Consider the following 56,824-nt stretch of genomic DNA (forward strand, 5'->3'; position numbering starts at 1 on the left):
GGAATAAGCTACGTCGGCCAGCGTCTTCCTCTGCACAATCGCTCAGAACCCACGCCCATGCACGAGCTCGACGAACAGTTACGTGAACTCATTCCCAGGATGCGGCGCTTTGCCGTGTCCCTGACGCGTAACGCCAGCAGCGCTGACGACTTGGTGCAGGCGACCCTGGAACGGGCGATCATCCGTTGGGCCGACAAACGCATCGAGGGCGACTTGCGCGCCTGGCTGTTCTCGATCCTCTACCGGCAGTTCCTCGACGCCCACCGTCGCAGCCGGCGCTACGCACGCATGCTCGAACTCTTCACTGGCCGTGACGACGCGCAACCTTCGGTGGAGCGCACGGTGATGGCCCAATCGGCCTTGCAAGCCTTCGACCAACTCAACACCGAACAGCGCGCCCTGCTGCTCTGGGTGTCGGTCGAAGGCTTAAGCTACAAGGAGGTTGCCGTTATCCTTGAGGTACCCGTCGGCACCGTAATGTCGCGCCTGTCCCGGGCGCGCCAGGCCTTGCGTCAACTCAGCGATGGCGAAATCGCCAGCCCTTCCCTGCGGATACTCAAATGATCAGCCTGCCCCCCAGCGAACGCGATTTGCATGCCTACGTCGATCACCAACTGCTGGAGAGCGATCGTCGCGTGCTTGAAAGCTACTTGGCGGCCCACCCCGACGTCGCGGCCCAGGTGCATGCCTGGCAACAGGATGCGCACCTGCTGCGCGCGGCATTAAGCGGGGCCTTGCAGCAACCGGCCAACCCCGCGCTGGACCCGACGCTGATTCGCCAGCGCATCAAGCATCAGTCGCGCCGCCATTTGGCTAGCGCCGCCGTGCTACTGATCGCTGTCAGCCTCGGCGGTTTGGGCGGCTGGCATGCCCGCGAGGCCACCCAGCCGCCGATGTTGCCGATGGCCGACGCGATGCAAGCGTTCCGCCTGTTTGCCCAGGACGGCATCATGCCCGCCGATTACAACGCCCAGGACAGCGGCACCATGCAGGCCTGGCTCGACCGTTACTTCAGCCAGGCGCACCGCCTGCCCGACTTGAGCCCGTCGGGGTTCAAACCGGTCAGCGGGCGTTTGCTCACCACTGAGCAAGGCGCTGCCGCCATGGTGCTGTACGAAGACCCGCAAGGGCGGCGCATGAGTTTCTATATCCGCCCACCCGGCCCGGAGAACGGTTTTCTGCCGCGCGGCAGCCGCAGTGCCGATGGCTTGCAGGCCGAATACTGGTCCGGCAGTGGCTACAACTACGCGATGGTCAGCCCCGAGGGTCAGTCGACCGCGCAGACGATGAAGTTCTAAAAGCCCACGTCCAGCACCACGTTGTCGATGTAGGTGCCGCCCGGCGGCGTGGCCTGGTCGGTGTAGACCTTGGCGTTGTAGTTGAACACCTGGCTGCCGGTGCCCAAGCCATTGCCAGGGTTGACCTCGGCCGTGGAGCTGGCCCGCCGCGCCGCGCCCACACTGCCCCAGCGCGTGGTGCCGGCGCTCTTGAAGATGTCGTACGCGAGCACATTACTCCCGGACACCATCTGCCGGCGGCCGCCTACACTCACCGGGTTCTGCCCGTCGCTGAGGCCAACGGTGTAGGCGCTGCCCTTGGTGCAGGCGACGCTGACCTGCCCACTGACGGTGGAAAATGCACTGACCACCGGGGCGCTGCCGAACGCGATCGGCGGCGTGGTGATCTGGCAGTCATTGACCACAGTCATGCTCACGGTCAGCGTAGTCGTGCCGTTGTTGATCTCGCGGCCCGCGCAGATCCCGCCAATGCCAATGCCCGAGCAGTAGTTCCAGTTCCAGAAGATACTCAGGGTTTCGCTGTACACACCCGCAGCCACGTTACTGCCGATGGTGGTGGCGAAATACAGCGGTACAACTTTGGTGCCGGGCCCGAATACCAGGCCAAGGGACGCGGCAATGCCGCCACTGCCGCCAAAATCGAACGCGGTGCCACGTGTCATCGGGAATGCGCTGGTGTTGTTGGCGTAGACCGTATAGTTGATGACATCCCCGGTTGGCCCGACCAAACCGCCTTGTGACGAGCCGGTAACAGTCGCGTAGAAATGGTCATTGGAGGTCAAGACCGACAGCAGCGCCGGCGTGCAGCTCAAGCCACCGTTAGTGGTCGAACTGGGCTGGGAGGTGATGCGCACGGTCATCGAACTCACCGTCGTGCCAAAACTGGCCGGCACGGTGGTGACCACCGAGCACACGGCCTGCACCTGCGCCGACACACCCAAGCTCGCCAACAGCAGCCACCGCAACAGCCATTCCTTGACCCGCACACGCACACTCCTTATGTCATTGGCACACCAGTGGCCCGATCAGCGGCACCTGCTCCTGCGTGGTATCCAGCTCGAACCTGGCCTGACAGGTCTGGCCGTCGCCGACCGTGACCTGCAAGGTGTTATGCGCCGCCAGGTTTTCCAGGTAGACCAGGCCGTCCCAGCCGACCACCGCCAGTGCGCCGCTTTGCGCGTGGCGCACCTGGCTGCCCAGGGGCAAGTCCTGATGCTGGGCATCCACCAAAGTGATGCTCGCGGCCAGCACCCGGCGTACCGGGAACGCCAGCAAATAGCCGCTGCCCCGGCGCACGGCAACGCGTTGCTCGACGTTGGGCACTTGCACGTTGGAGGGCAGGTTCAGCGGGTCGATTTCGTATTTGGCGCGGTAGTAGGCGCTGGTCCATGGCACCAGCAGGTGGCCGTTGCGGTCGGTCTCGCCGACCACCTGGTTCTCGTAGCGCACCGGCACGCCCCCCACGCCATCGGTGCTGACCACCACAAACGCATCGTCGACACGGTTGGCGGCGAACACGTGGTTGTCCATCCACACCAGCGAGCCGCTGGCATCGGCCCAACGGGTTTGCGCGTCGCTGTTGCCGTATGCGCCCACCTGCAATTGCACCGACTGCAAGCGCCAGGTCAGGTCGGCCTGGCGATACGCCGGCCCATCACCGCTGGCGTAACCGAGGTTAAAGCCCACGCCGCCCTCGGCCGGCACCGCACGGCTGTAGTTGACCCGCTGCTGGCTCTGCCCGGTTTTGCTGCGCTCACTGCCCACGCTGAGGCTGCCGTACACGTCGAACGGCACCACCACTTGCGCTTGCACCGCCCAACTGCTGTCGCCGACCTCATGGTTGGCCGACAGGTAAAAACTGCTGTTGCGCCACAGTGCTTTGCTCCAGGTCATATTCACCAGGCGCGTGCGCGAGTCATCCGCCGCCTGCACATCAAAATAGCCCACGCCCAGGCTGCCGAAATCATTTAGGTTCACGCTCACCGTGGCTTGCTGGCTGCGCTTGCTGAGGCTGGCATAGGGCGTGTCGACCAGGCTCAGGTCCGCGTACGCGTCACGCCGCTCCACCCGCTGGTAAGACAGGCTGTAACGCGGGTTGCTGTATTGGTAACCCAGGCTCAGTTGCTGGCCGGTGCGGCCGTCGAACTGACTTTGGCTGACGGCGGTGTTGAGCACACCGAAGTTACCCACGCGCAGGTTGCCGCCCACACCGCCCAAGGCCAGGTCACCCGAGGCTTCGGCGTGGCTTTCCAGAGTGAACGCGTCCGACAGCCCATAACGAAAGGTGCCGCTGGCCACGCCGGGCCCATAGCCGAAATCGCGCACGGTGTAATCGCGGCGCAGGTTACCGGCGGCCACCGAGAAGTCCGATAAGCCCTTCTGCAGCAGGGTGCTGGTGACATAGAACGGCACCGTGGTCGACACCTGCCGGCCGAGGGCGTCGGTGGTCACCACCACCGCCTCCCCCGCGCCGTTAATAAACGGCACGTTGGTCAGCGTGTATGGCCCCGGCTGCAGGTTGGCACTGCTGGATTTGTAACCGTTGATAAACAGGTCCACCGACGACGGCACCGCCGCCTCCCCGGCAAACTGTGGCAACGGGTAGGTGACCAGATCCGGGCGCACGCCAAAGTCCCGCGACACCTGCACTCCGCCCAGGCGCACCGACGTGCTCCAGGGCAACGCGCCACTGATCACGTCGCCCGCTTCATAGGTCAACAGGCGCTCGTCGTCGGAAAACCGCCAGGTGGTGTCATAGCGCCGATAGCCATTGTCCAGGCTGCTGCCGAGCGTTTCCCGGCCGAGGGTGGTGCGGTACTGGCCAGTGTTGGACAACGTGCCCCACGTATCGAACAGCCTGACTTCGTTGAAGATGCCAAGGTAGGTGCCCGCATCATCGGTGTCATTGAGGTAGGCGTCATAATTGAGCAGCGCGCCGAAACTGGTCAGCGCCTGGGTGCGCGGGTAGTTGTTGCGGTTGCCGATAAACTGCTCCGGCAACCAGGCAGGCGGCACCGTGAGCATCAGGCGCTGGCCCTGGCTGTCGTAATCGGTGTGCAGGCCTGGCAGGTTTTCCAGCGCGACCTCGGTGGGCACTTCACCCGGCAGCCTCATACCCGTTTCCTGCAACACCGAAGCCTGCAAAAACAGCTGCCCAGCGCGCTGATTAACGGCGACCACGCGGCCGGTGTCCCGCTGGTTGACCACCAGTTCCAGGAACAACTGTGCATCGGCAACAGCCTCCATACTGTTGGGAGGGGGCGGCAATGGAGCCGCCACGCCCGGTGCCGCAAGCACCAGGCCCGACAGGCCACTCACCACCCACACCAATCGCCATAGACATCGAGCCCTCTTGTGGCTCACCAAGGCTTTGTGTCCTTCAATGGACATCTCCATCCGCTAACACCCGGGGCTACTCCCTGCCCTATCGCACTGTTTTATCGACCCGGTGCGAGGCTCTCCAATTGCGTTGCGCCATTGACGCGGACCTGCAACGGCTGATCAGCCGGCAACCCGTCCGGCACCGGCCAGCGCATGGTCGCGCCCGGCAGCACATAGCCCATCAAGCCTTCCACCAGGGGCCGAGATTGGCCGCCCTGCTTGAACGTGGCATCGGTCAAGCGCGCGTGGACGGCGCCCTGGTTGCGCATTTCGACGTAATTACGCCCACCCACGCTGACTTTTTTCCAGCTCAGGTCCGGCTTGCCGGCCCCCTTTGGGTCGCGGTCGCGGGTGCCGTCGACCTTGCTCCAAAGGCCTGGGCCATAGGCAAACAACGGCACCGAATAACGCATCTGGAACCGCACCGCGGCGGCGGTCTTGCCATCGGCAGGGGCTGCGGGGGGCGTGGCCGATGGGATCTCATCGATGATGATGCGATAGGCCAATTCCTGGCCCGGCGGCACGTCCTTGGTGCGGGTCAAACGCACCAACTGTTTCTGCCCCGGCTCGATTTTCGCCACCGACGGGCTGCCAATTACGTCGCGCTGGTTCTGGTACTGCTCATCGAAGCCGCTCTGGGTCCAGGCAAACACACGGATTTGCAGGTTGGCGGTCTCCGTGCCGCGGTTTTCCAGCCACAGTGCGCTGGCCTGTTGATCGGCCTCCAGCACCGGATCAATCGGCCAGATCAGCACCGAGCTGGCCGCCTGGGCCTGCCCTGCCGTCAACGCCAATAACGCGCTCACACCCGCTGCCCACCCAAGCCGGGAAGCTGCATACATAAGTCTCACTCCTCATTGCCAATCGCCTTACCACGACAGCTGCACCTGCAACGTGTCGCTGTACGTCCCCCCAGGCGTATTACCCGGTAACTGCACTCGCCCATAAATCGGCAAGGTGATACTGGCCGCGTTGCTGTAGGCCACACTCACGCTTTGGCTGACCCCCAGGCTCTGGCTGAACGCCGCGTCCTGAAACAGCTGATAGGCCACTTGGGCACTGCGGCTATTGAGCTGCATCCGCCGACCACTGTTGTTGTGCAAACCGCCGTCGACACTCATGTTCAGCGCGACACCCGGCGTACATTGCAAGGTCACGCCACCGGTGAGCGCGACCGACGCTGTGCTGGTCGCCAGTGCCGAATACGTGCCGAAAGCCAGGCTGCCGTAGTTCGTGCCACCACCGACCACCAGGCACCCGGGCGTGATCGTCGCGCTGACCTGGAACGATTGACTGGTCACCGCCAACAGCGACACCGGCATGCCCCAGCCGATGCACACTGCCAACGCCCACGCTGCCCGGCTCATGGCACTTAGAACGTCAGGGTCACGTTAACCGTGTCGGTATAAGTACCGGCGGGCAGCCCGGCCTTGCCATTGGCCTTACCGTAAATATTCACGGCCTGGGCCACCCCGGTACTTGGCGCCAGGTTGATAACGCCACCGATGGCCAGCAAATTCGAATGGCCGCTGTCGGTGTAGAGGTCGTACGGCACGTAGTTGGCAACGCCGTCGTACAGCGCGCGTGCACCGCCAGTGGACTTACCGTCATTGGCGCCGGCAGACACGGTCAGCGTCGGCGAAGTACCCGCAGAACACAGGATCGACAACGCGCCACCGCCACCGCCCAGCACCTGGCCGTCGGCTTCAGTGAACAGGCTGTTGGCCGTGCCGAAGTTCAAGTTACCGAAGCTCATCCCGCCGGTTGCCGCCGCGCCATTGACCTGGCAACTGCTGGTCAGCACCAGGGTCGCGCTGACCGTGCCGGCCACGGTGGCCGCCTGCGCGCCCGCCACCCACACCAGCGCCATCAATGGAAAAACAGCCTTCAATACACGTGCATGCATGATGTTCATCCTCAGGGTTTACCAATCCAGAGTCACCGTCAGGGTGTCTGTATAGATGCCGGCCGGTAGGGCCTTGGTATTCGCCACCACCAAGCCGAATACCGGGATCGGTACTTGTGTGCCCTTGGTCACGACGAAATTGCGTTGCTGGCCGATGCTGTAGGCGCTGCGGCCCAGCGGGTCGGCGGATAGCCGATAGGGAATGGTGTGGCGGCCGTTGCTCAGGCGTCGGGTAGCGCCGTCGCCATGGGCGCCACCGTCGATGGTCACGGTGAAACTGCTGACCACCGAGGGGTTGCAGGACACCGACAGCGGCGCCTTGTCGACATCAGTCACCGCTGCGCCCAACAGGTTGTTCCACGTCGGCCCCTGGCTGCCGAAGTCGAGCAACATGCTGCCGCCCGTAGGGCTGACCGGCGCGCTCTCGACACCTTTACTCACCTCGCAACTGGCGGTGATCACCAAGCGCGCGTGGACCTGGCCATTGACCGCTGCGGCCTGGGCGTCATCCGCCAGCAGCAACAGACTGCCCATGGCCACGAGGGCCCAGCCCCGGCTTACCACGTGACTGTGACCTTGAGCAGGTCGGTGTAGCGGCCGACGGCGGGGATGTCCTTGAGCGGTTCGATGCGGCCATACAGAGGTAAGTCGACCGAGCCCGAGTCCGGCACACGGCCGCTCAGCGGTTGATTGACGGGCAACGGAATCCGCCGCGCGGCGTCGGCGTAAATGCGGTAGGGAATGGGTTGACTCGAAGGGGTCGCGGCGCTCAGGTAGCGCACTTCGCCGACGCCGCCATGCAGGCCGCCGTCAACACGCACTTGATACGGCGTGCCGGGGTTACATTCCAGGCGCGGCTGGCGCTGGCTGATCAGGGCCGCACTCAAGGGGCCGGCGGGGTCATCCAGACGCGGGCCGCTGCCGAAATCCAATAGGCCAAGCTGCTCGATGCCGGCACTGCGGGTGGTCCCCACCAGTTGGCAGCCGCGCTGCACGTCGATGCGCACCTCCACCTGGAGCTGCGCCGCGTAAACCGTACTACAGAGCATCGTGCCCATGACTGCTAATACTGCTCGTCCCTTCACAGCCCCAATTCCTTATACAGGGGGTGACCACTGTGTATGAGGTTAGCCATTTAAAGAGAAACTGCCAGTTTGGTCAGCAGGGCTTATATGTCATGCTTTTTCGAGATAGCTGGCCGCGCCCTTCTCTATTGGTCAAACCGCGGCGAGCGCCCTAAAGTAGGCGACCACCGCACTACAGAGTGACTCGCATTGGCCGTGCTTTCCGTGATCCAGCGCCTGCTTGGCAAAAAGACCGACGTACAGAACGCCTCGCCGATCCCGGCGTTTTTTGCCCAAAAGGCCAAACAACAGGGCTACACCCTGAGTGCCGGCCAAACCCAGGCGATTACCGCCCTCGCCCGTCAGACCCAGCACCTGCTCGCGGGCCTTACCACGCGCAGCCTGTACCTGCACGGCCCAGTGGGGCGCGGCAAAAGCTGGCTGCTCGATGGGTTTTTCCAGGCGTTGCCGATTGCCGAAAAGCAACGCGTGCACTTCCACGCGTTTTTTGCCCGCCTGCATCGCGGCATGTTCCAGCACCGTGAGCACGACGACGCCCTGGGCGTGACCCTGGACGAGCTGCTCGCAGGCTGCCGGGTGCTGTGCTTCGACGAATTCCACGTCCACGATATCGGCGATGCGATGCTCATCAGCCGCCTGTTCAAAGCCTTGTTCGAGCGCGGCGTGCTGGTGCTGGTGACCTCCAACTATGCGCCCGCAGGGTTGCTGCCCAACCCGCTGTACCACGAGCGTTTCAAGCCGGTGATCGACCTGATCGCCGCGCGCATGGACGTGCTGGAAGTCAGCTCCCCCCAAGACTTTCGCAGCCTGCCCCAGGCGCATGCCGAGCAGCGCTTCAGCGCCGGCCAGTATGTGTGGCCGGGGACGCCCGCTCAGCGTCAAGCGCTCGGGCTGCCCGCCACGGATTGCCCGGCGCAGACCCTCAAGGTCGGCAACCGCCAGTTGGTTTGCCGCAGCCATCAGGCGCCGACTATCGCCTTTACCTTCAACGACCTCTGCGAACAGCTCACTGCCGTGATGGATTACCTGCTGCTATGCCAGGACTTCGACCACTGGATCGTCGACGGGCTGCCGCAACTGGCCGAATGCCCGATCGCCGTACAGCAGCGTTTTATCAACCTGGTGGACGTGCTTTACGACCAGGACAAACGCCTGACCCTGATCGGCCACCAGCCCTTGGCTGAATCCCTGGAAGGCCAGGCCATCGACCTCGCCCGCACCGCCAGCCGTCTGCATCAATTACAAAAAGCCGAGTTGCAAACGGACTGCCCGCAACCCGCACCCGACCCGGTATCATGAGCGCCTTTTACGCCCTCTTGCCGAGTGACCGCGCCGTTCATGAATACCCTTGCCCAACTCAAGGCCGGCCAACTGGCCGGTATCAAACGCCTGGACCTGGCCTGCGGGCTGACCGAATTCCCGCGGGAAATCTTCGAGCTGGCCGACACCCTGGAAATCCTCAACCTCACGGGCAACGCCCTGAGCAGCCTGCCCGACGACCTGCATCGCCTGACGCATTTGCGCGTGCTGTTCTGCTCGGAAAACGCCTTTACCGAGCTGCCGCAATGCCTGGGCCAGTGCGCCAACTTGAGCATGATCGGCTTCAAGGCCAACCAGATCAGCCACGTGCCCGCCGCCGCCCTGCCGCCGCAGTTGCGCTGGCTGATCCTCACCGATAACTGCATCAGCCAATTGCCCAGCGAATTGGGCGAGCGGCCGCTGCTGCAAAAACTCATGCTCGCCGGCAACCAACTGACGGACCTGCCGCAAAGCCTGGCGAACTGCTACAACCTTGAGCTGATCCGCATCGCCTCCAACCGCCTGACCCACCTGCCGGAGTGGCTGCTGACGCTGCCGAGCCTGACGTGGTTGGCCTACGCCGGTAACCCGGTGGAAATGGCAGTGGACGTGGCCGCTGATGACGCAACGCCGAACATTCCCTGGTCTGAACTGGAGCTGGGCGACGTGCTGGGCGAAGGTGCCTCGGGGATTATTCGCAGGGCGTTGTGGAAGCCACAGGCGCTGCCTGTCGCGGTCAAACTGTACAAAGGCACGATCACCAGCGACGGTTCACCACTGCATGAAATGCAGGCCTGCATCGCCGCGGGGCTGCATCCGAACCTGATCAAGGTGGAAGGTCGCGTGGTGGGCCACCCCGATGACCAGGCTGCGCTGGTGATGGACCTGATCGACCCGAGCTACCGCAACCTCGCGGCCCTGCCGAGCCTGGCGTCGTGCACCCGCGACATCTACGAGCCGAGCACGCGTTTCAGCGTTGAAGTGGCCTTGCGCATGGCGCGGGAGGTTGCGTCGGTCGCGGCGCACTTGCATCGGCAGGGCATCACCCATGGCGACCTGTACGGCCACAATATCTTGTGGAATGCCGCTGGCGACTGCTTACTCGGGGACTTCGGCGCGGCGTCGTTCCATGCCACGGCGGACACCTTGGAAACCAGGGCGTTGCAGCGCATTGAAGTGCGCGCGTTTGGGGTGTTGCTGGGGGAATTGTTGGAGCGGGTTGAGACTGGGTTTAATGACGAGGGGCTGGTAGCGCTGCACAAACGCTGCTGTCAGCCTGATGTGTTGGCGCGGCCGGGGTTCGAAGAGATCGAAGCACTGCTCGACTTGGAGTGAAACTCGATACAAATGTGGGGGCTGGTTTGCCTGCGATGGTGGATTTTGGGGTGGCGCTTGGGTACATATCCGTTGCTGCGGTCACGGCGGCTTAGGGTTCCGCCCTTACGGCGGGTCACTTTTGGAAAAGAGCCCCAAAAGTAACCAAAAGGGCTCTTGCCCCACCACTCGGCACCTCGCCTGGGCTCGGTGTGCCCTCACTCCGGCTTTGGACCGTGGGCCGCCGCCATGGGCCATCCTTGGCCCATCGCGGCTAAACCGGCGTCCTGCCGGTTTACCCACGCTCAAAGCCTGCGTTCGGCCAGCGTGGTTTAACGGGGCGCCTCAGATCAAGATCAAGATCAAAATCAAGAGCACGGCGGCCTGGTAGCCGACCTGAGTGGTTAGATCAAAAGCGAAGCCGAGGCGGCCTGACAGCCGACCTGATCTCTGAAACTGAACTCAATCTAATGTGGGAGCTGGCTTGCCTGCGATGGCATCAACTCTGTGTACCTGATACACCGAGGTGCTTGCATCGCAGGCAAGCCAGCTCCCACAGAAAAGCAGAGCATTGCAGTGCTGGCAGCTAAACTCGGTCAAAATTGTGGGAGCGGGCTTGCTCGCGAAGGCGGTGGGTCAGTCAGCTCATGTGTAACTGACCCACCGCCTTCGCGAGCAAGCCCGCCCCCACATTGGGATCTCATTACATCAGCTAGATAGCGTGGTGCTCTGCTTCTGCCCTGCTTTTGCTTCTACCACTCAGGTCGGCTACTAGGCCGCCGTGCTCTTTGCTTTTGATCTTGATCTTAGGCGCCCGTTAACCACGATGGCCGAACGCAGGCTTGAATCCGTGGGTAACCCGGCAGGACGCCGGGTTAGCCGCGATGGGCCAAGGATGGCCCATGGCGGCGGCCCACGGATTCAAGCCGGAGTGAGGGCATGCCGAGCCTAGGCGAGGCAACGAGTGGTGGGGCGAGGACTTTTTGGTTACTTTTTGGTCCTTCAAAAAGTGACCCGCTGTAAGAGCGGAACCCTACGAAGCCGTTACCGCAGCAACGGATATGTACTCAATCTACCCAAAATCAGCGCCCCCCTCAAAAACCACCATCGCACGCAACCCCGCGCCCACTTTTTTGAACCGCGCCTTAGCCAGCCAGACCAACGAACATATCCTGCACGTCATCATGGTTGTCCAACCCTTCCAGGAAGGCCTCGACTTCAGCCATCTGCTCATCAGTCAAACCACTCACCGGGTTCTTCGAGAGGTAACCCAACTTGGCCGACAACACGGTAAAACCCTGCTCCGGCAACGCTTTCTGCACAGCATCCAGGTCGGTGGTTTCGGTAATAAACAGGGTGGTCCCTTCTTCTTCGCCGTCTTCGAAATCCTGGGCCCCAGCTTCAATGGCGGCCATTTCCGGATCAGCGTCCGGCGTGTCCGGCGACGCTTCGATCAACCCGACATGGTTAAAGTCCCAGGCCACGGAGCCGGAAGCACCCAATTGCCCTTTACGGAACGCCACACGAATCTCCGCCACAGTGCGGTTGATGTTGTCGGTCACGCATTCAACGATCAGCGGCACCTGGTGCGGGGCGAAACCTTCGTAGGTCACGCGGTGGTACTGCACGGTTTCACCCAGCAGACCGGCGCCTTTCTTAATGGCGCGCTCCAAGGTTTCCTTGGGCATCGAGGCCTTTTTGGCCTGCTCTACTACCAGACGCAGGTGGGCGTTGGTCGCGGTGTCGGCACCGTTACGGGCGGCGATGGTGATTTCTTTCACCAGCTTGCCAAAGATTTTGCCCTTGGCATTGGATGCCGCTTCTTTATGTTTGACTTTCCACTGTGCGCCCATGACTCACTCTCTTCATATCCATGGCGCCGAGACGTCTACTGGCCGGCGCTTTGGGGGCAGAGTTTATAGCGCAAAAACGCGCTAATCCACCAAAAAACCGGCCATGCCCCTCAGGTTCGCAAGGGTTTGTTCGCAACGCTACGGTCCGGCACAAAATCCCCCACCTGTGCCAGCTCCGCCGGCCTGGCATTCCAGTAAGGCATCAGCACCACTGAGGAAAACAGCGCGGCGCCGGCAAACACAATAAATACCGTCACTGTGTCGAAGTAGCCCGGCAGCAGCCCGCCAAGAATCGCCCCGACCGAACCGCAACCATTCACAAAGCCGGCTGCCGTGGCGCCGGCCTTGGCAGTACCGAAGTCGATGGCGGCAGTGCTGCTGATCATCGAGTCCGGGCCGTACAGGCTCAGGCCCATGACAAACAGCAAGGCCATCACCAGCATCACACTGCCGGTGTGCAGCGCGCCCATGAACAACCCCAGGGCTACCGTCAGCACCAGCAGGCTGAGCACACAGGCCGGCATGCGCCGGGCGCCGAACAGTTTGTCGGACGCCAGCCCAATCATGATCGGCCCCAGCAACCCGGCCAGCTCAAACGCCGTCGGTACGATCGCCGCGCCCACCTTACCCACCGAGGGCATCTGCTCGTAAACGATCACCGGCCCCCACAAGAGGATGGCGTAACGCGCCGGTTTCAACAGGAAATACGCCAGCCCCAACGTCAGCACCGTGCGGTTACGCAAGATGGCGCGCAGTGGCTCGAGCACGCTGACACGCTTTTCGGCGGCAGTCTCCTCGGCGATCAGCGGCGGTTGCGGCTCAACCGCCGGCAAGCCCACATCCTGCGGCGTATTGCGCTGGAAGATAAAGAACAGCACCGCGACCACGGCCACCACCGCCGCACTGGAGATAAATGCCGCGTGCCAACTGCCGATCAACGTGTAGGCCCACCACCCGGCAAAGGGCGACGCCACCAGGCCACCAAACGCGTAGCACGAACTCCACAGCCCAAGCACCCGCCCGCGCTGCTGCGCCGGGAAGAAACTGCCCAGGTTCTTGCACAACCCCGACCAGCCAGTGGACTGCGCCAGCCCTTGGATCAGCATGCAACTGATAAAGATCGGCAAGGTGGCGAACGTGCCCATCACCAAGGCGGCGGCGGCTGAAATCAGCAGCCCGCCCAGCACCACCACCCGTGGGCCAAAGCGGTCGGCCAGCATGCCCCAAGTGAACTGCCCCACGGCATAGGCGGCCAGGTAGAGGCCGTCGAGGTTGGCCATCATCATTTTATCGAGGGGGAAACTCGGGTCGTCGACGATACCGAGCTTGGCCACCGAAAACGCCTTGCGCGTGAAATAGAAGGCCGCGTACGCCAGCCAGGTGATGGCGAAAATCTGCACGCGCCAACGCTTGATACTACCCATAGGGATATTCATGGTGGTTCTGACCTCAGGTGAGTGTGCCGGCAGAATCGAGAAGCGAATGCCTGTTTTTTTTATGGTTGAGCACTGCAATGCCGAGCCTTGTAACGCGCGACATTGGTCAGATGGGCCTGCTTGCCAGCACCCATGGTCATCGCCGTTGTACAACTCAACTGACGGCGACTGGCCGTATAAAACCAATGGCTGACTAATAGGTAAAATCGATTTATCGTATTTCAAATATAAGCTGAGCTTGTAAGAGGATCTGCGATGTCGGTATCCCATGCACAACTCAAAGCCTTCCACGCCGTGGCCGTACACGGCAGCTTTACCCAGGCGGCCGAGCGCCTGTTTCTGACGCAGCCGGCCATTTCCGACCAGGTGCGTAAACTCGAAGAGCGCTTCGGGGTGCTGTTGTTTCATCGCAACAAACGCTCGGTGCGCCTGACCGACCTGGGTGAGCGCCTGCTGAGCATCACCCAGCGCCTGTTTGTGATCGAAGCCGAAGCCGAAGAATTGCTGCAGGACTCCCGCGCGTTGCAAACCGGCACCCTCACGCTGGCCGTGGATGCCCCTGTGCACGTGCTGCCGCAAATCGCCCGCTTCTGCCAGCTTTACCCAGGGATCAGCGTGAAGATCGAAACCGGCAACACCGACGAATCGCTGTTTCGCCTGTACAACTACCAGGCCGACCTGGCATTGCTAGGCCGCGATGTCGACGATGAGCGCCTGCTGTCGCTGCCCTTGCCCGACGACCAGTTACTCGCGTTTGTCGCACGTAACCACCCGTGGGCCGGGCGTGAGTCGATCTGCTTGGCCGACCTGGATGATACGCCGCTGGTACTGCGCGAAATCGGCTCGGTCACCCGTCAGACCCTGGAGCAGGAAATGCGCCAGGCCGGGCTACGCATTCGCCCTGCGATCCAGGTGGAGGGCCGCGAAGCTGCACGTGAGGCGGTGGTGGTGGGGATTGGCGTGGGGGTAGTTTCCGCTGCGGAATTCGGCGCCGACTCACGGGTGTATGCCATGCCGATCCGCGATTGCACCCAGCGCATGAAAGAAACCTTGGTGTGCCTCAAAGAGCAGAGTTCGCGCCGGGTGGTGGCGACCTTTCTCGATATTGTCCGTGACAGTCTGCGGTGAACTCCCCGGTCTCATCGCGGGCTTGCCTGGCTCCCACAGTGGACCGCGTACTCCAGCACAACTCGGTCAACTGTGGGAGCCGGGCTTGCCCGCGATGACCATAGGTATCTACACATCTTTTTATGGGTTGAACTCTTTGGTTGTCGTGGGGGCGCTGGGTACATATCCGTTATTTGGGTAACGGCTGCTATGGGTTCCGCTCTTACAGCGGGTCACTTTTGGAAAAGAGCCCCAAAAGTAACCAAAGGGCTCTTGCCCCACCACTCGGCACCTCGCCTGGGCTCGGTGTGCCCTCACTCCGGCTTTGGAGCGGGGCCGCCGCCATCAGGCCATCCTTGGCCCATCGCGGCTAACCCGGCGTCCTGCCGGTTTACCCCGCTCCAAAGCCTGCGTTCGGCCAGCGTGGTTAACGGGGCGCCTAAGATCAAGATCAAAAACAAGATCAAAAGCAAGAGCAAGAGCACGGCGGCCTGGTAGCCGACCTGAGTGGTTAGATCAAGAGCAGAGCCGAGGCGGCCTGACAGCCGACCTGATATTTGAAACTGAACTCAATCTAATGTGGGAGCTGGCTTGCCTGCGATGCAGGCACCTCGGTCCATCAAGTACACCGAGTTGATGCCATCGCAGGCAAGCCAGCTCCCACAGAAAAGCAAACACTGCGGTGCTGGCAGTCGAACTCAGTCAAAATTGTGGGAGCGGGCTTGCTCGCGAAGGCGGTGGGTCAGTTACATATGAGCTGACTGACACACCGCCTTCGCGAGCAAGCCCGCTCCCCACATTGGGATCTCATTACATCAGCTAGATTAGGGTGGTGCTCTGCTTCTGCTCTGCTTCTGCCTTGCTTTTGCTTCTACCACTCAGGTCGGCTACTAGGCCGCCGTGCTCTTGCTTTTGATCTTGATCTTAGGCGCCCCGTTAACCACGATGGCCGAACGCAGGCTTGAATCCGTGGGTAACCCGGCAGGACGCCGGGTTAGCCGCGATGGGCCAAGGATGGCCCATGGCGGCGGCCCACGGATTCAAGCCGGAGTGAGGGCATGCCGAGCCTAAGCGAGGCACCGAGTGGTGGGGCGAGGACTTTTTGGTTACTTTTTGGTCCTTCAAAAAGTGACCCGCTGTAAGAGCGGAACCCTACGAAGCCGTTACCGCAGCAACGGATATGTACTCACATCTACCTAAAAACCCCGTAAAAAGCTCAGCGCAACACAAAAAGTTGCGTAGATACCCATGCCGCGATGGCACCAACCCGGTCTTCAGCCAACCACCACTTAAGGCGCCAACTCGAAAAACGCCTGGATCAGCCGCAACGAGCGGCGCCGCTCCATGCAGCCGAGCATGTGCCGGTTGAGCAACCCATCGCCCTGGATCGCAATCGCTTGCACCCGTGGGTCCGGACTGACCTCCATCGATGAGACCACGCCCACGCCCAGCTCGGCGGCGACGGCTTCGGTCACCGCCTCGCGGCTGTCCAGCTCCAGCAACACCTTGGGTTGCACCTTGGCCACCCGGCAGGCGTCATCGAAGGTGCGGCGGGTGATGGAAGTCGGTTCGCGCAGCACCATGATCACCTCGTGCAGCTGTTGCAGACGAATGCCGTCGGGCTGCGCAGCCAACGGGTGACTGACGGGCACCAACGCGCAGATGCGCGACTCACTCAGCGGTTGCAGGTGCAGGCCGTTACGCGGCTCCACCTCAGTGAGCACCGCCACGTCCGCATGCTCGGACAACAGCGCCGCCAAGGTTTCCTGGGCATTGCCCAGCCGCAAGTTGACGGTAATGCCGGGATAGCGGGCGCGCAGGCTGGCGATCATCGGCATCACCAGGTGTGGGCCATCCGCCGCGACTTCGAGGCGCCCGGTAAGCAACTGGCGATTGGCCTCTAACAGCGTCTGCGCCTCGTCCACCAGGCCGAAGATCGCCCGAGTGATCGCCGCCAGGCGAATGCCCTCCTCGGTCAGCTCCACGCGCCGAGCTGTGCGGCGCAACAGCGGGATCTGATAGTGCTCTTCCAGCGCCTTGATATGCCCGGTCACCGCCGGCTGGCTGATGAACAGCCGCGCCGCCGCTCGGGTAAAGCTGCCCTCGCGGGCCACCGCATCGAATGCACGCAGTTGGAACAAGTTCATAGCTATCGGCCTCACTGATAGCTCGCATAACAACAAACAATTTGATTGATGACAAGCCAAACTGCAATTTAGGCGCCGTAGATTCAACCCCCGATACCTTGCGAGGAATTGAGATGAGCCCTGCCGCGCCGATCCTGCTGACCCCTGGCCCACTGACCACATCGAACCGCACCCGTCAGGCAATGATGGTGGATTGGGGCTCCTGGGATGACCGTTTCAACCAACTCACCGCGAGTGTCTGCGAGCAGTTGCTGGCGATCCTCAACGGCCAAGGCAGCCACCATTGCGTGCCCTTGCAAGGCAGCGGCACCTTTGCCGTCGAAGCCGCCATCGGCACCCTGGTGCCACGCGACGGCAAGGTACTGGTGCTGATCAACGGCGCCTACGGCAAGCGCCTGGCGAAGATCTGCGAAGTGCTCGGCCGCGATTTCAGCACCTTCGAAACCGCCGAGGATGAACCCACCACCGCCGCTGACGTCGACCGCCTGCTGCACGCCGACCCGGCCATTACCCACGTGGCGCTGATCCACTGCGAAACCAGCACTGGCATTCTCAACCCGCTGCCGCAGATCGCCGATGCAGTGAAAAGCCACGGCAAACGCCTGATTATCGATGCCATGAGCTCCTTCGGTGCACTGCCGATCGATGCTCGCGAAGTGCCGTTCGACGCACTGATCGCAGCCTCCGGCAAATGCCTGGAAGGCGTGCCGGGCATGGGTTTCGTCTTCGCCGACAAAAAGGCACTGGCCGCCGCACAGGGCAACTGCCATTCCCTGGCGATGGACCTGTTCGACCAACACAGCTACATGGCCAAGACCGGCCAATGGCGCTTCACCCCACCCACCCATGTGGTCGCGGCCCTGCACGAAGCACTGCTGCAATATCAAGAAGAAGGCGGCCTGCCCGCGCGTCACCAACGCTACGCCCGCAACTGCCAGGCACTGCTGGACGGCATGGCCGAACTGGGCCTGCGCAGTTTTCTGCCGGCGGCGATCCAGGCCCCGATCATCGTGACCTTTCACGCCCCAAAAGACCCGCGCTACCAGTTCAAGGACTTTTATGAGCGGGTCAAGGCCAAGGGTTTCATCCTCTACCCCGGCAAATTGACCCAAGTGGAAACCTTCCGCGTGGGCTGCATCGGCCACGTCGATGCGCCCGGCATGCGCGCAGCGGTCAAGGCGATCGCCGAGGTGCTGCAAGCAATGGAAGTGTTGGACGTTTGACTGCCCCCATTACCCACAGGATCTGAACCATGAACTATCAAAACCCCAACACCCTCCAGGCCGTTATCCTCGACTGGGCCGGCACCGTGGTCGACTTCGGCTCCTTCGCCCCCACGCAAATCTTTGTCGAAGCCTTCGCCGAGTTCGACGTACAAGTCTCGATCGAAGAAGCCCGTGGCCCGATGGGCATGGGCAAGTGGGACCATATCCGCACCCTTTGCAACCAGCCAGAAGTCGCCGAGCGCTACCGCAAGGCCTTCGGCCGCACACCGACCGACGACGACGTCACTGCCATCTATCAGCGCTTCATGCCGTTGCAAATCGAGAAAATCGCCGAACACTCGGCGCTGATCCCTGGCGCCCTCGACACCATTGCCCGGCTGCGTGTGCAAGGCATCAAGATCGGCTCCTGCTCCGGCTACCCCAAGCAAGTGATGGACAAAGTTGTCGCCCTGGCGGCCACCAATGGCTACATCGCCGACCACGTGGTCGCCACCGACGAAGTACCCAACGGCCGCCCGTGGCCAGCCCAGGCGTTGGCCAACGTGATCGCGCTGGGCATCGATGATGTGGCGGCCTGCGTGAAGGTCGACGACACCGTGCCAGGCATTCTCGAAGGCCGTCGCGCCGGCATGTGGACCGTGGCGCTGACCTGCTCGGGCAACGCGCTGGGCCTGACGTACGAGCAGTTCCGTGCCCTGGACAGCAGCACCTTGGCCCGCGAGCGCAAGCGTATCGAAGCGATGTTCAAAGACTCGCGCCCGCACTACTTGATCGACACCATCAACGACTTGCCGGATGTCATCGTGGATATCAACCAGCGCCTGAAAAAAGGAGAAATGCCTCAGAGCCTATAGCCTTCGACGTGCCCACTAATACTCACCTTGCCGAGCGGGGTGAGTGAATGCAGTCAGAGGGCAAAGCCTGTGCGCTGCAGAGCGCAAAGTTGAGATTGCTTGAGCCACTTTGGGCACAAGCGTAGTGGCTATACCAATTCATGTGCCATGAGTTCTTGCTCGTCGCCCCAAATATCACGCCGAGTCGACACCCCCAGCTTTTCTGGGCCATACATGTCTACATACCCCTTCGACATGAGCATCGCATCATAACCAACGGTAACAACACCTATACCGCCCTTCGCTTCAAGTTCGGACACTGGCACCTGTCGTAGATTACCCGTCAACCCTAGAGCGGCGAGCGCTTTATGTGCCCAAAAATTATCATTTAGCTGCTGCATCGCGGCCTCAAAGGGGTCGCTCAGGTGCCGCCTGGCATAAGAAATCCCGGCGTGCTTGATTCGCTGCTGCTCGCGCTTGGCCGTCACTGCATACATGAATACGGCATCTTTAATCATTCCAGGGTCGGTGCCCCTGAAATCCGCAACGTCCTTGGCCTTCGCGAGTTCGTCCTTGGTGATCATGACTTTATAGCCATCCCTCATAACCACTTCGCAACCCATTGGATGCTCACGAACACTGGAATAGACCCCTCGAGGGCTCTGACCAAACCGCATCATCGCCGCCTTAATACCTGCCAATACGCCTGAGTTGCTTCCCTCCCCTTCACTGAGCCCCAGCCAAACATCGCCAGGTGGTTGTCCAGGCGGGCTGTTGGAAATACAAGAGATGGGTTCATTCTCGGGAACGACAACGGTTGGGCGATTGGGCACAACGGTCGTTCGGTCCTTATCCTTATCAATACTTGATTCTTTATCTATGTGTACTTTGGCCTTTTCAAGCAGACCGAGTAACGCGTTCAACAACACGGCTATTTGAGCAATCAGGTTATCAGGATCGGTAGTATCCGATAGTAAGTGGTCTGCCCGAATAGGATGAGACGCCAGCGTAGGCTGATGCATCTCCCGACTCGATACGGCCCAACCAGATCCGACCCCCAACGCTACCCCGGATGCCACTGCATTAGACTCAGCAGCGCTTTGTCTCGAAATGCTATTGCCGACCATGTGCCCCTCCTTCTCTCAGTTGATTCACTTCACACTCAGATTAACTCGTACGTCACGCCACGATGGTTATCCGGCAGTCTTTGTTTGGTCGTGCACCCATCCACCATTCCCTCAAATGCAAAGTTTGTGTTACCGCCAATTTTGACAACACCGATACCACCGCTCTGAAGCAGCGCCGGCCACGTGGTCAGGCGCATCACCCCTTCAAGCCCAAGTTGCTTGAGACTGGTCGCGGGGTCCTGGTTACTACACAAGGTATTTAGGCCATCCATAAAGCTATTCGGGGTACCGCCAACGTGTTCCAACTGCGCTCGCTTGGCACTCGCGGCGTACATGAATGCCACGTCTTTATACATACCGCCATCTTCCGGATTAGGGCCGTGCTGAAACCCCGAGAACACTTTCGCCCGCGCTATTTCCTTCAACGTAAGGTGAAGTTCAAAACCATCTCTCATGACTACTTTGTAACCACTGTCCGACCGCACCACACTTGAAAATACGCCCAAAGGGCTTTGACCATACTTCATCATTGCCGCTTTGATCGCCGACAGAGCAGGCTCATTGTTTTTGGTCCCATACATGACACCCGCCCAGACATCCGTTGGTCGCTCACCTTTTTTCTTTTTAGACAGCGCTGGGTACTGATGACTATCAACCGGCGACTGCAATGATTGCTTGCTATCGTTGATTGCAAACTTATCAATGAGTGTTTTTTTAACCGTTGTTTGCTCCGGGCGCTGCGTTTTATTTTGAAGTAATCGCTCCAGCGCTGGCATGAGCGCATTCAGGGTTGAAAACAGTGATTTAACGGAGGCCTGTGTATCTGAGTCCTGGGCAACCGCCCGCTGACCAGAATGTTTGAACACTTGCGTTTCCTGCAGGCCCGCTGACACTTCATGACGTTTCGAGCTCGGCCCCTCCAATCCATTCGAATGATCTTTCGAACCCATGGAGCGATTGCCCAAGTAACCACTGATCATTTGCACTTCTCCACGACAATAAGAGCCCCCTATTTGAAGCTGAGCTCAATAGATGAACATTCACCGTAACGTCACGAGCAGCGATTCAACGTACATCGGCTCGCCCCTAACTCTGTGATCGTCACAAGTCATCGAGTTCCTTCCTAGGGGCGTTAGCGCTGTAACCAAACGCTGCGAATCCATAGGAAAATTCGGAATACTGCCGCGCAATAATCCTGTTGAGCCCTAACAACCCAGGTGAAAAATTGATTTACCGCAGGCAGTTCCTGAGAAACCGGCTTACAGTTACAGGACTCCGTCGCTAAAGAACGGAGGTTTGCCCTGATGAGTGAGGAAGAAAGCGATGCCGTGGAAAAACTCCGATACGCGCTACAGCACCATGTCGATTGCGTTGCACTGGTTGATGGTGCTGCTGCTGGCAGTGGTTTACGCCTGCATAGAGTTACGCGGCCAGTTCCCCAAAGGCAGTGGCGCGCGAACACTGATTGTCGAAATGCACTTTATGTTCGGCCTCACCGTATTTGTGCTGGTATGGCTACGCCTGTTTGCCCGCAGCCTGGGCGTGGCGCCGAAGATCGTGCCGACACCGCCGCAATGGCAAAGCCTGCTGGCGACCCTGATGCATGTGGCGTTGTATGCGCTGATGATCGGCATGCCGATTGCGGGTTGGCTGATCGTCAGTGCCGAGGGCCATTCGGTGATGTTTTACGGGATTGAGTTGCCGCCGTTGATCGCTGAAAACAAGGCGCTGGCCAAAGAGATTGAGCACTGGCATGTGCTGTTCGGCCAGGTCGGCTACTGGCTGATCGGGCTGCATGCGCTGGCCGGGATCATTCACCACTACATCCTGCGAGACAACACGGCGCTGCGCATGATGCCGGGCAAGAAGGCTATCCCATAAACCCTCGGCGGCCTTGCAGGCCGCCGGTATGCACGAAGATCAGGCGAGTGCCGGGAGTAAAACGCCCGGCCTCGATCTGTTGCTTGAGCGCCAGCAAGGCCTTGGCGGTGTAAAGCGGTTCCAGCGGTAAACCGCAGGCCTGTTCCGTGGCGTGCATGAACTCAAGCAATAGCGGGTCTACCTTGGCGAAACCGCCTCGGCTTGCGTCCAACAATTCATACCCCTGCTGCACGATAGCCTGCACGTTCTGTGCAACACCGTGATCCTCCGGCACCGCCATTGCGCCGTATACCGGATGTGCCCCCGCCTCTGCCAGCGCCAGCCCGGCCAACGTGGTGCCGGTGCCCGCCGCCAGCCACCACGCGTCGTAATCGGCCCAACCGAGGTTGCTCAACTGCCCGCGCGCTTGCTCGACCAGCACCGCGCAACCCACTGCACCGGTTATGCCACCGCCGCCTTCGGGCACGGGGTACAACTGCGGATACTGTTCGCGCCATGGCAGCCAGAAACCTGGCTCGTGACGTGCACGATAGCCGCCATAGCCCAACCAATGCAGCTGCATGCCGAAGGCTTTCAGATCAAGGACGGTGGGCGTGTCTTGAGGGTGGCCGCGCAGCAGGCCCACGGTGGGGAAATCAAAGCGTTTGCCGGCTGCCGCGAGTGCGTGCAGGTGGTTGGAGTGAGCACCGCCCAGGCTGATGACCCCGCTGGCACCGGAGGCTTGCGCCTGGGCCAGGTGTTCGGTGAGCTTGAACCACTTGTTGCCGCTGATCAGCGGGTCGATGCAATCCAGGCGCAACACGGCCACCTCGACGCCGTTCAGCCAGTCCAGCTGCAAGGGTTCAAGGGGCGCGTGGGGAAGCCAGTCGAAAGGGCCCATCGGGAGGCATCTGAATGAAAAAAGGGGCGGTAGTCTAACACCGCCCCTTCTTTCGTCTTACAGCTCGGCAGCGAGGCGCGAGCCCTGGTTGATGGCCCGTTTGGCATCCAGCTCGGCCACTACATCGGCGCCGCCGATCAGGTGCACGTTCTGGCCGGCGGCGACCAGGCCGTCCTGCAGTTCGCGCAGCGGGTCTTGCCCGGCGCAGATGACGATGTTGTCCACCGCCAGCACCTGCGGCTCGCCCTCGGCGCCGATGCGGATATGCAGGCCTTGATCATCAATGCTCAGGTACTCGACGCTGTTGAGCATCTGCACGCGCTTGTTCTTAAGGCCCGTGCGGTGGATCCAGCCGGTGGTCTTGCCCAGGCCGTCGCCGACCTTGGAGGTCTTGCGTTGCAGCAGGAACACTTCACGCGCCGGGGCATGCGGCGCAGGCTTGATGCCGGCCACGCCACCACGGGCTTGCAGCTGGGTGTCGATGCCCCACTCTTTCCAGAACGCGTCGCGGTCCAGGCTGGTGGACACGCCCTCGTGCACGAGGAACTCGGACACGTCGAAACCGATGCCGCCGGCGCCAATCACGGCCACGCGCTTGCCCACCGGTTTACGCTCGAGGATCACGTCCAGGTAGCTCAGCACCTTGGCGTTGTCGATACCCGGGATGGCTGGCGTGCGCGGCGCAATGCCGGTGGCCAGGATGATTTCGTCGTAACCACCTGCCGCGAGTTGCGCAACATCCACACGGGTGTTGAGGCACAGCTCGACGTGGGTGGTCTGCAATTTGCGCTTGAAGTAGCGCAGGGTTTCGAAAAATTCTTCTTTGCCCGGCACACGCTTGGCGATGTTGAACTGGCCGCCGATCTCGCTGGCGGAGTCGAACAAGGTCACTTGGTGACCGCGCTCTGCCGCCACAGTGGCCGCCGCCAAGCCCGCGGGGCCAGCGCCCACCACGGCGATTTTCTTGATCTGCTTCACCGGCAGGTAATTCAGCTCGGTTTCGTAGCATGCGCGCGGGTTGACCAGGCAGGTGGTCAGCTTGCCGCCGAAGGTGTGGTCCAGGCAGGCCTGGTTGCAGCCGATGCAGGTGTTGATTTCATCGGCGCGGCCGGCTGCGGCCTTGTTGACGAACTCCGGGTCGGCAAGGAACGGCCGCGCCATCGAGACCATGTCGGCATCGCCTTCGGCGAGGATCTGCTCGGCAATTTCCGGGGTGTTGATACGGTTGGTGGTGATCAGCGGAATCTGCACCGCACCGCGCAGCTTGGCGGTGACTTTGCTGAAGGCGCCACGCGGCACTTTGGTAGCGATGGTCGGGATGCGCGCTTCGTGCCAGCCGATACCGGTGTTGATAAGGGTCGCACCGGCCTGCTCGATGGCCTTGGCCAACTGCACGATCTCTTCCCAGGTGCTGCCGCCTTCGACCAGGTCGAGCATCGACAGGCGGAAAATAATGATGAAGTTCGGGCCTACCGCTTCGCGTACGCGGCGTACGATTTCCACCGCCAGGCGCATGCGGTTTTCGTAGCTGCCGCCCCAACGGTCGGTGCGGTGGTTGGTGTGGGCGGCCAGGAACTGATTAATGAAGTAGCCTTCGGAGCCCATGATTTCGACGCCGTCGTACTCGGCGACCTGGGCCAGCAGCGAGCAGGTGACAAAATCCTGGATCTGCTTTTCGATGCCTTCTTCGTCCAGCGCCTTGGGCTTGAACGGGTTGATCGGCGCCTGGATCGCGCTCGGTGCAACCTGCTTGGGGCTGTAGGCATACCGGCCGGCGTGGAGGATCTGCATGCAGATCTTGCCGCCGGCTTCGTGTACGGCCTGGGTGACGATCTTGTGCTTCTGCGCTTCTTCGTCGGTGGTCAGCTTGGCAGCACCGGCGTACACGCCGCCTTCATCGTTCGGGCCAATACCGCCGGTGACCATCAGGCCGACGCCGCCACGGGCACGTTCGGCAAAATACGCGGCCATGCGTTCGAAGCCGCCGGGTTTTTCTTCAAGCCCGGTGTGCATCGAGCCCATTAGGGTGCGATTGCGCAACGTGGTAAAACCCAGGTCCAACGGGGCCAGCAGGTGCGGGTAGGCAGCAGCGGTCATGGTACAGCTCCACAACGGATCATCACGGGACGTGGAAGGCTCGAATGGCCTGCCATCGGTTTATGTCCCACAGACTAAGAGGCGATGGACTACCGCTCAATGACCTAAACTGACAACTTATTGATCGAAATGTACAGCGCCCCTTGGCAAGCGGGCACATGGGCCCTACCCTAGTCGCGAACCCTGCACACGGTCTGTTGTCTGTTGCCCCATGCGTAAACTTCTAGCATTCACTCTGATCATGGCCCTGGTTGCCGCCGTTTCTGCCTATCTGGTCTGGACCCAGGAGCGCCCCGTGGCGCACTACCTGTCGGACTTGCGCATCACCTTGGCCGTCAATGAAGGCGAGCCTGCCGATCGCGGCAACCTGTTGGGCATCCAGCCGGAGCTGTTCCCCGCCGATTACCAGAGCCTGGAACGCCTGCACCTGAAGCTTGCGGCCTACCTGCAAAAGGCCCAGGACCAAGGGCTGATCAATGAAAAAACCATCGTGGTGCTGCCGGAACATATCGGCACCTGGTTGATGCTCAGCGGCGAAAAAAACGAGCTGTACCAGGCAGTGCATTTGAAGGATGCAATGAACTGGCTCTCGGCGAGTAACCCGCTGCAGTTCGCACGCGCGTGGATCAGCGCCAAGGGCGATAACCGCATGGACGACGCGTACCTGCGCATGAAAGCCCCCGCCATGGCCCGCGACTATCAAGTGCTGTTCGGCGGCCTGGCCAAGGAATTTGGCGTCACGCTGGTGGCCGGCTCCATTGCCCTGCCCAACCCGAGTGTCGAACAAGGGCAACTGCACATCGGCCATGGCGCGTTGTACAACGCAAGCCTGGTGTTTGGTGCCGACGGCTTGCCGGTGGGCCAGCCGCAGCGCCAGTTCTATCCGATCTACGATGAGCGCGGGTTTATCGAACCGGGCGATGAAAACATCGTCAGCGTGGTCGATACCCCGGCCGGGCGTCTGGGTATCCTGATCGGCAGCGACAGCTGGTACCCGGACAACTACCGCAAACTCAATGAGCAAGGCGCGCAATTGGTCGCGGTGCCGGCCTTTGTCATTGGCCGCGACACCTGGGACCGCCCATGGCGCGGCTTCAAAAGCGTCTCGACGCCGCCCGAAATCAGCCTCAAGCCCGAAGAACTCAGCGAAGGCGAAGCCTGGCGCCGCCTGACCCTGATCAGCCAACAGCCGATCAGCCAGGCGACCGCCGGCATGAGCGTGTTCCTGCGCGGGCAGTTCTGGGATTTGGGCACCGCCGGGCACAGCTTCCTCAGCAGCAACGGGCAAATCAACGCCGACAGCGGTGCCCGTGGTGCGCGCCTGCTGAATATCTGGCTGTAGCGCCTTGAAGCCGGTGCGCCTTGGCGATCTGTCGGTGGGCTTCGTGCACACCCTGGCGGATGCTATTCAAAGTCATGGCCTGGACCCGCAACCGCTTTTGCTGCAATACGGTCTCGACCCGGCGCGCCTTGCCGAAGCCGGCGCGCGTTTGTCGATCCCGCGCTATATGCGCCTGGGCCACGCGGCCATCCAACTGACCGGCGACCCCAGCCTGGGCCTGCGCATGGGCCAGCTCAGCCGCTTGAGCCAGGCAGGCCTCGCGGGTGTCACCGCCGCCCAAGCCCCCACTGTGCGTGAAGCCGCGCGCACGCTGACCCGCTTTGAAGCGCTGTACGGCTCCAACTATCGCGGGCAGTCGAGTTTTCATGAGGATGCCGAAGGCGCCTGGCTGCGCTTTTATTCCATCAGCCCGTACAACGCCTACAACCGTTTTGTGGTGGATTCGATTATCGCCGGCTGGTTGCAGCAATTGTCCAGCCTGGCTCAGCAACCGCTGCAAGCGCAGCGCATCGACATCGAATTCCAAGCCCCCGAGTACAGCGAGCAGTACAGCGTACTGGGCGACAGCCCGGTGCACTTCGGCGCCGAGGCCAATCAATTGCGCCTCAGCCAACAGACGTTGGCACTGCGTAACCCGCAGCATTGCCCGAGTACCTGGCAGCTGTTGTTGAAGTTGTGTGAACACGAGTTGGAGCAGTTGACCCGCACCCGCAGCCTGCGCGAGCGCATTACCCGGTTGCTGGGGCCGATGCTCAATGGCGGCCGGGAACCCGACCTGGAAGAAGTGGCGGCACGCTTGAAGCTGCCAACCTGGACGCTGCGCCGCAAACTGGCCGAAGAAGGCACTCAGTTTCGCGCGATTCTCAACGATACCCGCCGCGATTTGGCCATGACCTACATTCGCGATACGGAACTGGCGTTCGGCGAGATCGCCTACTTGCTCGGTTTTGCCTCAGCCCAAGCCTTTCAAAGGGCGTTCAGGCGCTGGAACAACCAGACCCCAGGGGAATTTCGCCGCAGTCAGCGGCATTCCGCCTGAAGTCGGTATTACAGCTCAGTTGCGTCATCGACCGGATCCAGCGGATCCAATTCAAACGCGTGGTACTCCAGCAGTTCTTCTTGGTAATCGTCCATGGTGGACTCCTTGTGGGTTTAAAGCGGCTGCCAATAAATGACCTGCACAGCCAGCCTAAAGTGCCGCGATGACAAAAAAATGTCTGCGCCATGACGTTCCTGCACGTGCTGATTAAACGTAGCAACGTTGGGTTGATTTAGCATTTGGGTGTTGATGCGCGATTGCAATCATTGCAAGTGCAATTACTTTTCCATTAGGGTACGAACTTCTGCTGCCAGGAGCCTCGCCCCATGCCCGCCTCTACCGCAAACGCCGCGCAGCTGTGCATCGACGCACTCAACACAGCCGTAGATTCGCGCAGCTCGCCGCTGTACACGGTCATGCACATGGCCAATACCTTGGAGTTCAGCCGACAAGCCTGGGTGATTCGGGGCCAGTCACGCAGCCGGCGCGTGGGCAATTGGCCTAGCTGGTTCGCGCGCAATACTGGGGAAAAACCACTGCTGTACCTGCACAGCGCGGCGTCGTCGGCGCAGTTATGTGCCCTGGCGGACGAAACCGCGCAGCGTGGCATCCTGTGCAACGACATCGAAACCCAGCCGTCCCCGTGGCCCAAAGGCGCGCAACCGTCATTGCCGTTGTGGCTGGCGGCCCATCCACGTTGCACGCCGTATGACCCGGCCTCGGGCGAGGAAGCCCGCGCAATTGTGCTGGCGGGGTTGCGCACGCTGTATGTCGACGGCAAGCCGGGGTTTTATTACTTGGCGCTGCATGATCAGCAAAGCGCAGTAACGCTGGATGCACAGGATCGTGAAGATGCGCTCAAAGGGATGTACCCAATCCAACGTCGCCAAGGGGATGTGCGATTGCTCGGCGCGGGACGGGCATTGGGCGAAGTGGTGCACGCCGCGCACTTGCTGGAACAGGACTGGGGCGTCACGGCAGCGGTGTGGAGCTGCCCCAGCTACACGCGACTGGCCCGCGAAGCGGCAGCGGCTGAACGCTGGAATCGGCTGCACCCCACGGCGCCCAAGCAAAGCTGCCATTTACGTGATTGCCTGGCCGGGAGTACCACGCCAGTGATTGCCGTCACCGGTTACCCGCAGCCGATTGTCGATCAGTTAGCGGGGTATGTGGACGCGCGTTTTGTAGCGCTGGGCGCAGGCTCGGTGCAGGCGTCTGCGCCCAGCCGTTATTGGATTGTGGTGTGTGCGTTGAGGGCGTTGGCGGATGAAGGGGCTATCGATGCACAGCAGGTGGTACAGGCGATGAACCGGTATCCACTCAAGTGAATGGGAAAACCGTCAACTGTGGGAGCTGGGTCGCCTGCGATAGCAGCGTGTCAGGCACTGTATCTGATGCGGATGTACCGCTATCGCAGGCAAGCCAGCTCCCACATGGGTTCCTCGTATGCCTCAGATCTTGCGTCGACTGCGGGTTTGCACACCCGCCTCCACCGCCAACCCCGCTGCACGCTCCAAGGTATCGGCAAACAACTGGCGCTGCTCAGGCTCGATGTGCGACAGGAACAACTCGTCCACGGTGCTTTCGTAGATCTTCCACATCTTTTTGCGCAACACACGACCCGCGTCGGTGATCGAGGCAAATGCCGCACGGCCGTCGCCGTCAGACCGCGAACGTACCACCAGGCCGTCCTTTTCCAGGCGGTCCACCAGGCGCGTCAGGTTGTAGCGCTCGATCGCCAGCACATCGGCCAATTCGTGCATGCGGCGAGTGCCCTCGGGGCCGCTTTCCAGGCCCCACAGCGCGTCATACCAGGCATACGGCGGCAGGTCAGCCTCGGCCAAGCGGCGTTCGATTTCACGGATGACCGTCCTGTGGGCCCTGACAAAACGGAACCATACATCAGGCTCTTTCGACGACATGCAACACCATCCGAGGAATTTCAAGAAGGTTGCAATAGTAGCTCATCCCGGGCTAGATTCAGGCATGTCGTTGCAATTGCAATTACATTTGCACTGCTCCCACAAGGAGCTTGCCGCTTGAAATCCGCCTACCCTGGAGCCTCACATGACCCCCAATAACGCAGTAAGACTGGACGACGATCCACAGGAAACCCGCGAGTGGCTGGAGTCCATCGAATCGGTGCTGTCCACCGAAGGCCGCCCGCGCGCCCACTACCTGATTGATCAGTTGCTGGATTTCGACGTTGCGCGCCATGGCGACTTCTACGGGCGGGTGACTACGCCATACGTCAACACCATCCCCGTTGACCGCCAACTGCCCTACCCCGGCAACCTGGCCATCGAGCGGCGCACCAATGCGTTTATCCGCTGGAACGCGATGGCGATGGTATTGCGTGCAGGCAAACATTCCGGAGTGGGTGGGCATATCGCGACGTATGCGTCAGCCGCTGTGCTGTACGACGTAGGCTTTGACCACTTCTTCCGTGGGCGCACCGACAGCTTCGACGGCGACCTGGTGTACATCCAGGGCCATTCCTCCCCTGGCATCTACGGCCGCGCCTACTTGGAAGGCCGCATCAGCGAAGCGCAGCTGGACAACTTCCGCCGCGAGGCAGGTGGCGAAGGGTTGTCGTCCTACCCGCACCCACGCTTGATGCCGGACTTCTGGCAATTCCCCACCGTGTCCATGGGGCTGGGTCCGATCACCGCCGCCTACCAGGCGCGCTTTATGCGTTACCTGGAGTTTCGTGACCTCAAACAGCACCAAGGCCGCAAGGTCTGGGCGTTCCTCGGTGATGGCGAAATGGACCAACCGGAATCCCTCGCCGCGATTTCCGTGGCCGGCCGCGAGAAACTCGACAACCTGATCTTCGTGGTCAACTGCAACCTGCAACGCCTGGACGGCCCGGTGCGCGGTAATGCCAAGGTGATCCAGGAATTCGAAAGCCTGTACCGCGCCGCCGGTTGGAATGTGATCAAGGTGATCTGGGGCGGTGGCTGGGATGCGCTGCTGGAAAAGGACCACAGCGGCCTGCTGCGCCAACGCATGATGGAATGCGTGGACGGCGACTATCAGAACTACAAATCGCAGAACGGCGCCTATGTGCGCGAACATTTCTTCGGCAAATACCCCGAATTGCTAGCATTGGTTGCGGACATGTCCGACGACGAAATCTGGAAACTCTCACGCGGCGGCCATGACCCAGATAAGGTCTATAACGCCTACGCGGCCGCCGTGCGCCACAAAGGCCAGCCTACGGTGATCCTGGCCAAGACGGTGAAAGGCTTCGGCATGGGTGAAGCTGGCGAAGGCCAGAACATCAACCATCAGTTGAAGAAGATGGGCGCCGAGGCGGTAAAAGCCTTCCGCGACCGCTTCGGGCTGGAAGTGGCGGATGACCAACTCGACGAAATCCCCTACCTCAAGCCCGCGGCCGACAGCGAAGAAGCTCGCTACTTCGCCGCTCGACGCCAGGCCTTGGGCGGCTATGTGCCCGCGCGGCACACTGCCGTGCAGTCCTTGCAGATCCCCGAACTGAGTGCCTTTGCAACCCAACTCAAAGACACCGGCGAACGCGCGATCTCCACCACCATGGCATTCGTACGGATCCTCGGCACGCTGCTCAAGGACCCGCACCTGGGAAAACTGATCGTGCCCATCGTGCCGGATGAGTCGCGCACCTTCGGCATGGAAAGCTTGTTCCGTCAGATCGGCATCCACTCGGCTGTAGGCCAGCTCTACACGCCGCAGGACGCCGGGCAATTGAGCTACTACAAGGAGAGCAAGGACGGACAGATCATGCAGGAAGGCCTGAATGAGTCCGGCGCCATTTCCTCGTGGATCGCGGCAAGTACGTCCTACAGCAACCACGGCCTGATGACCGTGCCGTTCTACATTTTCTACTCGATGTTCGGCTTCCAGCGCGTCGGCGACCTGGCCTGGGCGGCGGGCGACGCACGGGCGCGTGGCTTCCTGCTCGGCGCCACGGCCGGGCGCACCACGTTGATGGGCGAAGGTTTGCAGCATGACGATGGCCACAGCCACATCTTGTCGTCGGTGATCCCGTGCTGCGTCTCGTATGACCCGACGTTTGCCTACGAGCTGGCAGTGATTATTCGCGAGGGCATGCGGCGCATGTACGTCGAGCAGGAGGACATTTACTACTACATCACCCTGCTCAATGAAAACTACCCGCACCCGGCAATGCCCGAAGGCGTTGAGGAGGGGATTCTCAAGGGCATGTACCCACTGAGCAGCCACCCGCAAGCGCAGGTGCAACTGATGGGCAGTGGTTCGATATTGCGCGAAGTGATTGCCGCCAGCGAATTGCTCGACAAGGACTTCGCCATCCACAGCAATGTGTGGAGTGTGACCAGCCTGACCGAGCTACGCCGTGACGGGCACGCGGTGGAGCGCTGGAACCTGCTGCATCCGCAGAACGAGCCGCGCACCAGTTATGTCGAGCAATGCCTGGCCGGGCAAACCGGGCCGGTGGTGGTCGCCACGGACTACATGAAATTATTTGCCGACCAGATTCGCCCTTTCGTTCACGGCCGACGCTTTGTGGCGTTGGGCACCGATGGCTTCGGGCAATCGGATACCCGGGAAACCTTGCGCGAATTCTTTGAAGTGGACCGCCACTTCATTGTGCTGGCGACCCTGAAGGCGTTAGCGGATGACGGGCTGATCGGACGCGAGAACGTCAGTGAGGCGATCAGCCGCTACGGGATCAACGTCGACAAGGCGAACCCCGTAGCGGTCTGAGTTACTGCGCAGGTGTCGGCAGTGGTGGAATGGCTTCTGTTGGCGCCGGCAAGACCGGATTGGTCGGCGCTGCCGCTGGCGCTGGCGCCGGTGCAGGTGAAGGTGCAGGTGAAGGTGAAGGTTCTGCCTGCGGGGCAATCGGCGCCGCCTCCACTGGCGGTGCCAGGGGTTCGGAGGCGGCAGGCGCTGCCGGTGCTTCTTTCGGTGCCTCGACCTTCTCGGCGGCCGGAGCCGCCTTGGGTTCCGGCACACCGAGTTCAGCCTTGGGCTTCTCAGGAATATGCTCGGCCTTCTTCACTTCCTGCGGCAGAAACACGTCCACCAGCGCGAAGTAACGCTCATAAAACTTTGGCGCTGAGACCGTCTCGCTCGCGACCTTCACCATCGAGTCATCGGTGGAGCCAATCGGCATCGACACCGAACCCAACACGCCGACACCCAGGCTCGCGGAGTTGTTGACCTTCTTCAGCGCGTAGCGATCCTGCAAGGCATTGGCAAACATCGTCGAATGCTTAGCGCCTTTGCCATCATCGGCACACACCACGTTGAAGCTGATCTGCAGGTGGGTTTCGCCCGTCTGCTGGAAGCTCTTGTTACCGACCACCAGCTTCGGATCGCTGCTGGTGATGATGTAGCCCTGGCTCAACAGCGCACGGCGCGCCGCTTCACAGGCCGCCACGTCGCTGACCGGGTAATCACGGGAGAACGTACCGGAGTCGTCGAAATTCTCATGTTCGTAAATAGCGGTCTTGGGTGACGAGCAGCCCGCGGCGCCCGCCAGCACCAGCGCCAGCCCGAGGCTACGCAAGTGAAATGATGTCGACATCGAAAATCCTGAGGAAAACAGTCCGGGCGGTATTGTGCAACAGAACGAGGCCTTGGCGCGCGCATTCCTGTCGGTAAAACGTCACAGGCCTACAGGACAGCGCCTGCAGGAAAAAGCCCGGCACACATATGATCAATAAACACGCGCAGCTTGGCCGAGGCATGGCGACTTGATGGCCATAACATCCAGAAGCTGCCACGGTGCTCAAGATAATCGTCCAGCACCCGCTGCAAACGCCCTTCACGCACCGCCTGATTGACCATGAAATCCGGCAGGCAGGCAATGCCCAACCCTTCGTGCACCACATGGTTGAGGGACTCGATGGTGGTGCTGACCAGCGGTGCGCGCAGTGTGGGTTCCATTGAGCCGGGTACGTGCCGCAACGGCCAGGGTTCCAACTTGCCGGTGGCGCAAAATTTGTGGCGCAGGCAGGCGTGACCGTTCAAGTCCTGGGGCTGTTGCGGAGTGCCATATCGAGTGAAGTATTCCGGAGTGCCGACCAATACCAACTGGTAATGCCCCAGGTGACGCGCCATCAAACGCGAGTCTTCCGGCTTGCCGGTACGAATCACCGCGTCGAAACCTTCTTCGATCACGTCGACCATGCGGTCGGAAAAGTCCACATCCAACTCGATGTCCGGGTAAGCCCGCATAAAGTCGCTGAGCACCGGCATCAACAGGCCGCGTACTTGCGGCAAGCTGATACGCAGCTTGCCCCGAGGCGTGGCGCTGGCCTCGGTCAACTCCTGCTCGGCCGCCTCGACCTCAGCGAGAATCCGCCGCGAACGCTCGAGGAACAGCGCGCCTTCACTGGTCAAAGTAATGCTGCGCGTACTGCGATGAAACAGGCGCACGCCCAGGCGCTCTTCGGTGCGCGCGATGCTTTTGCCCACGGCCGAAGACGACACCCCAAGCACGCGGCCAGCCGCGGTGAAGCTGCGAGTCTCCGCAACCTGCACAAAAACCGAGAGGCTACCCAAACTGTCCATCGCCCTACCCTTGAAGATTGCGGACATCAATGTCCGATAAGTTCGGAACCTTAGCCTGTTTTTCCGTAAGCAACAGCCCCCTACTCTGCCTGCTTGCCCTTTTTCATGGATAGCACGCGATGAGCAACAGCCCTTCACTGACCGATTCCCCCTCTGCAACCCAGCGTGACGCACTGCCACTCGGTGGTTTGCTGGCCTTGGCCGCGGCCGGGTTTATCACCATCCTCACCGAAGCCATGCCTGCCGGGCTATTGCCGCAGATGAGCGACGGGTTAAGCGTTTCGCCGGCATGGGTGGGCCAGTTGGTCACCGTGTATGCCCTCGGTTCATTGCTCGCGGCCATTCCCCTCACACTGCTGACGCGGGGCTGGCGGCGCCGGCCGTTGCTGCTGATCGCCATCGCCGGCTTTGCTTTGGTCAACAGCGTGACGGCGCTTTCCACCCATTACGGCTTGACCCTGGTGGCGCGTTTTTTCGCCGGGGTCTTTGCCGGGCTGCTCTGGGCGCTGCTGGCCGGGTATGCCAGCCGTATGGTCGCGCCACACCTGCAAGGCCGGGCGATTGCCGTGGCGATGCTTGGCGCACCGTTGGCATTGTCACTGGGTGTACCGGCGGGCACCTTTCTCGGTACTGCCGTCGGCTGGCGCCTGAGTTTTGCGATCATGACGGGGCTGACGCTATTACTACTGGTTTGGGCGCGCTGGCAGCTCCCGGACTTCGCCGGCGAACCGGCAGGAAAACGCTTGGGGCTGCACAAAGTGCTGACCTTGCCAGGCATTCGTCCGGTGCTGTGGGTGACGTTTACCTACGTACTGGCCCACAACATTCTCTATACCTACATCGCGCCACTGCTCGAGCCCGCCGGGATAGTTGCCGATATTGATCGCGTGCTGCTGGTGTTTGGCCTTGCTGCGTTGTTGAGCATCTGGCTGGCCGGTGTGCTGATTGATCGATGGTTGCGCGTGCTGCTGGTGATCAGTTGTGCGCTGTTTGGCTTGGTCGCGCTGGCATTGGCGTTCTGGATCACCTCGCCCGTGGTCATCTACGGCGCCGTGGCGTTATGGGGCCTAGCGTTTGGTGGGTTGCCGGCGTTACTGCAAACGGCATTGGCCAAGGCCGCGGGAGCGTCGGCGGATGCGGCCCAGTCGATGCTGGTCACTGTGTGGAACCTGGGCATCGCCGGTGGCGGGTTGGCCGGTGGTGTGTTGCTTCAGGGCTGGGGCGTCGGCGCTTTTGCTTGGGCGGTTGTGCTGCTGATGCTGTTGGCCTTGGCCGGTAGCCTGAATCGCGGTTAAAAAAAAGCCCCCGGTCTGAAAAGACCGGGGGCTGATCGTTCCCACACTCGCAGAGCGTGGGAGCGATCACCAACATCAGAATTTCTTGATGTCAGCCTTGGTTTCCAACTGCTTGCGGAACGCAGCAAAGTCTTGCTGGCCGATACGCGAAGCGAGGAAGCGGCGGTATTGCGCCTTTTCTTCGTCCGTCGGCGCAGCCGCTTCGTTCACGCCGTTCAAGCGCACGATCACCAGGCTACCGTCAGCCAGGGTCACGGTGGTGAAGGTCGGCTTGTCCTTGGCCGCAGGCTTAGGCATGCGGAACAGGGCTTGCAGCACGGCAGGTTCGACCCCTTCGGCGCTACGGGTAGCCGCTTCAGTGACTTTCCACGCCTGGCCATCGATCGGCTGGTTCAGCGGGGTCTTGCCATCGCGCAGGCTGGCGATCAACTCGTCAGCATGAGCCTTGGCAGCCGCGCTGGCGCGTTCCTTGGTCATCTGCGCACGGATCGCGGCAGAGACGCTTTCCAGTGGCAGTTGCGTAGGCTTCAGGTGCTCTTTGGCTCGCAGCACGATGATGGTTTCAGGGTCCAGCTCGATGGCGGTGCTGTTGGCACCCTCATCAAGCACTTCCGGGCTGAACGCTGCGGTGACCACGGCGCGGTTGGCTGCAACGCCTTCGCCACCTTCACGACCGAACGGCGCGGAGGTGTGCACGGTCAGCTTCAGGTCAGACGCCGGCTGGGCCAAGTCGGAAGCTTCGAATGCCGCATCTTCCAATTGCTTGGAGGCATCGACAAAGCGCTGCTCAACTTGCTGGGTCTTGAGCTCGCGGGTCAGCTTGTCTTTCAGGCTGGCAAACGATGGCACTTGGGGTGCTTCAACGCCCAACAGCTTGATCAAGTGCCAACCGAACGTGGTGCGTACAGGCGCCGAAACCTGATCCTTGTTCAACGCGTACAGCGCCGTTTCGAAGTCCGGGTCGTAGACGCCTGGGCCGGCAAAACCGAGGTCGCCGCCATTGTTGGCCGAACCTGGATCCTGGGAGAACTCCTTGGCCAGGGCTTCAAACTTCTCACCCTTGGCCAGGCGTGCCTGGATTTCTTCGATCTTGGCCTTGGCTTGCGCCTCGGTGACCTTGTCGTTGACTTCAATCAGGATATGCGCGGCACGACGCTGTTCAGCGAGGTTGGCGGTTTCTTTCTGATAGGCAGCCTGCAGTTCTTCGTCCTTGACAGTGACCTGGTCGAAGAAGGAAGACTTCTTCAGTTCCAGATAGTCGATAACCACCTGGTCCGGGGTCATGAACTCTTTGGCGTGCTGGTCGTAGTAAGCCTTGACCTCGTCGTCGGTGAGCTTCACCGCCGCAGGGTTGGCCTTGATGTTGACGGTGGCGAAATCGCGGGTCTGTTTTTCCAGACGGGCGAATGCCAGCACTTCGGCGTCGGTGACGAAACCGCTGCCGGCGATACCTGCGCGAACCTGGCCGATCAGCATTTCCTGGGTCAACATCTGACGGAATTGCATGCGGCTGTAGCCCAGTTGACGGATCACCTGGTCAAAGCGTTCGGCGCTGAACTTGCCATCCACCTGGAATTCCGGAGTCTGCAGGATCACCTGATCCAGGGCCGCTTCAGAGAAGCCGAACTTGGAATCAGCCGCGCCTTGCAGCAACAGCTTGCGATCGATCAGACCCTTGAGGGCCGCATCGCGCAGCAGTTTTTCGTCCAGCAGAGAAGCATCGAAATCCTTGCCCAGCTGTTGCATCAGCTGGCGACGTTGCATGTCGACGGCCTGGCTCAATTCGGTTTGGGTGATTTCTTCACCGTTGACCTTGGCCACGTCCTGCGTGTTGTTGGTCGAAGCCTGGAAAATAGCCTCGATACCGGTGAACGCCATCAATGCGACGATGATCCCGATAATAGTTTTGGCAATCCAGCCTTGTGAATTGTCCCTGATATTCTGCAGCATGCGTCCCCCAGAAACGGTTGATCTTCAAGAATTAGGCAACCGTGGAGCGTGGGTAGAGTCCGGATAGAAGAAAGGCGCATCCGAGGATGCGCCTTCTCGTAACTGGCGGAGCGGACGGGGGTTTGAACCCACACCCCCGGCGTGGCGACCCGATGGATACTTGGGTCAGCTGCCGCTCCGCTGCCAGGCCAGACCTGCGTCCGACCCGGGTAGGTAAGGCTTGAACGAAGCTTAGTTAACGGCTTCTTTCAGGGCTTTACCGGCTTTGAAACCTGGTTTCTTGGCAGCAGCGATTTGCAGTGCTTTGCCAGTCTGTGGGTTACGGCCAGTACGCGCTGGGCGGTCAGTCACAGAGAAAGTACCGAAGCCTACCAGCACTACAGAGTCGCCGGCCTTCAGAGCGCCAGTGACGGATTCGATTACTGCGTCCAGCGCACGGCCAGCAGCAGCTTTCGGGATATCAGCGGATGCGGCGATAGCATCAATCAGTTCCGACTTGTTCACTCTAAGTCCCCTTATATATCTATTGAGTATGATTCTAAGTTTTTTGGTGAAAGCAAAAACCAGTGCTGAATGGCCTACAGACACTTAAGAGCCGCTTTATAACAAGGGCTCTAAAAAGCTGTCAAGGAAGCCCCCAGGCTTATTCGCATTAATGCGTGCTAATTCTTTCCTTGGAATCAGACTCACGTTTTTCGTCCTTAGCGACAATCTCCGGAGCCACATCCGGCAAGGGCTCCGGCGCGTATTGCAGCGCAATTTGCAGGACCTCGTCAATCCATTTAACCGGTTTAATCTGAAGATCCGCCTTAATATTGTCCGGAATTTCCTTCAAGTCGCGAACATTCTCTTCAGGAATGATCACGGTCTTGATTCCACCCCGGTGCGCAGCGAGCAATTTCTCTTTCAGACCACCGATGGCCAATACCTGGCCACGCAGGGTAATTTCGCCAGTCATTGCCACATCGGCGCGCACAGGGATGCCGGTCAATGCCGACACCAGGGCCGTGCACATGCCTACGCCAGCGCTAGGGCCGTCTTTGGGCGTTGCCCCTTCCGGCATATGGATGTGGGTGTCGTGCTTCTCGTGGAAGTCCAGGGGGATCCCCAGGCTCTTCGCGCGGCTGCGCACCACGGTCTGCGCGGCCGTGATGGATTCGACCATCACATCGCCCAGCGAACCCGTTTTGATCAGTTGGCCTTTGCCCGGGATCACCGCGGCTTCAATGGTCAGCAATTCGCCGCCCACCTGGGTCCACGCCAGGCCAGTCACCTGCCCTACTTGATCCTGCTGCTCAGCCAGGCCGTAACGGAATTTTTTCACACCCAGGAAGTGTTCCAGGGAGTCGGCAACCACCTTCACCGAGAAGCGTTTTTCCAGTGCGTGTTCTTTGACCGCCTTACGGCAAATCTTCGCAATCTGGCGCTCAAGACCCCGTACACCGGCCTCGCGGGTGTAGTAACGCACGATGTCACGGATCGATTCGACATCAAATTCGATCTCGCCCTTTTTCAGGCCGTTGGCCGAAATTTGCTTGGGCGCGAGGTATTTGACAGCGATGTTGATCTTCTCGTCTTCGGTATAACCCGGCAGACGAATCACCTCCATCCGGTCCAGCAAGGCTGGCGGAATGTTCATGGAGTTGGAGGTGCACAGGAACATTACGTCGGACAGGTCGTAGTCGACTTCCAGGTAATGGTCGTTGAAATTGTGGTTCTGCTCAGGGTCGAGGACTTCGAGCAATGCCGAGGCCGGATCGCCACGCATGTCGCTGCCCATTTTGTCGATTTCATCGAGCAGGAACAGCGGGTTGCGCACACCCACTTTTGTCATCTTTTGAATCAATCTTCCCGGCATCGAACCGATGTAAGTCCGACGATGGCCGCGAATTTCCGCTTCATCGCGCACACCACCGAGGGCCATGCGCACGAATTTACGGTTGGTGGCGTTGGCAATCGACTCAGCCAGGGACGTTTTACCGACACCAGGAGGACCCACCAAGCACAACACCGGGCCACGAATCTTCTTCACACGCTTTTGCACGGCGAGGTATTCGAGGATGCGTTCTTTGACTTCTTCGAGGCCATAATGGTCGGCGTCGAGAATATCTTCGGCACGGGCCAAGTCCAGGCGCACTTTGGTCTGGGCCTTCCACGGCACTTGCACCAGCCAGTCGATGTAGGAACGCACCACGGTGGCTTCGGCCGACATCGGCGACATTTGCTTGAGCTTGTTCAGCTCGGCGTTAGCCTTGGTCAGGGCGTCTTTCGGCAGGCCGGCGGCGTCGATGCGCTTTTTCAGCTCTTCGATTTCGTTGTGGCCTTCCTCGCTGTCGCCGAGTTCTTTCTGAATGGCCTTCATCTGCTCATTCAGGTAGTACTCGCGCTGGCTGCGCTCCATTTGTTTCTTCACACGACCACGGATGCGCTTCTCAACCTGCAGCAGGTCGATCTCGCCATCCAGCAGTGCCAGCACGTGTTCGACACGGGCCGACAGGTCGATGATTTCGAGGATGTCTTGCTTCTGCTCAATTTTCAGCGCCATGTGCGCAGCCATGGTGTCAACCAGGCGGCTTGGCTCATCAATGCTGTTGAGGGACGACAGGACTTCAGCCGGGACTTTCTTGCCCAACTGCACATACTGCTCGAACTGCGAGAGCAGGCTGCGCACAAACACTTCGGATTCGCGCTCAGGGGCTTCGACTTCGTCGATCAGCGCCACTTCGGCGCGCAGGTGGCCATCCACCTCCATAAAACGTTCCACCGCGCCGCGCTGCTCGCCTTCTACCAGCACCTTGACGGTGCCATCGGGCAACTTAAGCAATTGCAGGACAGTAGCAATGGTACCGACGCGATACAGGGCGTCTTCGCCTGGATCATCATCAGCTGGATTCTTCTGGGCCAACAGCAGGATCTGCTTGTCGCCCGTCATCGCAGCCTCGAGGGCTTCGATAGACTTCTCGCGCCCCACGAACAGCGGGATAACCATGTGCGGATAGACGACGACATCACGCAACGGCAGGAGAGGCAATTCGATGGTTGTCTTCATGATTTCGCCTCTATGACAGTTGAAAAGTAAGCTTGAAACCAAGATGGGGGCTGCTTGCAAAAAAAACAAGCTCAATGCCAGCAGTTAAACGCATGAATAAACGCGAATTTAAAATAACTGCCGAAAAAAACCGACCACAAAAAAACAAGGGGCCCCGAAAGGCCCCTTGCTTGTACTGCGACGACTAAACGCTTACGCGTCGGGTGCAGCCTTGGCAGCCGGCTCACTGTTTTCGTAGATATACAGTGGCTTGGACTTGCCCTCAATAACGCTTTCGTCGATCACCACTTTACTCACCTCGGACTGCGAGGGGATTTCATACATGGTGTCGAGCAACACGCCTTCGAGGATCGAACGCAAACCACGTGCACCGGTCTTGCGCTCCAGTGCCCGCTTGGCCACTGATTTGAGTGCGTCGGTACGGAACTCGAGGTCTACACCTTCCATCTCGAACAACTTGGCATATTGCTTGGTCAGGGCGTTTTTCGGCTCGGTGAGGATCTGAATCAACGCAGCCTCATCCAGCTCGTCCAACGTGGCCAGGACCGGCAGACGGCCAACGAATTCCGGGATCAGACCGAACTTGACCAAATCGTCAGGCTCGACTTCACGCAGGGACTCGCCCACCTTCTTGCCTTCTTCCTTGCTGCGCACTTCCGCACCGAAACCGATGCCGCCACGCGTGGAACGCTGCTGAATAACCTTCTCCAGACCGGAGAACGCACCGCCACAGATGAACAGGATGTTGCGCGTATCAACCTGAAGGAATTCCTGCTGCGGGTGCTTGCGGCCGCCTTGTGGCGGTACGGAAGCAACCGTGCCTTCGATCAGTTTCAACAGAGCTTGCTGCACGCCTTCACCGGAAACGTCCCGAGTGATCGACGGGTTGTCGGACTTGCGCGAAATCTTGTCGATTTCGTCGATGTAGACAATACCCATCTGGGCTTTCTCTACGTCGTAGTCGCACTTCTGCAGCAGTTTCTGAATGATGTTCTCGACATCTTCACCCACGTAGCCAGCCTCGGTGAGGGTGGTGGCGTCGGCGATGGTGAACGGAACGTTCAGCAGACGAGCGAGGGTTTCTGCAAGCAAGGTTTTACCCGAGCCTGTAGGACCGATCAGCAAGATGTTGCTCTTGCCGAGTTCGACTTCGTCGCCTTTCTTGTCACGCTGGTTCAAGCGCTTGTAGTGGTTGTACACCGCTACGGCCAGAACCTTCTTTGCACGCTCTTGACCAATCACGTACTGATCAAGGATGCCGCTGATTTCTTTAGGCGAAGGTAATTTATGCGCGCTGCTCTCGGCCTGGGCTTCCTGCACCTCCTCGCGGATGATGTCATTGCACAGGTCGACGCACTCGTCGCAGATAAACACCGAGGGGCCGGCAATCAATTTGCGCACTTCATGCTGGCTTTTGCCGCAGAAGGAGCAATAGAGCAGCTTGCCGTTGTCCTCGCCGTTGCGGGTGTCAGTCATTCGTTCGATCCAAATCCGATAGGCTTGCAACACAAGATGAAGGCTTATGCGGGCTTTTTCAAGCCCGCCGGTGGTCGGACATGCCGACCAGCCCTATTTTGAGGTGCTTATATTAAGCGGGGCGCTTTTCGATCACTGCGTCGATCAACCCATAGTCGCGCGCAGCTTCGGCGCTCATGAAGTTGTCACGATTGGTGTCACGCTCGATTTCTTCCAGGGTGTGCCCGCTGTGCTTGGCCATCAATGTGTTGAGGCGCTCACGAATAAACAGGATTTCCTTGGCGTGAATCTCGATGTCCGACGCCTGGCCCTGGAAACCGCCCAGAGGCTGGTGAATCATCACGCGCGAGTTAGGCAGGCAGTAACGCTTGCCCTCGGCACCTGCGGTGAGCAGGAACGCGCCCATGCTGCAGGCCTGACCAATGCAGGTGGTCGATACGTTTGGCTTGATGAACTGCATGGTGTCGTAGATCGACATGCCCGCCGTTACCGAACCGCCCGGAGAGTTAATGTAAAGATGGATGTCCTTGTCCGGGTTTTCCGCTTCAAGGAACAGCAGTTGCGCGCAGATCAGGTTGGCCATGTAGTCCTCTACAGGGCCGACCAGAAAGATCACTCGCTCCTTGAGCAGGCGCGAGTAGATGTCATAGGCGCGTTCGCCACGAGCAGATTGCTCGACAACCATCGGGACCAGGCCGCCAGCGGCCTGGACATCAGAGTTCTGCTGAATATAGGAATTAAGGAACATGCTCTGCAGTTACTCCCAAATAGTCATGTCTTGAAAACGCATAAGCCAGCGCGAGGCTGGCTTATGGTTGTATTTCCAACGAGTTGGACAATCAGTCGGCTTGTGCTGCTTCCGCCGGTTTGACTGCTTCTTCGTAAGAGACCGCTTTATCGGTCACCTTAGCCTTCTGCAGAACAGTATCCACAACTTGTTCTTCAAGCACAACCGAACGCACTTCGTTCAGCTGCTGGTCGTTCTTGTAGTACCAAGCCACAACCTGCTCAGGCTCCTGGTAGGCCGAAGCCATTTCCTGGATCATTTCGCGAACACGGTCTTCGTCAGGCTTGAGGTCGAATTGCTTGACCACTTCAGCCACAACCAGGCCCAGCACAACGCGGCGCTTGGCTTGTTCTTCGAACAGCTCGGCCGGCAGTTGGTCAGGCTTGATGTTGCCACCGAACTGCTGAACCGCTTGAACGCGCAGGCGATCCACTTCGTTGGACAGCAGGGCCTTAGGCACTTCGATCGGGTTGGCGGCCAGCAGACCGTCCATGACCTGGTTCTTGACCTTGGACTTGATGGCCTGACGCAGCTCGCGCTCCATGTTCTTGCGAACTTCGGTGCGGAAGCCTTCGATACCGGTTTCCTTGATACCGAATTGAGCGAAGAACTCTTCGTTCAGTTCTGGCAGCTTAGGCTCGGACACACTGTTGACAGTCACAGTGAACTCGGCGGATTTACCAGCCAGGTCCAGGTTCTGGTAGTCAGCAGGGAACGTCAGGTTCAGAACGCGCTCTTCGCCGGCTTTGGCGCCAACCAGGCCATCTTCAAAGCCTGGGATCATACGGTTGGAACCCAGCACCAGCTGAGTGCCCTTGGCGGAGCCGCCAGCGAATACTTCGCCGTCAACCTTGCCAACGAAATCGATGTTCAGTTGATCTTCGTTCTGGGCAGCGCGATCGGCCACTTCGAAACGCGTGTTCTGCTTGCGCAGGATTTCCAGCATGTTGTCCAGATCGGCATCCGCCACGTCAGCGCTCAGGCGCTCAACAGCGATGCCTTCGAAACCGGCAACGGTGAACTCTGGGAACACTTCGAATACAGCGACGTATTCCAGGTCTTTACCAGCTTCCAGAGACTTAGGCTCGATCGAAGGCGAGCCGGCTGGGTTCAGCTTGTGCTCGACAACCGCTTCATAGAAAGAAGCCTGGATCACGTCACCAATCGCTTCCTGACGCGCATCGGCACCAAAACGACGCTTGATTTCGCTCATTGGCACTTTGCCTGGACGGAAACCAGCGATTTTGGCCTTTTGGGCAGTCTGCTGCAGACGCTTGTTGACCGCAGTCTCAATACGCTCTGCCGGCACGGTAATGCTCAGGCGGCGCTCGATAGCAGTAGGTTTTTCAACAGAAACTTGCATGGATATTCCTCGTTGCACAGACGTTAGCCGGCCGTTTCCGACCCCAGAATCAAGGGCATGCATTCTAGTGGGTCAAACTCAAGAAGTCACCCTACTGAAAACGGGTGGAAAAACAGCAGACCATTTATAGGTTCAGGTGCACGCATGCACCTCATCCCGTTAGCAAATACAGCTCATCACGCCAGGGCTCTGCATCAACCCTTCTATATAGAAGGGCGTGGACACACACCCTCGGCGACCGGCCTTGCAGGCAAGGCCGTAGGGCACGGCAGCAGCATCGAGAAACACAAATACGACGAAACGCCCCACCCTCGAAACTCAAAACACTTAAACAAAAACGGCACAGCCCTTTTTCAGGTACTGCGCCGTTATTCGCTATTAAATAGCTGCACTGACCCTCATATAGCCTCGGATCAGTTCTACACGCTCAAAACCGGCAACGATTCTAACGCCAAGGCATTGAGAATGCTTGTTTTTTCTTGGCGTCAAGATCCACCGCACAAGCGATAGGAAATATCCGACACAAAAAAAAGCGCCAGATCATTGATCTGGCGCTTTTTAATAATATGGGGTGGACGAAGGGGATCGAACCCTCGACAACGGGAGTCACAATCCCGTGCTCTACCAACTGAGCTACGCCCACCATATTGCATTAACAAAGAACTCAAACATCTTCTTTGTTGAACCCTGCACCACCTGACGGCGGCACAACGTTTTAATTGGTGCGGATGAAGAGACTCGAACTCTTACGCCTCGCGGCGCTGGAACCTAAATCCAGTGTGTCTACCAATTCCACCACATCCGCGCTTGAAGCTCTTAAAGCAAAGGCGCCAGACGATTAATCTGGCGCCTTTTAAAAATATGGGGTGGACGAAGGGGATCGAACCCTCGACAACGGGAGTCACAATCCCGTGCTCTACCAACTGAGCTACGCCCACCATCTAGCGCTACTTGTGCCAAAGCTGCCTAATGGCGCACCCGGCAGGACTCGAACCTGCGACCATCCGCTTAGAAGGCGGATGCTCTATCCAGCTGAGCTACGGGCGCCTTATTAATCTGCACTCTTTGAAGATTACAAACTAAATGCTTCCAGCCTTGCAGTACAACAATTCTGCTCGACCTTCTTAACCAGTGCTAGGCTGTGCCCGACAAGTGCGACGAATAGTATAGAGGGCCTTGATACCCGTCAAATCTTTTTTGAAAAAAACTGATTTTATTTAAGGGGTTAGGGCAATTTGCAGACCAAGCGCCTTTGCCCTCACGTCATGGCGTGCGAGAATGCGCGCACTTTTCTTCCCCCTCTCGATGGTTAATCACGCGTAATGACTGCACAACTTATCGACGGCAAATCAATCGCCGCCAGCCTGCGCCAGCAGATCGCCAAACGAGTCACCGAGCGTAGCCAGCAAGGCCTGCGCACGCCTGGCCTCGCGGTGATCCTGGTCGGCAGCGATCCTGCCTCTCAGGTTTATGTCTCGCACAAGCGTAAAGACTGTGAAGAGGTCGGCTTTATTTCCAAAGCCTACGACTTGCCTACAGGCACCACCCAGAAAGACTTGACCGACCTGATCGACGGCCTCAACGACAACCCGAGCATCGACGGCATCCTGCTGCAGCTGCCACTGCCCGAGCACCTCGATGCCTCCAAATTGCTGGAGCGCATCCGCCCGGACAAAGACGTCGACGGTTTCCATCCTTATAACGTCGGCCGCCTGGCCCAGCGTATCCCGCTGCTGCGCCCCTGCACGCCGAAAGGCATCATGACCCTGCTGGAAAGCACCGGCGTCGACTTGTACGGCCTCGATGCCGTGGTGGTGGGCGCCTCCAACATCGTGGGTCGCCCAATGGCCATGGAACTGCTGCTGGCCGGCTGCACCGTGACCGTCACCCACCGCTTCACCAAAGACCTGGCCGGCCACGTCGGCCGCGCCGACCTGGTAGTCGTCGCCGCCGGCAAACCCGGTTTGGTCAAAGGTGAGTGGATTAAAGAAGGCGCCATCGTCATCGACGTCGGCATCAATCGCCAGGAAGACGGCAAACTGGTTGGCGACGTCGTGTACGAAACCGCCCTGCCCCGCGCCGGCTGGATCACTCCAGTGCCAGGCGGTGTCGGCCCGATGACCCGCGCGTGCCTGTTGGAAAATACGCTGTATGCGGCAGAGACCCTGCACGGCTAATAACCAGCGGTACTGAAAAAGCCCTGCCTTATCGCAGGGCTTTTTATTGCCCGCAAAAAAAACTGTTTTTTGTTAGTTTTTAAGCACTTTCGTCCGGTTCTAGAAGAACATTCGACAGTTCTTCATCCATACTCATAATATTAATTCTGAGTATTCCAAGGTTTTCTAAAGTGACGAACCCCAGCAAATACGGGGGTTCGCCTACTTTGGGATACCCACCATTCGATAGCAAAACGCGGTCAGTGGTACAAAAATTGGTACGAAATCCATCCCCTCCCCCGGCGTCCTGCCGACCGAACACAACTACCCAAAAGACACGCTCACTACTACGCTGTTCCCTCCTTGGAGGAACACCGATGCCTAACTCAGACCTGATCCCTTCCCTGCTCTCGAAGCTCTACGAAAATCAACTCGCCCTCGAGGCTTCCATCATGGAGCTCTCGAATTGGGTTGAGCAGCGCGGCTCCGCTGATGTGGCAGAGAACATCCGCGGCGCACTGCATACAATCGACGAGAACGAAGAGTTCATCAAGCTGATCCTAGCCGTCCTCATGACACCCGACTGACCGCCTCTCGTCGCCTCAAATCGCGCCAGGGTCAAACCTCGATTACTGTATTAACATACAGCATTCGGATTACCTCACCATGCACATCGACGAAGACACCTCAGCGTGGCTTGGCTGCCCTACGCCCCTTGAAATGTACAAGCACCAATGCTCTCTGCTCGAGGACGAACTGACCGAGACTCAGGCACTGCTGCGCAAGGCTCGGAAAAACATCGCGGGACTGGTCCATATGAATGACGGGCTGGCAACCGGCAAGGCCGAGGCACAGAAAGTCCTCAAGATGGCCCAGGCCGAGATCAGTGAGCTGAAAGAGCGATGCTCCGAGCCCGCTATCCTGGGCATGAAGCTCGTCGCCGAGCAACGTGATTACCTGCTCAGGGAGAATCAGCGGCTGATGTCGGAGCTCAAGAGCGCCGAGGCGACATCAACCTAAGTCGTCGGCATAAACAGTCAGGGCGTCATTTAACAGCTTGCGCCACTCCGCGCTGTCAATAAGTCCATGGCCCCTGAGAGCATTCGCGGCGTGTACGCTCACCTGATATCGCTCTTTTGAAGATAGAAATTCGCGCGCCGTGTCATGACTCGGCGTAGCTGATCGCTCTAACGCTGTCGGCGCAGTGTCAATCGTCATGAGTGATGCTCTGGACAAGTGTATGCGGTGTAGAGGCTGGCTCTTGACCAGTCGTTCATAAAGCCCGACGAGCGGAGAAGCGTATGTGCGGAAGAATTTCACAGTACCGAGGGATTCAAGACTTCGTTGCAGCACTGAGCATGCAGAATGTTTTGGCGAACTCCATGGGTGAGCTTCCCTTGGATCGGTACAACGTGGCGCCGTCAACACCGGTCGCGCTACTCCACTTGCAGGGCGAGCTGCTGCACGCCGACCCGGTGCGCTGGGGATGGCGACCACATTGGGCCAAGGACCGCGCCCCGCCGATCAATGCTCGCGTCGAAAAAGTGGCTCACGGCCCTTTTTTCCGCGCGATCTGGCCGCACAGGGCAATCACGCCCATAGATAACTGGTTTGAGTGGGTAGATGAAGGCGGCCCGAAGAAGCAGCCCTACCTGATACGCCGGCGGGATGGCTCGCCCGTGCTGTGCGCAGCCATTGGCCAGCTGCCCGACAGCGACGAAGGCCCGGGCGAACATGATGGGTTCGTGATCATCACCGCCGACAGTGCCGGCGGCATGGTGGACATCCATGACCGGCGGCCCGTGGTGCTGACGCCGGACCTAGCCCGGGAATGGCTGGACCCCGCCACACCCAAGGAGCGCGCTGAGCAAATGGTGCTGCACCAGGGCGAGCCGGCCGAGGCCTTCGAATGGTTCAAGGTCGACACTGCCGTGGGCAATGTTCGGAACAAAGGGCCTGAGCTCATCAGACCGGTAACGTAGCGAGCGCCTACTTGTCGCGCTGTACCCTGCAATTGATGTAGGCGTCTGTCCCTGGCTTCGCTCCATATGACTGACATAAGGCATCATCAGTAGCGTTCTTTTCCGCTCGAACTGCTGAGAGATTCTTCAAGCTCTGCTGCCGAACTTCATATCCTTTAGTCCCGGGCAAACAGTCATCCCAAGCAATGAAGCCGATCGCACAATCCAGCGGATGATTTGCGCAGCCACCAAGGGTCAGCAGGACAGCAACGCCGAAACGTTTTTTCATGGGTTAGGCCCTCCCCGGCCGCCGCCGAGTCTGCCATTTTTTCGAAGGTAAGCGAAGTTCATCGCGCGATAGCTCTAACATAAGCCTGGCAAGCCCGCAGCGCGATTACGGCTCTATCCCCATCGTCGGTGATAGCGATAATTCTTTGAGCATGCGCTGAGTCAAGTTGGGCTCGACGGGGAGCATGAACCATGCCGACGGCGCCGGTGGTGGCAAGCACGTTGCAGCCACTGGCTGAATCCTCGGCGAGGAGGACTGACAGCCGCACATCAGCAGTGGCAAGGCGATCGCGCAGTAGAGCCTGGTTGCGTTGGGCATCGGAGAGTTCTCGGGTGTGCTGTTGGTCCTGGTTGGCAAGCTGCTGCTCAGTGGCCAAGCGCTTGTCTTGCTCGGCCCCCTGCTGACGCCAGGCCTCACCGGTGATTGTGTCGAGGGCTTTCTGGTGCGCGGCATCTTGCTCCGCGAGCTGCTCGGCGAGTTGCTTGCCCAGGCGCCAATCCTGAACCTGCCAGGCGCCGACAGCGCTGACCGCCATGGACAGCAGGATCGCCGCCAGGATCTGCGCAGGCATCATGCCAACGCCCGCCGCACGCCTTCCGCCAGCACCGCGTGAGGGTAGGCATACCCGGCATTTTCGTGATGGATGATCGCCTTAACGAAACCCGCCATCACCGCCGGCTGGGCCAGGTCGACCTCAGCACCTGGCCAGGTGCCCGTGTTTGCCTCGACGGCGCGCACATAGGCGGCGGTGTCGTTCTCTACCGATGGCGCCCAGCGGCTGATAATGGCCTTCGCCGTCTTCAAGCCGTGTTTGCGCTGATACGTCAGCAGCACCTTACCAAGGGCACGGATACCGTTCTCGACAGTATCGAACCGGGCGAAGCGCTTCTCGATGGTTGGATCAGGCTTGAGCTGGCCTTGCCACTGGTTGGCCGGGTTGTAGTCGATGTTGCCGGGGTTCCGGTTGCGTACCCCTCGGGTTTGGATGACTGGCATAGCATTCTCCAGGCGAAAAAAAACCGGCTCGTGGGCCGGGTTAATTGCGATCTCGCAAAGCTCTTAAATGTCAGGCTTATCGGGCCACGCTGGGGACTGAGCCGTAAGGTCAACCGTTTGCAGAGCACGACATAAGGCCTGCCAAGCTTTGGCTTTGGCGGTCTCTTCCTCCGTGGCGTCCCCCAGCTGCAATGACACCAGAAGGGGCGTCATGATTTTTGAGGCCTCATCATTACGGAACACCTGCTCAGCCTCGTTCCATGCGCGCACCTGGGCCTGGGTTGGCTTGGGATTCAAAAAAGCTTCAAGCTTCTTCCCTGTTAAGGGGACCATATCCGCACCACAGCCAAGATCGAGTTGCTCTGCGTCATACGCATAGACTTGCCCATCGTCAGGATTAGTAAAGTAAGAATAAGCAGGCTTGTATTCGCTCATCGTAATTCCACCCATCGTTGGATTCTTGTTACATTCAGCGTTAGAGAATAAACACTATCTTTTGGAACTATGAAAGTAACGGGTGCTGTCTGAGTTTCAACACCCAGATCACCCGAGTAAATCAACACCCCCCCTACATAGATCGAAGCAACCTCGCCTCCATAAGCGGTAGCAAACGAAATAGTGATTGCCATAGGGGCGCCAGTGTCGTTTGTGTAAACGACATTTGCGGCTCTGCTTGCGGTAACATCCACGTATTTACGGTTATAACCAATCCCTGCATCAGCTCTAGCCAGGCCCACTGTCGTACCATTGCTGTGAGTCAGGAACGGGGAGTTAGCAGTGTCATCAGCAAAGCCGGCGTTAGCGCAGCGAGTAGCGTTAACTTTAGAGTTTGGTTTAAAGTTATCGCTATCCCATATAGTTTTTAAGTTTGAGATCGAGCGGTTAAGCGATGATCGCCAGGAAAGACCAACCCCGCCCAAGTCGCCAAATATTTGCAACCAGTTTCCCGACGAAACGTCATACGCGCAATGGATCACGTTACCGTTTGCAAACGGGGCTCCTAAGGTCCCAGGGTTGATACTCCACAAGCCGCCGTAAGGGAGGGTGTTCACATTCTCCGCTTGTGGTGACGCTTTCGCGACTATACCGCCTTCACCAACACCTAGCTTAGTTGCCGGGTCAAAATTGCCAGCGGTCCATACTGTCTTATCAAAAATTGAAGCCGTCTTACTTGGCAAATGCAAAAGCAAAGGGTTCAGGCCTTTACCGCCATGCGCAGCAGATATCCGTACGATATCGTTGTATATATCCATGATCGCGGATGATGTTGGTGTAATCCATTGAATCTCGGGCGAATCAGAAGTGCCGTTATCGAACGTCAAAGTTCCGCTAATCGTTGAACCGGTTTTAGCCACCGCATCATCAATACCGTAACCGGATAGATTTTTTGGCGTACTGGTAACTTTCGACCAATCAACAGAGGTTACTTTAACTATCTTGGCGATAGCCTCAGCAAGTTGGTTGGTTTTAAGCTCATCAGGTACAACCCCACCCGCAACCAAAACATTGAGAATTTCATGTGTGACACTGTTACCCCAAACAGAAGGAATCAAAGAACCCGGTTGCCCAGTCGACATATTTTCGTCGATGAACTGACCATTAATCAGCCCCACACCGGGTACACTTTTAGGAAAATCCACGTTTCAATCCTCAATCATAATTAATGTGCACAACGGTGTGTGCCGGTGCGGCTTTGCGGATAAGGCATTCAATGGTATTGCCCGGGTTTTTCCCGAAACGCTCGCCCCAAAAACTGACACCAAAACGCCGGCCCGAGCGGTGGCGGCCTCCTGTGTTCAGCACCCACATAAACTGGACATTCCACGTACCGAACCGCGCAACACCAAAACGCGAGCGCCCCATCCGGGGTGCGCGGTGCTCAGTAATGCTTGCGTTGGGATAACCCTGACTCACTGCAATTTCGATGAGGTAGGCACGCTTCTGGCTACCGACCTCGACCAAGCGACGACGCACGGCCAGCTGGCGGTCCTCGAAAGCCGGGTTTTCTCCCAGGCACGCATCGGGCAGCTTCATCACCCGCTCCCAGTCGGGCACCAACTCGCGCACCAGTTCAGGATCGCTTTCGGCCAGCAGGTCAGATAGCCGCAGGTCTTCCCGGGCCAGCTCCAAAGAGCCCGCCTGTAGCAGCTGGCGAACCTCGGGCACTAGCTCCACGTCCCAGGCAGGCCCAGGCGGGAGCAAGGCGACCAGCTGCTGGTAGTAGTCTTCCGCCGTCCTTATCGCCATGCGATACCCCCGAAGGTCGGCAACTCATTAGCTGCCGGCACCACGTCGCCTGCAGGGCTTAACAGCGCGTGGTCTATTTCCCCTGCCGCGCCGCTGATCGCCTCCCGGATATGCGTATTCAAGAGCGTGCCGCCTAGCTCAGATTCACGGCTGTGAAGGTCCACAAGCTCGGCCTCCACCGCCTGACGTATTGCGCCGCTATCCGGCATCAGCTTGATTACGTACTGAATAGGCTTTTCGACCGGGGCCAAGACGGCAACTTCTGCCGTTACCGGCCGCTCAGCCTCGATATAAGCCAACACATGCGCCAATGCCTCAGGCCCAGGAATGGGGCTTAAATCGCCGTCTCTAACAATAAACACGCCTACCGTGCCTGGCCCCATCCACTTGGGCCGTACCCATGCACGGGTCACACCTGGCACCTCAAGCGCCCAGGTTTCGTAGTCGCTGGTGTTACCGCCATGGGGGATAACCCGATAGGAACGAATAACCCGGGCGCGCAGCGCTTCCAGGCCTTCCTGTTCCGTCCCGCCGGTAATACCAGGCGCAAGGACGGTGAAGGTGTCCGCAACGCCCAGGACGGGCGACACAGTGCGTAGAACAGTTCCTGCAGGCGTGTTGCCCAGCGCCCCGGGGTCGACCGCCTCTAACGAGGCAACACCTGCAGAGCCGGCGAGCGTTACGGATAACGAAACCCGAAAGCGCTGACCGTCCTCACGCTGCAGCAGCGTGCCGGCATCGAGCGGTGCCGGCGCGGCACCTTTGAAACTGGCCTTACCTGTGGCGGCTACCGCTGGCAGTCGGTCCCGCTTAAGCCGGGAACGCGCCATCCTGCGCAACGTGTCCTCATCCGCTGTATCGGGCAGGATTTGGTCAGCAATGTATTTCTGATGAGCGTAACGCCCGTATGAGCTTGCAGAATGCACCCGGGCCAGCACCTCAGCATCGGAGCGCAGCAACGCGCTAGCGCCTGCCAAATCACTACGGGCGCGGCTGATCAGCTCGGGCATAGTCGGTGTGTTATAGGGCATGTATCACCTGCCACAAGTTATCAATTGAGAAGTCCAGCGATGCGCCGTCTCGAAATTTCAGTGAGACGCGCATGTCGAGGCGGTCCACGCTGCGGGTGGTGGCGATATCGACGGACACCACGCGCCCGTCATCGAGCATCCATTGCAGCGCTTCCCGTGCGAATGTCGTGGCGTCTCTTACCGTGTTCGCGTCGAGGGTGCGGCGGCGCAGCTGCCACAGTCGGGAGCCAATTTGATCATTGGTCAGCGTGGGGAAGCTGTCGCCCCACCAGCCGTAGCGCTCGCCGTCATCGAGCGCGTCATCGGCACCCGCGCGACGCCAGGTCAACAGGCTGACAACAGCGGCCCGCCGCCACACGCTTTCGGTTACGTCTTCGTTGATGATTGCCATATCAGCCCGCCGCTACGGCTGGGCCAGATTGTTCGCTGCCCTTCACGACACCAGAATGAGGGTGGTCAATCTGGCTAATGCCGGCGGCCACTTGATCACCTGCAGAAACGATCTTGCCGGTGGTGCGAATCTCCGGCGTGTCGAACTCAATCGCCGTATCTGCCTTGACCTTAAGGGTCATGGTTTCGATCTCAATCACCCGGCCGCGCTTAAAGTGCAGCTTGTCGCCTTCATCGGTGTATAGCGCTACCTCGCCGCTCTCCAGCCCCTGCAGGCGAAAGCGCCGGTCAGCGACACAGATCACCACCCCATGCGAACGATTGCCGCCAAAGAAGCCGGCCAGCACTTCGGCACCGGCATTCGCATTTGACGTGAAGCCGTAAGGTTCGAAGTGTTCCATGCCGTCCTTGACTTCCCCGGCCAACAACTTCACCTGCAGTTCCTGCAGTTTTTTCAGGCCATCCACCAGGCTTAACGTGCCGCGTACAAGAATGTTTTTTAAGTTATTCATTCGGGCTTCCAGTCGGCAGGAATTAGATATTCAAAGTTGTCCGCTGCGCCGCCCTTCTTGAGCTTGCGCGACTTGTGCGGGTCTTTAGGTTCGGGCAGAAAGGCTTCTGCCGGCGCAACCGAGAGGCTGCAGGTGGTGCCGTTTTCGTCGAGGTCGTATTTCACCTCGCTGATCAACATGTCTCGATCAATGCCCAGGGCGCGGTCCACCACACGAACGATCAAGTTCACTCGCCACAGCGCGCCGTTTGATTGCCGCCATCCCTGGACTTTGTAGTTCAGTGTTAACGCCTTACCGATGCGGTTGCCCCGCTCCCAGTTCGCCCTGGCCTGGGCCAGCTCGGGCGTCAAGTCGCCGCTTTCCTGAATCAGCAGCACCCGATAGCGCGGCGCGCGTGGGTCAGTAACCGTCGCGGCCACCTCGGACGACGCGGCGCCAGACTCGTCGTCTGTGCCCTTGCGCTGGCCGATAACGTGGTATTCCGAAAACACCCCGGAAAAGTCCAGATCCGAGCTTCCGGTCATGACGTTTTGACCCAGCTGCAGACTATCGACCGCACGGCCGGCGCTACCTGGGGAGACGATCACCAAGCGACCCAGCGCGTCGTCGGTCGACAGCAAACGGGAAAGGGTCAGCAACCGGTCAATGGATTCAAAAACCGTTTCCCCCGGCTCAATGGTGTGATCCGTGATTTTGCTGGTCTCGGCCACTTCGCTAACAACGTCGATTTTGTAAGTCGACGCCAGCGCTTTAACGATCGCCTGCAGGCTTTGCCCGCGCCACTGACCGGGCTTGTTGATCGCCGCGCAGTCGACCAGATCCGCCGTCTTGGATCGGCCCCCAATCCCACGGGTTATTTGCCTGGCGTCATAGCTAATCGGCGTCTTGAAGACAAAAGCCGTAAGCACATGATCGGCACCAATACGAACGGCGCAGCGGTCGCCCTGACGAATAGGGATAGGCACATCACCGGAAAACTCCCAGGTCACGCCAACGTCAAATTGACGGCACTGGCGCTCAATGGATGCGGTGATGCTGACTTTCGTCCAGCCGCTGTAATCCATGCCGTTGACACTCAGTGTCACAGCGTTTTGCGGGTCCATTGGGTTACTCCTGGGCGACTTGCAACGGCAGCGGCGGCAAGAATCCCGGGTGCTGTATCGCGTTACGCGTAACGATTTCATCGGCGCGCGATGCGTCACCGAACTGCTGATAGGCCAGCACAAACGCCGGCAAGGTTTGTTTGGGCGTGACCTCGATCAACCGGACACCAGCCCGGGCGACTTCGGCCAAGTGAGCCCTGACTAACTTCCTGGCGTTGTCCAGGCGCTCAAAGTGCGCGTAGGGGGCCAGCAGCTGCGCGTCCCATATCTCTGTGCTGATGGCATCGCGTAGCACTAGGACATCGTCAGTTACTGGAACTTCGGCCCGCTCAACCGGTGCCGACACCTGCTGTTCCAGGGTAGGAACCCCAGGAAGGACAGCCGGCGCCTGCACCACTGGCATAGCTGCAATGATGCGCAACGCGTCAATGATCAGCACGTCACGCACCAGCTCACGCGTGGCCGTCACGGCCGCGATAGTGGCCGCACCACCGACAGGCGCAGGTAGCGCGGCAATGCTCTTAGCAGCGTCTACCTTGCTTCCGGCAGTCTGCCGCGAAAGGCTAAACCGGTCGAAGTCGGTAGACATGCCAGAGAACTGCGACTGCAGCATGGTCGCCAGGTTGTTCGGGAAGTTCGCCACCATGTCGGCCAGCGTGACCACAGAGCTAACCAGGCCCGTTGTCTGGCTGATTTCCTGCTGAATGAACATCTGCACACCGGCCAGGCCGTTCTGCAGCGCCTTGATGCTCAGGCGGGCTTTGTTGACCAGGGCCATCGCCGCCTTGTACCGCGCTATCGCGGAATCCAAGAGACTTTCGTTCTCGGCCTCCAACTGGCGGGCAGTGTTCGGCACGCCGGCCGGGTAGCCCTTTTCGCCGCCTTCCACAAACATCAGCTCAAAGCGAGCTACACCGCCCTCATTCCAGGCATGGCCCGCCGAACAGTCCGTGGCAGTGCCATACATCTGCCCATACCATGGATGAATCAGCGTCCCCGGCCCGGGCTGGTTCAACGCTTTCAGCAAGTTGTCGCGCTGAAAGAAACAATCCTCCCCCACCACAAAAGCGGAAAACTTGATGATCCGGGTTTGCTCGCCCAGGTCTTCAACCACCGGCTTATTGCGCTGGGGAAATTCATGCACCTGTGTCCGGCGACCTACGGGGGTGCTTTCCGAATCAACGTGAAACGGCACCCCACGAAAGGACGCCGGTTGTAACTGCTCGCGCCAAGTGGCCATTGCTTACCTCGACAGGCTACGGGTGCCCAATTGCTGATCGACCTTAAGGCCTGGCTGATTGGTGGAACCTTCCACGCGTGTACCTGGCGGCGCGCCTTCCATCTTGATCAGCAGCGACCCTTCCAGATTGGTACGCTGGTTGGCTGCGGCCTGCTGATTGATCGACGGCGCACCAGTGGCACGCAACAGGGATTTAGCGTCTAGGCCGCCCATGGACGCATTGCGCGACGCCTGGGTAGTAATCGCCCGGTCCACTGCATCAGCCTGCACAAGAACGCCTGTGCCGCCGCCGACACCTGCGTTTCGTTCGCGCTGCTCTTGTGCCCAGCTATTGGCCTTGTCGGTCGCCGTCTTGATGATCCCGGGGCCACCCTCACCCCCGCCCATGAACTTCAAGATTGGCTCAATGATCGGTTTGATGGTTTCCCACAGCCCTTCAAACCAGGCCGTGATCGGCGCCCAGTGTTTGATGATCAACCCCATTGGGGAGAAGTCAAAAGCCACCTTCATGAAGTCAAAGAACGGCACAGACAACGCCTTGACCAGCTCCCACGTCGCCGCGAAAAACTCCGTCAGCGGCCCCCAGTTTTCAATCACCTGGGCAAGCGGTGTGTAGGTAAAGGCATTTTTCAGCCAAGCCCACAGCGCCATTGCCGGCCCCTGAATCTTTTCCCAGATAGCCTGGAAATACGGGGCCACCGTCGACCAGTTGGCAATCAGCATGCCAGCGGCCAAAGCCAGGCCGCGTACGACAAGTCCGACGATGCTTTTTTTCGTCACATTGTCGAACATGGTCATGGCAAAGGTGGCCGCAATCACAGACAGACGCAGCACAGCAAAGCCTGCAGCAGCCCCAACAATCGTCTTAATCAATGCCGGGTTTGCAGCAACCACCGTCGATATTTGGGAGACGATTGGGCCTATGGCCTCAAGGAAGTCATTCAACGGCGGTAGCAACGCCGAACCGACCGAGATACCCAAGTCAGTGACACGGTTTTGCATCAGCTGCAGGGCGTTTGCGGTGGTGGCTGCCCGGGAAGCGTATTCCCTCTGCATCGAGCCGCCATATTTCTGCTGGTCGTTGACCAACCCAAAGTTCTTTTGCAGGGTGTCCAAGTTAGTCAACAGCGGCGCGATGGCCCCGACCGACTCCTTACCGAACAACTGCGTCAGCACAGCCGCCTG

The 56,824-nt window shown here is 59.6% G+C and carries 53 protein-coding genes and 4 tRNA genes (1 of these 57 running past the window's edge); 18 read left to right on the plus strand and 39 right to left on the minus strand.

Translation table 11 applies throughout. The features are described 5' to 3' along the window. Positions 1 to 57 precede the first annotated feature (57 nt). Together KZH41_RS19080 and KZH41_RS19085 are read left to right on the plus strand one after the other, a co-directional pair. Complete coding sequence (locus KZH41_RS19080) at positions 58 to 564, plus strand: sigma-70 family RNA polymerase sigma factor (RefSeq protein WP_263273474.1); 507 nt, start codon at positions 58 to 60, stop codon at positions 562 to 564. After that, positions 561 to 1,298, plus strand: a complete 738-nt coding sequence (locus KZH41_RS19085; RefSeq protein WP_094953321.1) for an anti-sigma factor family protein — start codon at positions 561 to 563, stop codon at positions 1,296 to 1,298. The genes KZH41_RS19080 and KZH41_RS19085 overlap by 4 nt, the downstream gene beginning before the upstream one ends. On the opposite strand, the gene KZH41_RS19090 is transcribed toward KZH41_RS19085, so the two are convergent. Genes KZH41_RS19090 through KZH41_RS19120 form a run of 7 tightly spaced genes read right to left on the minus strand, consistent with a single transcriptional unit; the run spans position 1,295 to position 7,634 of the window. Continuing rightward, entirely contained in the window at positions 1,295 to 2,284 is a 990-nt protein-coding gene (locus tag KZH41_RS19090) for a spore coat protein U domain-containing protein (protein ID WP_371917712.1), read from the minus strand. The genes KZH41_RS19085 and KZH41_RS19090 overlap by 4 nt on opposite strands. A 16-nt stretch (positions 2,285 to 2,300) precedes the next feature. Further along, on the minus strand, positions 2,301 to 4,694 hold the full coding sequence (locus KZH41_RS19095; RefSeq protein WP_263273475.1) for a fimbria/pilus outer membrane usher protein: 2,394 nt from the start codon (positions 4,692 to 4,694) through the stop codon (positions 2,301 to 2,303). Positions 4,695 to 4,735: 41 nt separating this feature from the next. After that, entirely contained in the window at positions 4,736 to 5,521 is a 786-nt protein-coding gene (locus tag KZH41_RS19100; RefSeq protein WP_094953324.1) for a molecular chaperone, read from the minus strand. Positions 5,522 to 5,548: 27 nt separating this feature from the next. After that, positions 5,549 to 6,046 carry a spore coat U domain-containing protein gene (locus tag KZH41_RS19105; protein ID WP_263273476.1) on the minus strand — a complete coding sequence of 166 codons (498 nt, stop codon included), beginning with the start codon at positions 6,044 to 6,046 and terminating at the stop codon, positions 5,549 to 5,551. Positions 6,047 to 6,051: 5 nt separating this feature from the next. Beyond that, complete coding sequence (locus KZH41_RS19110) at positions 6,052 to 6,585, minus strand: spore coat U domain-containing protein (RefSeq protein WP_094953334.1); 534 nt, start codon at positions 6,583 to 6,585, stop codon at positions 6,052 to 6,054. Positions 6,586 to 6,603: 18 nt separating this feature from the next. Then, entirely contained in the window at positions 6,604 to 7,149 is a 546-nt protein-coding gene (locus KZH41_RS19115) for a spore coat U domain-containing protein (RefSeq protein WP_263273477.1), read from the minus strand. Beyond that, positions 7,143 to 7,634: a spore coat U domain-containing protein gene (locus KZH41_RS19120; RefSeq protein WP_263275119.1), complete on the minus strand. Its 492-nt coding sequence runs from the start codon at positions 7,632 to 7,634 to the stop codon at positions 7,143 to 7,145. The genes KZH41_RS19115 and KZH41_RS19120 overlap by 7 nt, the downstream gene beginning before the upstream one ends. 225 nt (positions 7,635 to 7,859) lie before the next feature. Between KZH41_RS19120 and zapE the strand changes: the two genes are divergently transcribed. After that, positions 7,860 to 8,969: a cell division protein ZapE gene (zapE, locus tag KZH41_RS19125; RefSeq protein ID WP_263273478.1), complete on the plus strand. Its 1,110-nt coding sequence runs from the start codon at positions 7,860 to 7,862 to the stop codon at positions 8,967 to 8,969. 39 nt (positions 8,970 to 9,008) lie between these two features. Beyond that, positions 9,009 to 10,304: a protein kinase gene (locus KZH41_RS19130; RefSeq protein ID WP_263273479.1), complete on the plus strand. Its 1,296-nt coding sequence runs from the start codon at positions 9,009 to 9,011 to the stop codon at positions 10,302 to 10,304. Positions 10,305 to 11,428: 1,124 nt separating this feature from the next. Here the strand turns inward: KZH41_RS19130 and KZH41_RS19135 are convergent. Together KZH41_RS19135 and KZH41_RS19140 are read right to left on the minus strand one after the other, a co-directional pair. Continuing rightward, positions 11,429 to 12,136: a YebC/PmpR family DNA-binding transcriptional regulator gene (locus KZH41_RS19135; protein ID WP_034120341.1), complete on the minus strand. Its 708-nt coding sequence runs from the start codon at positions 12,134 to 12,136 to the stop codon at positions 11,429 to 11,431. 110 nt (positions 12,137 to 12,246) lie between these two features. Beyond that, a complete protein-coding gene (locus KZH41_RS19140; protein WP_263273480.1) occupies positions 12,247 to 13,572 on the minus strand; it encodes an MFS transporter in 1,326 nt (441 codons plus the stop codon). 255 nt (positions 13,573 to 13,827) lie between these two features. On the opposite strand from KZH41_RS19140, the gene KZH41_RS19145 reads away from it, so the two are divergent. Beyond that, a complete protein-coding gene (locus tag KZH41_RS19145; RefSeq protein ID WP_094953868.1) occupies positions 13,828 to 14,700 on the plus strand; it encodes a LysR substrate-binding domain-containing protein in 873 nt (290 codons plus the stop codon). A gap of 1,268 nt (positions 14,701 to 15,968) precedes the next feature. Here KZH41_RS19145 and KZH41_RS19150 read toward each other — a convergent pair. Further along, positions 15,969 to 16,826 (minus strand): LysR substrate-binding domain-containing protein, encoded by an 858-nt coding sequence (locus KZH41_RS19150; RefSeq protein WP_242150737.1) that lies wholly within the window; start codon positions 16,824 to 16,826, stop codon positions 15,969 to 15,971. A gap of 113 nt (positions 16,827 to 16,939) precedes the next feature. Here KZH41_RS19150 and KZH41_RS19155 point away from each other — a divergent pair, with 113 nt between their 5' ends. Further along, entirely contained in the window at positions 16,940 to 18,049 is a 1,110-nt protein-coding gene (locus KZH41_RS19155; protein WP_263273481.1) for a 2-aminoethylphosphonate--pyruvate transaminase, read from the plus strand. 29 nt (positions 18,050 to 18,078) lie between these two features. Next, the gene (gene phnX / locus KZH41_RS19160; protein ID WP_263273482.1) at positions 18,079 to 18,906 is read left to right on the plus strand and encodes a phosphonoacetaldehyde hydrolase; all 828 of its coding nucleotides are present in this window, start codon (positions 18,079 to 18,081) and stop codon (positions 18,904 to 18,906) included. 128 nt (positions 18,907 to 19,034) lie between these two features. Here the strand turns inward: phnX and KZH41_RS19165 are convergent, their stop codons facing one another. Both KZH41_RS19165 and KZH41_RS19170 read right to left on the minus strand, forming a co-directional pair. Next, positions 19,035 to 19,907 (minus strand): hypothetical protein, encoded by an 873-nt coding sequence (locus KZH41_RS19165; RefSeq protein ID WP_263273483.1) that lies wholly within the window; start codon positions 19,905 to 19,907, stop codon positions 19,035 to 19,037. A gap of 140 nt (positions 19,908 to 20,047) precedes the next feature. Next, entirely contained in the window at positions 20,048 to 20,992 is a 945-nt protein-coding gene (locus tag KZH41_RS19170; protein WP_263273484.1) for a hypothetical protein, read from the minus strand. A 343-nt stretch (positions 20,993 to 21,335) separates the two neighbouring features. On the opposite strand from KZH41_RS19170, the gene KZH41_RS19175 reads away from it, so the two are divergent. Next, a complete protein-coding gene (locus KZH41_RS19175) occupies positions 21,336 to 21,893 on the plus strand; it encodes a cytochrome b (protein ID WP_094951496.1) in 558 nt (185 codons plus the stop codon). On the opposite strand, the gene KZH41_RS19180 is transcribed toward KZH41_RS19175, so the two are convergent. Both KZH41_RS19180 and KZH41_RS19185 read right to left on the minus strand, forming a co-directional pair. Then, positions 21,883 to 22,773: a 1-aminocyclopropane-1-carboxylate deaminase/D-cysteine desulfhydrase gene (locus KZH41_RS19180; protein WP_263273485.1), complete on the minus strand. Its 891-nt coding sequence runs from the start codon at positions 22,771 to 22,773 to the stop codon at positions 21,883 to 21,885. The two genes, KZH41_RS19175 and KZH41_RS19180, sit on opposite strands and share 11 nt — an antisense overlap. 57 nt (positions 22,774 to 22,830) lie before the next feature. Beyond that, positions 22,831 to 24,870, minus strand: a complete 2,040-nt coding sequence (locus KZH41_RS19185) for an NADPH-dependent 2,4-dienoyl-CoA reductase (protein WP_263273486.1) — start codon at positions 24,868 to 24,870, stop codon at positions 22,831 to 22,833. 211 nt (positions 24,871 to 25,081) lie between these two features. Between KZH41_RS19185 and KZH41_RS19190 the strand changes: the two genes are divergently transcribed. The 3 genes from KZH41_RS19190 (at position 25,082) to KZH41_RS19200 (ending at position 28,579) form a co-directional block, all read left to right on the plus strand. Then, complete coding sequence (locus KZH41_RS19190) at positions 25,082 to 26,212, plus strand: carbon-nitrogen hydrolase family protein (protein ID WP_094951493.1); 1,131 nt, start codon at positions 25,082 to 25,084, stop codon at positions 26,210 to 26,212. Between the two features lie 4 nt (positions 26,213 to 26,216). After that, a complete protein-coding gene (locus KZH41_RS19195) occupies positions 26,217 to 27,251 on the plus strand; it encodes an AraC family transcriptional regulator (protein ID WP_094951492.1) in 1,035 nt (344 codons plus the stop codon). Between the two features lie 326 nt (positions 27,252 to 27,577). Further along, complete coding sequence (locus tag KZH41_RS19200) at positions 27,578 to 28,579, plus strand: transketolase-like TK C-terminal-containing protein (RefSeq protein ID WP_263273487.1); 1,002 nt, start codon at positions 27,578 to 27,580, stop codon at positions 28,577 to 28,579. Positions 28,580 to 28,702: 123 nt separating this feature from the next. On the opposite strand, the gene KZH41_RS19205 is transcribed toward KZH41_RS19200, so the two are convergent. Further along, positions 28,703 to 29,173 carry a MarR family winged helix-turn-helix transcriptional regulator gene (locus tag KZH41_RS19205; protein WP_094951491.1) on the minus strand — a complete coding sequence of 157 codons (471 nt, stop codon included), beginning with the start codon at positions 29,171 to 29,173 and terminating at the stop codon, positions 28,703 to 28,705. A gap of 145 nt (positions 29,174 to 29,318) precedes the next feature. Here KZH41_RS19205 and aceE point away from each other — a divergent pair, with 145 nt between their 5' ends. Then, positions 29,319 to 31,979 (plus strand): pyruvate dehydrogenase (acetyl-transferring), homodimeric type, encoded by a 2,661-nt coding sequence (aceE, locus tag KZH41_RS19210; RefSeq protein WP_263273488.1) that lies wholly within the window; start codon positions 29,319 to 29,321, stop codon positions 31,977 to 31,979. A 1-nt stretch (position 31,980) separates the two neighbouring features. Here aceE and KZH41_RS19215 read toward each other — a convergent pair whose 3' ends face one another. After that, positions 31,981 to 32,805, minus strand: coding sequence for a DUF2242 domain-containing protein (locus KZH41_RS19215; protein ID WP_263273489.1), 825 nt, complete (start codon positions 32,803 to 32,805; stop codon positions 31,981 to 31,983). A gap of 89 nt (positions 32,806 to 32,894) precedes the next feature. Beyond that, positions 32,895 to 33,794: a LysR family transcriptional regulator gene (locus KZH41_RS19220; protein WP_094951488.1), complete on the minus strand. Its 900-nt coding sequence runs from the start codon at positions 33,792 to 33,794 to the stop codon at positions 32,895 to 32,897. A 119-nt stretch (positions 33,795 to 33,913) separates the two neighbouring features. On the opposite strand from KZH41_RS19220, the gene KZH41_RS19225 reads away from it, so the two are divergent. Continuing rightward, on the plus strand, positions 33,914 to 35,089 hold the full coding sequence (locus KZH41_RS19225; RefSeq protein WP_242150764.1) for an MFS transporter: 1,176 nt from the start codon (positions 33,914 to 33,916) through the stop codon (positions 35,087 to 35,089). A 75-nt stretch (positions 35,090 to 35,164) separates the two neighbouring features. On the opposite strand, the gene KZH41_RS19230 is transcribed toward KZH41_RS19225, so the two are convergent. The 6 genes from KZH41_RS19230 to tig all read right to left on the minus strand — a co-directional run bounded on the left by KZH41_RS19230 (position 35,165) and on the right by tig (position 43,714). After that, complete coding sequence (locus KZH41_RS19230) at positions 35,165 to 37,039, minus strand: SurA N-terminal domain-containing protein (RefSeq protein WP_242150767.1); 1,875 nt, start codon at positions 37,037 to 37,039, stop codon at positions 35,165 to 35,167. Between the two features lie 231 nt (positions 37,040 to 37,270). Next, positions 37,271 to 37,543, minus strand: coding sequence for an HU family DNA-binding protein (locus KZH41_RS19235; RefSeq protein ID WP_003174819.1), 273 nt, complete (start codon positions 37,541 to 37,543; stop codon positions 37,271 to 37,273). Positions 37,544 to 37,691: 148 nt separating this feature from the next. After that, positions 37,692 to 40,088, minus strand: a complete 2,397-nt coding sequence (gene lon, locus KZH41_RS19240) for an endopeptidase La (protein ID WP_094951485.1) — start codon at positions 40,086 to 40,088, stop codon at positions 37,692 to 37,694. 192 nt (positions 40,089 to 40,280) lie between these two features. Further along, a complete protein-coding gene (gene clpX / locus KZH41_RS19245; RefSeq protein WP_017136464.1) occupies positions 40,281 to 41,564 on the minus strand; it encodes an ATP-dependent Clp protease ATP-binding subunit ClpX in 1,284 nt (427 codons plus the stop codon). A 112-nt stretch (positions 41,565 to 41,676) separates the two neighbouring features. Then, positions 41,677 to 42,312: an ATP-dependent Clp endopeptidase proteolytic subunit ClpP gene (gene clpP / locus KZH41_RS19250; RefSeq protein WP_094951484.1), complete on the minus strand. Its 636-nt coding sequence runs from the start codon at positions 42,310 to 42,312 to the stop codon at positions 41,677 to 41,679. 91 nt (positions 42,313 to 42,403) lie between these two features. Continuing rightward, the gene (gene tig, locus KZH41_RS19255; RefSeq protein WP_263273490.1) at positions 42,404 to 43,714 is read right to left on the minus strand and encodes a trigger factor; all 1,311 of its coding nucleotides are present in this window, start codon (positions 43,712 to 43,714) and stop codon (positions 42,404 to 42,406) included. A gap of 144 nt (positions 43,715 to 43,858) precedes the next feature. Between tig and KZH41_RS19260 the strand changes: the two genes are divergently transcribed. After that, positions 43,859 to 44,224: a hypothetical protein gene (locus KZH41_RS19260; RefSeq protein WP_242150773.1), complete on the plus strand. Its 366-nt coding sequence runs from the start codon at positions 43,859 to 43,861 to the stop codon at positions 44,222 to 44,224. A 57-nt stretch (positions 44,225 to 44,281) separates the two neighbouring features. On the opposite strand, the gene KZH41_RS19265 is transcribed toward KZH41_RS19260, so the two are convergent. The 4 genes from KZH41_RS19265 to KZH41_RS19280 all read right to left on the minus strand — a co-directional run bounded on the left by KZH41_RS19265 (position 44,282) and on the right by KZH41_RS19280 (position 44,761). Continuing rightward, positions 44,282 to 44,357, minus strand: a tRNA-His gene (locus KZH41_RS19265). A gap of 77 nt (positions 44,358 to 44,434) precedes the next feature. Continuing rightward, positions 44,435 to 44,519: transfer RNA gene (locus KZH41_RS19270), tRNA-Leu, on the minus strand. 57 nt (positions 44,520 to 44,576) lie between these two features. Beyond that, positions 44,577 to 44,652 (minus strand) — tRNA-His (locus KZH41_RS19275). Positions 44,653 to 44,684: 32 nt separating this feature from the next. Beyond that, positions 44,685 to 44,761: transfer RNA gene (locus KZH41_RS19280), tRNA-Arg, on the minus strand. Between the two features lie 275 nt (positions 44,762 to 45,036). Here KZH41_RS19280 and folD point away from each other — a divergent pair. The 4 genes from folD to KZH41_RS19300 all read left to right on the plus strand — a co-directional run bounded on the left by folD (position 45,037) and on the right by KZH41_RS19300 (position 47,852). Next, the gene (gene folD, locus KZH41_RS19285) at positions 45,037 to 45,891 is read left to right on the plus strand and encodes a bifunctional methylenetetrahydrofolate dehydrogenase/methenyltetrahydrofolate cyclohydrolase FolD (RefSeq protein ID WP_094951482.1); all 855 of its coding nucleotides are present in this window, start codon (positions 45,037 to 45,039) and stop codon (positions 45,889 to 45,891) included. A gap of 356 nt (positions 45,892 to 46,247) precedes the next feature. Next, entirely contained in the window at positions 46,248 to 46,457 is a 210-nt protein-coding gene (locus tag KZH41_RS19290) for a hypothetical protein (RefSeq protein WP_263273491.1), read from the plus strand. 79 nt (positions 46,458 to 46,536) lie between these two features. Continuing rightward, positions 46,537 to 46,890, plus strand: a complete 354-nt coding sequence (locus KZH41_RS19295) for a hypothetical protein (RefSeq protein WP_263273492.1) — start codon at positions 46,537 to 46,539, stop codon at positions 46,888 to 46,890. A gap of 281 nt (positions 46,891 to 47,171) precedes the next feature. Continuing rightward, positions 47,172 to 47,852: an SOS response-associated peptidase family protein gene (locus tag KZH41_RS19300; protein WP_263273493.1), complete on the plus strand. Its 681-nt coding sequence runs from the start codon at positions 47,172 to 47,174 to the stop codon at positions 47,850 to 47,852. A 7-nt stretch (positions 47,853 to 47,859) separates the two neighbouring features. On the opposite strand, the gene KZH41_RS19305 is transcribed toward KZH41_RS19300, so the two are convergent. From KZH41_RS19305 to KZH41_RS19360, 12 genes are all read right to left on the minus strand, one after another. Next, entirely contained in the window at positions 47,860 to 48,120 is a 261-nt protein-coding gene (locus KZH41_RS19305) for a hypothetical protein (RefSeq protein WP_263273494.1), read from the minus strand. A 58-nt stretch (positions 48,121 to 48,178) separates the two neighbouring features. Beyond that, positions 48,179 to 48,694 (minus strand): lysis protein, encoded by a 516-nt coding sequence (locus KZH41_RS19310; protein WP_263273495.1) that lies wholly within the window; start codon positions 48,692 to 48,694, stop codon positions 48,179 to 48,181. Next, complete coding sequence (locus KZH41_RS19315; protein ID WP_263273496.1) at positions 48,691 to 49,116, minus strand: structural protein; 426 nt, start codon at positions 49,114 to 49,116, stop codon at positions 48,691 to 48,693. The genes KZH41_RS19310 and KZH41_RS19315 overlap by 4 nt, the downstream gene beginning before the upstream one ends. Positions 49,117 to 49,179: 63 nt before the next feature. Beyond that, entirely contained in the window at positions 49,180 to 49,551 is a 372-nt protein-coding gene (locus KZH41_RS19320; RefSeq protein WP_263273497.1) for a tail fiber assembly protein, read from the minus strand. Then, entirely contained in the window at positions 49,548 to 50,756 is a 1,209-nt protein-coding gene (locus tag KZH41_RS19325; RefSeq protein WP_263273498.1) for a hypothetical protein, read from the minus strand. Before KZH41_RS19325 ends, KZH41_RS19320 begins: the two co-directional genes overlap by 4 nt. 10 nt (positions 50,757 to 50,766) lie before the next feature. Then, positions 50,767 to 51,363 carry a YmfQ family protein gene (locus KZH41_RS19330; protein ID WP_263273499.1) on the minus strand — a complete coding sequence of 199 codons (597 nt, stop codon included), beginning with the start codon at positions 51,361 to 51,363 and terminating at the stop codon, positions 50,767 to 50,769. Beyond that, positions 51,354 to 52,394 carry a baseplate J/gp47 family protein gene (locus KZH41_RS19335; RefSeq protein WP_263273500.1) on the minus strand — a complete coding sequence of 347 codons (1,041 nt, stop codon included), beginning with the start codon at positions 52,392 to 52,394 and terminating at the stop codon, positions 51,354 to 51,356. Before KZH41_RS19335 ends, KZH41_RS19330 begins: the two co-directional genes overlap by 10 nt. After that, positions 52,384 to 52,785: a phage GP46 family protein gene (locus KZH41_RS19340; protein ID WP_263273501.1), complete on the minus strand. Its 402-nt coding sequence runs from the start codon at positions 52,783 to 52,785 to the stop codon at positions 52,384 to 52,386. The genes KZH41_RS19335 and KZH41_RS19340 overlap by 11 nt, the downstream gene beginning before the upstream one ends. 1 nt (position 52,786) lies before the next feature. Then, entirely contained in the window at positions 52,787 to 53,296 is a 510-nt protein-coding gene (locus tag KZH41_RS19345; RefSeq protein ID WP_263273502.1) for a phage baseplate assembly protein V, read from the minus strand. Then, positions 53,293 to 54,399 carry a phage baseplate assembly protein gene (locus KZH41_RS19350; RefSeq protein WP_263273503.1) on the minus strand — a complete coding sequence of 369 codons (1,107 nt, stop codon included), beginning with the start codon at positions 54,397 to 54,399 and terminating at the stop codon, positions 53,293 to 53,295. Before KZH41_RS19350 ends, KZH41_RS19345 begins: the two co-directional genes overlap by 4 nt. 4 nt (positions 54,400 to 54,403) lie before the next feature. Next, the gene (locus KZH41_RS19355) at positions 54,404 to 55,639 is read right to left on the minus strand and encodes a DNA circularization protein (RefSeq protein WP_263273504.1); all 1,236 of its coding nucleotides are present in this window, start codon (positions 55,637 to 55,639) and stop codon (positions 54,404 to 54,406) included. Positions 55,640 to 55,642: 3 nt separating this feature from the next. Further along, positions 55,643 to 56,824, minus strand: the 3' portion of a protein-coding gene (locus KZH41_RS19360) for a phage tail tape measure protein (protein ID WP_263273505.1). The gene runs 852 nt beyond the window's last position; the window shows 1,182 of its 2,034 coding nt (coding positions 853-2,034); the start codon falls outside the window, past its right edge; it ends in the stop codon at positions 55,643 to 55,645.

The sequence above is a fragment of the Pseudomonas sp. YeP6b genome, from assembly GCF_025642995.1.
GTDB lineage: Bacteria > Pseudomonadota > Gammaproteobacteria > Pseudomonadales > Pseudomonadaceae > Aquipseudomonas.

Bases quoted from the DNA above. Each gene is read 5' to 3' on its own strand.
- KZH41_RS19080 (WP_263273474.1), top strand. From the start codon at position 58: ATGCACGAGCTCGACGAACAGTTACGTGAACTCATTCCCAGGATGCGG.
- KZH41_RS19085 (WP_094953321.1), top strand. From the start codon at position 561: ATGATCAGCCTGCCCCCCAGCGAACGCGATTTGCATGCCTACGTCGAT.
- KZH41_RS19095 (WP_263273475.1), bottom strand. From the start codon at position 4,694: ATGGAGATGTCCATTGAAGGACACAAAGCCTTGGTGAGCCACAAGAGG.
- KZH41_RS19100 (WP_094953324.1), bottom strand. From the start codon at position 5,521: ATGTATGCAGCTTCCCGGCTTGGGTGGGCAGCGGGTGTGAGCGCGTTA.
- KZH41_RS19105 (WP_263273476.1), bottom strand. From the start codon at position 6,046: ATGAGCCGGGCAGCGTGGGCGTTGGCAGTGTGCATCGGCTGGGGCATG.
- KZH41_RS19110 (WP_094953334.1), bottom strand. From the start codon at position 6,585: ATGCATGCACGTGTATTGAAGGCTGTTTTTCCATTGATGGCGCTGGTG.
- KZH41_RS19120 (WP_263275119.1), bottom strand. From the start codon at position 7,634: ATGCTCTGTAGTACGGTTTACGCGGCGCAGCTCCAGGTGGAGGTGCGC.
- KZH41_RS19130 (WP_263273479.1), top strand. From the start codon at position 9,009: ATGAATACCCTTGCCCAACTCAAGGCCGGCCAACTGGCCGGTATCAAA.
- KZH41_RS19135 (WP_034120341.1), bottom strand. From the start codon at position 12,136: ATGGGCGCACAGTGGAAAGTCAAACATAAAGAAGCGGCATCCAATGCC.
- KZH41_RS19140 (WP_263273480.1), bottom strand. From the start codon at position 13,572: ATGAATATCCCTATGGGTAGTATCAAGCGTTGGCGCGTGCAGATTTTC.
- KZH41_RS19145 (WP_094953868.1), top strand. From the start codon at position 13,828: ATGTCGGTATCCCATGCACAACTCAAAGCCTTCCACGCCGTGGCCGTA.
- KZH41_RS19150 (WP_242150737.1), bottom strand. From the start codon at position 16,826: ATGAACTTGTTCCAACTGCGTGCATTCGATGCGGTGGCCCGCGAGGGC.
- KZH41_RS19155 (WP_263273481.1), top strand. From the start codon at position 16,940: ATGAGCCCTGCCGCGCCGATCCTGCTGACCCCTGGCCCACTGACCACA.
- phnX (WP_263273482.1), top strand. From the start codon at position 18,079: ATGAACTATCAAAACCCCAACACCCTCCAGGCCGTTATCCTCGACTGG.
- KZH41_RS19165 (WP_263273483.1), bottom strand. From the start codon at position 19,907: ATGCATCAGCCTACGCTGGCGTCTCATCCTATTCGGGCAGACCACTTA.
- KZH41_RS19170 (WP_263273484.1), bottom strand. From the start codon at position 20,992: ATGATCAGTGGTTACTTGGGCAATCGCTCCATGGGTTCGAAAGATCAT.
- KZH41_RS19175 (WP_094951496.1), top strand. From the start codon at position 21,336: ATGCCGTGGAAAAACTCCGATACGCGCTACAGCACCATGTCGATTGCG.
- KZH41_RS19180 (WP_263273485.1), bottom strand. From the start codon at position 22,773: ATGGGCCCTTTCGACTGGCTTCCCCACGCGCCCCTTGAACCCTTGCAG.
- KZH41_RS19185 (WP_263273486.1), bottom strand. From the start codon at position 24,870: ATGACCGCTGCTGCCTACCCGCACCTGCTGGCCCCGTTGGACCTGGGT.
- KZH41_RS19190 (WP_094951493.1), top strand. From the start codon at position 25,082: ATGCGTAAACTTCTAGCATTCACTCTGATCATGGCCCTGGTTGCCGCC.
- KZH41_RS19200 (WP_263273487.1), top strand. From the start codon at position 27,578: ATGCCCGCCTCTACCGCAAACGCCGCGCAGCTGTGCATCGACGCACTC.
- KZH41_RS19205 (WP_094951491.1), bottom strand. From the start codon at position 29,173: ATGTCGTCGAAAGAGCCTGATGTATGGTTCCGTTTTGTCAGGGCCCAC.
- aceE (WP_263273488.1), top strand. From the start codon at position 29,319: ATGACCCCCAATAACGCAGTAAGACTGGACGACGATCCACAGGAAACC.
- KZH41_RS19215 (WP_263273489.1), bottom strand. From the start codon at position 32,805: ATGTCGACATCATTTCACTTGCGTAGCCTCGGGCTGGCGCTGGTGCTG.
- KZH41_RS19220 (WP_094951488.1), bottom strand. From the start codon at position 33,794: ATGGACAGTTTGGGTAGCCTCTCGGTTTTTGTGCAGGTTGCGGAGACT.
- KZH41_RS19225 (WP_242150764.1), top strand. From the start codon at position 33,914: ATGAGCAACAGCCCTTCACTGACCGATTCCCCCTCTGCAACCCAGCGT.
- KZH41_RS19230 (WP_242150767.1), bottom strand. From the start codon at position 37,039: ATGCTGCAGAATATCAGGGACAATTCACAAGGCTGGATTGCCAAAACT.
- lon (WP_094951485.1), bottom strand. From the start codon at position 40,088: ATGAAGACAACCATCGAATTGCCTCTCCTGCCGTTGCGTGATGTCGTC.
- clpX (WP_017136464.1), bottom strand. From the start codon at position 41,564: ATGACTGACACCCGCAACGGCGAGGACAACGGCAAGCTGCTCTATTGC.
- clpP (WP_094951484.1), bottom strand. From the start codon at position 42,312: ATGTTCCTTAATTCCTATATTCAGCAGAACTCTGATGTCCAGGCCGCT.
- tig (WP_263273490.1), bottom strand. From the start codon at position 43,714: ATGCAAGTTTCTGTTGAAAAACCTACTGCTATCGAGCGCCGCCTGAGC.
- KZH41_RS19260 (WP_242150773.1), top strand. From the start codon at position 43,859: ATGCACCTCATCCCGTTAGCAAATACAGCTCATCACGCCAGGGCTCTG.
- folD (WP_094951482.1), top strand. From the start codon at position 45,037: ATGACTGCACAACTTATCGACGGCAAATCAATCGCCGCCAGCCTGCGC.
- KZH41_RS19290 (WP_263273491.1), top strand. From the start codon at position 46,248: ATGCCTAACTCAGACCTGATCCCTTCCCTGCTCTCGAAGCTCTACGAA.
- KZH41_RS19295 (WP_263273492.1), top strand. From the start codon at position 46,537: ATGCACATCGACGAAGACACCTCAGCGTGGCTTGGCTGCCCTACGCCC.
- KZH41_RS19300 (WP_263273493.1), top strand. From the start codon at position 47,172: ATGTGCGGAAGAATTTCACAGTACCGAGGGATTCAAGACTTCGTTGCA.
- KZH41_RS19305 (WP_263273494.1), bottom strand. From the start codon at position 48,120: ATGAAAAAACGTTTCGGCGTTGCTGTCCTGCTGACCCTTGGTGGCTGC.
- KZH41_RS19310 (WP_263273495.1), bottom strand. From the start codon at position 48,694: ATGATGCCTGCGCAGATCCTGGCGGCGATCCTGCTGTCCATGGCGGTC.
- KZH41_RS19315 (WP_263273496.1), bottom strand. From the start codon at position 49,116: ATGCCAGTCATCCAAACCCGAGGGGTACGCAACCGGAACCCCGGCAAC.
- KZH41_RS19320 (WP_263273497.1), bottom strand. From the start codon at position 49,551: ATGAGCGAATACAAGCCTGCTTATTCTTACTTTACTAATCCTGACGAT.
- KZH41_RS19330 (WP_263273499.1), bottom strand. From the start codon at position 51,363: ATGGCGATAAGGACGGCGGAAGACTACTACCAGCAGCTGGTCGCCTTG.
- KZH41_RS19335 (WP_263273500.1), bottom strand. From the start codon at position 52,394: ATGCCCTATAACACACCGACTATGCCCGAGCTGATCAGCCGCGCCCGT.
- KZH41_RS19340 (WP_263273501.1), bottom strand. From the start codon at position 52,785: ATGGCAATCATCAACGAAGACGTAACCGAAAGCGTGTGGCGGCGGGCC.
- KZH41_RS19345 (WP_263273502.1), bottom strand. From the start codon at position 53,296: ATGAATAACTTAAAAAACATTCTTGTACGCGGCACGTTAAGCCTGGTG.
- KZH41_RS19350 (WP_263273503.1), bottom strand. From the start codon at position 54,399: ATGGACCCGCAAAACGCTGTGACACTGAGTGTCAACGGCATGGATTAC.
- KZH41_RS19355 (WP_263273504.1), bottom strand. From the start codon at position 55,639: ATGGCCACTTGGCGCGAGCAGTTACAACCGGCGTCCTTTCGTGGGGTG.